This window comes from Micromonospora sp. WMMA1976, assembly GCF_027497335.1.
Lineage (GTDB): Bacteria > Actinomycetota > Actinomycetes > Mycobacteriales > Micromonosporaceae > Micromonospora > Micromonospora aurantiaca.
The window spans coordinates 1-56,233 of the sequence record NZ_CP114912.1; the positions used below are offsets into that span (position 1 = coordinate 1).

Genomic DNA, 56,233 nt, shown 5'->3' on the forward strand with positions numbered 1-56,233 from the left:
GCGGCGTCGGCCGGCGCTGCCGCGTCCGCGGTTGCGGCGGCCGGAGCGGGCACGCGTGCAGACCCGGAGACGCGGGGTGCCGGGATGGCGGCCGGAGCACTGCCGGGCGTACCCGGGGAGGCGTCGCCGTCGGCCTCCGCGGCGGCGGGCGTGGGCGCCGTGCCGGCGGCGGGCTGGGGTGTCGCCTGGCGTTCGCCCACGGCGAAGGCGGACCAACTGGACGGCGGCACGGTGGCGCCGGGCAGACGCCGGTCCAGCGGTGGTGGGGTCTCCGCCTGGGTGCCTGCCCGGTACGTCGTCGGGCCGGCCTGCGGAATCGGCTGCGCGTCACCGGCGGGCGGCGGTACGGCCGCGCCGGCGACGGACACCCGCGCCCGCGCGACGGCCACCGGTGGACCCGAACCGCTGTCGTCGTCGCCGGCCGGGTCGGCGGGGCCGGGCGTCGGTCCCGGGTGGACCTTCTCCGCCGGAACGTCCTGCTCGCCCATCTCGCCCCTCCGCACCCACGCTCGCCTCCGGCCGTGGCGCCGACCGGAAGTGCCTGGATCTCACCGTGCCACATTCCGGCCCGGGAGCACAGCCGGAGTGGCGGTTGGGTCAGTCGGCGCTGCTGCTGGGGCTGGCGGAGCCGCTGCCGGACGTGCTGCTCGACGGGGCGACGCTGCTTCTCGACGGGGCGACACTGCTGCTGCTCGGCGCGGCGCTGGTGGTGTCCGGCTCCGCGCTCTCGCTCTGGCTCGGCGTCGGGTCGGGCGAGTCGGTCGGGCTCGGCGGCGGCGTGGTCGGCGCCGGGCTGGACGTCGTCGGCTTCGGCGTCGGCGTGGTGGGCTTCGGCGTGGTCGGCGTCGGCTTGGGTGTGGTCGACGGCTTCGGGGTGGTGGGCGTCGGCTTGGGCGTGGTCGACGGCTTCGGCGTGGCCGGCACGGTGGGCGGCGGGACGGGCGTGGCCGGGGCGGGAACCGCTCCGATCACCCGGGTGGCGGCGTAGAGGCGGGACCAGCGGACCACCGAGATCTTGACGACGTCGCCGGTCCGCGGCGCCTCCACCATCTTGCCGTTGCCGATGTACATGGCGACGTGGTGGACGCTGGTCCAGCTGCTGCTGGAGGCGAAGAACAGCAGGTCACCGGGGAGCAGGGCGGTCGGCGAGACGGTGCGGGACCGGGTGGCGAAGTACTGGTCCTTGGCGACGCGGGGCAGGCCCCGGTAGCCGGCCGCCTGGTAGGAGGCGAGCATCAGGCCGGAACAGTCGAACCGGTCCGGGCCCTCCGCAGCCCACAGGTAGGGGTCGCCGAGCTGGGCGAGGGCGTAGCGCACGGCGGCGAGCGCCTTCGGGTCCGCCACCAGGCCGTCGATGCTCTGGTCGACCACGTACGAGGTGCCGAGCCGTTGCTCGGCGGCGTCCGCAAGGCGCTCGATCTCCAGCAGCTTGGCCGCGTTCTCCTTGCGCAACGCGACGAGCGCGGTCTCCTGCTTGCGCAGGTCGGTCTCGGCGCGGGTGAACTCGGCGGCCTTCTCGCCGGCCCGGCGCTGGGCCGACTCGTGTGCCTTTCGGGCGGCCTCCTCGGCGCTTGTGGCACGCAGGAGTTCGCCGGTCACCGACGTGGTGGCGCCCTCGGCCTTGTCGCCGCGGGTGATGCGCTGGAGGTTGGCGAAGTCGCGCAGGCTGGCGCCGAACTCGCCGGGCGGCAGCGCCGCGTCGGCCTTCACGGCGTCGGCGGCGGCGCTCTTGGCGTTGTCCTGGGCGCGGCGGAGCGCTTCCTGGGCCTCCTTGAGCCGGGTGGCGGACTGGGCCAGCTCGGTCTGCGCGGCGTCCCGCTCGGTCTTGATCCCGAGCAGCGCCTCGCCGAGCTGGGTCACCCGGGCGTCGAGCTGGTTGATCTGCGCGATCAGCGGGCCGTCGGCCGGGTTGGTGACGCCGGGCAGACCCGGGACGGTGCCGGGGAGGCCGGGAACGGTGCCCGGCACGCCGGGAACGGTGCCGGGTACGCCGCGGACGGTGCCGGACGCGCCGGGCAGCTGCAGCGGGCCGGTGACCTGGGGCCGGGAACCGGTGTCGGGCACGACGTCGGGCAGCGGGTCGGCCCAGGCGGGTGTGGCGAGCGCCGCGGCCGCGACCGCCCCCAGGAGGGCGGACCAGAGCGCCGGGCGCAGGATCGGTGAGATCACCGGCTGCCGTCCTCGTCGCCGTCGGGCCTTGGTGCTGTGAGCCATACCGCTCCCCGTCCGGTCTGGGGTCCGTCACGCGTGGTTGGGGCGTGTCGGGACAGGACGGCCCTGGTGTGTGTTCCGCCCCACCCTGTCTTACCTCACGGTTGCGACGATGTCGATGTGCGGAGCGTGACCACGGGTGAACCGGCACGCCCAGGTCGGCGGCCGGTCGGACCCGCGACGTACGCTCGATCGGGAACCCAGGTGGAAGGACGTGGCTTTCGGATGGACGCCGGACTCAAGCGCGAACTCGAGGCGAAGGTGTACGCGGGGGAGCGGCTGACCCGCGAGGACGGCATCGCCCTCTACGACAGCGACGACCTGACCTGGCTGGGCCGGCTGGCTCACCACAGGCGTACCGAGCTCAACGGCGACCGGGTGATGTTCAACGTCAACCGGCACCTGAACCTGACGAACGTCTGCTCCGCGTCGTGCGCGTACTGCTCGTTCCAGCGCAAGCCGGGCGAGAAGGACGCCTACACGATGCGCATCGACGAGGCGGTCCGCAAGGCCAAGGAGATGGAGGACGAGCAGCTCACCGAGCTGCACATCGTCAACGGCCTGCACCCGACGCTGCCCTGGCGCTACTACCCGAAGGTGCTGCGCGAGCTGAAGGCCGCGCTGCCGAAGGTCAACCTCAAGGCGTTCACCGCGACCGAGGTGCAGTGGTTCGAGAAGATCAGCGGGCTCACCGCCGACGCGATCCTCGACGAGCTGATGGACGCCGGCCTGGAGTCGCTCACCGGCGGTGGCGCGGAGATCTTCGACTGGGAGGTCCGGCAGCACATCGTCGACCACAACTGCCACTGGGAGGACTGGTCGCGCATCCACCGGCTGGCCCACTCGAAGGGCATGAAGACGCCGTCGACGATGCTCTACGGCCACATCGAGGAGCCCCGGCACCGGGTCGACCACGTGCTGCGGCTGCGTGAGCTGCAGGACGAGACCGGCGGTTTCCAGGTCTTCATCCCGCTGCGCTACCAGCACGACTTCGTCGACTCGGCGGACGGCAAGATCCGTAACCGGATCCAGGCCCGGACCACGATGGCCTCGCCGGCCGAGTCGCTCAAGACGTTCGCGGTCTCCCGGCTGCTGTTCGACAACGTGCCGCACGTGAAGTGCTTCTGGGTCATGCACGGGCTGTCTGTCGCGCAGCTCTCGCTGAACTTCGGCGTCGACGACCTGGACGGCTCGGTCGTGGAATACAAGATCACCCACGACGCCGACTCGTACGGCACGCCGAACACCATGCACCGCGACGACCTGCTGCACATGATCTGGGACGCGGGCTTCCGTCCCGTCGAGCGGAACACCCGCTACGAGATCGTCCGCGAGTACGACGGGCCGCCGTCGCTGGCGGAGCGCCGGTCCGAGCCGCAGCAGGTCTGGGCCTGACCTGGCGATGAGCGACGAGGAACAGCAGCGCGGCTTCCCCCGGCGCGACGCCGAGGGCCGCATCCTCACCCTCGGTGACCTGCTCGGGGTGAGCCTGGCCGGCCTGGTCATCGGGGTGCTGGCGCTGCTGGTCTTCGAGTGGGCGTTCGCCACAGTGGGCGACAGCGGCTTCGGGGGTACGAACGGCTGGCTCGCGGTGATCCTGCCGCTCTGGTTGTTCTGGGACGAGTTCCGGGCCTGGGAGTTCGGCGCCGCCCGGGTGGTGGCCGCGCTGGCCGGTCTCGGGCTCGGCATCGTCGCCGGTCTGCTGGCCGCGGGCCTGGCCTCCGGGCTGCCCGCGCTGTTCACCGGCGCGCTGGCCGCGGCGGTGTTCACCGTGGTCTACGCCGTCATCTGGTTTCATGGCGTGCACTGGCTGGCCCGGCGTACGGGCTGAGGCACGGAGAGAGTGGGAATGCGGGAATGAGCGCGGCGGTCAAGTACACGCTGGGCCGGGTCGGGCTGTTCGTCGCCGTGCTGGCAGCCCTCTGGTTCGTCGAGATGAACATGTTCCTGCGGCTGATGGTGGCGCTGATCTCCTCCGCCGCGCTGTCGTTCTTCCTGCTGCGCAACTGGCGGGACGAGATGGCCGGCGAGATGGCGGAGGCGTCGGAGCGGCGTCGCGCGGAGAAGGACCGGCTGCGCTCGGCGCTCGCCGGTGACGACGAGCCGGGCACCGCGCCGGCCACCGAGCCGGACGCCGAACGCCGCGACGGCTGAGCGGACGAACGAGGGGCCCGGCGCCGGACACGGCACCGGGCCCCTCGTCGTCATCGGCCGGCCGAACCGTTCACCGGCCGGCCGGGCGATTCACCAGTTGGTCGAGCCCGGGACGACCGGCCACGGCCGGTCGGCCGGCTTGATCAGGTACGCGATGCCGCCGGAGCCGGAGGCCACGGTGCCGTTGGCCCGGTAGCGCTTGGTGCGCAGCCAGATCTGCTCGAACTGCTCCCGCTTGTAGACGTTGCGGACCGCGTCGTTGGACGAGGACGCCGGGTCGTTGACGATCACGTCGCCGTCGGCGGTGAAGCCGACGATCACGAACAGGTGCCCGGAGGTGCCGTAGTTGGCCCCGTCCAGTTCGCTGGCGAGGAACGACTGCGAGGTGACCACCGGGATGCCCGCCTTGATGAACCGTTCCGCCTCGTCCAGCGAGTGCAGCCGGGTGACCCGCGCCTCCAGGCCGGGGAAGCTCGCCGCGTACGCGGTGTTGAACGGCCAGTTGCCGGCGCCCTCGTATTCGTAGTCGTAGGTCATCCGGGCGGCGTGGTCGACGGTCGGGTCGGGGTAGGAGGGGTCGACCCAGGAGGTGTCCTCGGCCGAGGGCTTGCGACCCCAGTACTCGACCACCATCTCCGTCGAGGTGGGTGAGCACCACGCCTCACCGCCGCCGTCGTACTCGGGGTACTCGCCGATGTGGATGTTCTGCGAGTAGCGCGGCACGGCCAGTTCGGTGCCCCAGGCGATACCGCCCCGGCTCGGCGTGACGGTGAACCGGTCCGGCACGTTCGACGCCATCGCGCCGAGCATCCGGACCTGCGGCGCGGCTGCCTGGCCGGGCGCGCGGTAGAGCGTCAGCCGCAACTGGTACGAGCGCAGCAGCACCCCGGCGTCGGCGTCGTCGACCGAGAACGTGTCGGTCCAGATGCTCGACCACGGGTCGCCCTGGCCGTCCAGCGTGGAGCGCTTGATGTCCTGGTCGCCGGAGGCCCAGCGGCCCATGACGTACCAGGGGGTCTGTGCCCCGGTGTTGTACGTGCCGTGCAGTTCGACCTGGATCCAGGTGCCGGCCGGGGTGGCGGCGTTCCACGACGCGACCATCTCGGTGGCGTCGAAGCCGATCCGCCGCTCCGGCGAGGTCCAGGTGGCGTACTCCCAGGTGCGTGTCGTGCCGGTGTGCTCGTCGGTGAACTCGGTGGTGCCCGCCGGGCGGTCGATGGTCAGCGCCGGGTGGCGCCCCGGTACGGCGCGGGTGCCCTGGTGGGTGCCGGTACGCCAGTCGGGGAAGCGGGAGAACTCCTGGAAGGTGATCTGTTCGTCGTGCGTGACGCCCGGTCGCGGCGCTTGTGCCTGGACCGGAGTGCTGGTGCCGAGGAGGGTGAGCGCGGTGAGGCCGGCGAGGGCGGCCGCGCGCATGGGTCGTCCGAACATGGCAGCTCCACAGGGAGACGGCATCGTTGCCGTTCACTGTCGCGCTTGGCGGGAAGTTTCGCCAGATGTTCAGGCATAGAAAATCATTGCCGAAGTGACGATCAGGTCGGGATGGCCGAAGGCAAAGACAGATATTGATATGACCATGTGTCTCCTGGTGGAGTGTGCGGACAACGGGATCTCCCGTACCCCCAGGAGGTTGTCCATGGCCTTCCGCGCCTCTCCGCTCCGCCGCCGGCTGGCGCTCGCCGCCGCCGTCGGCCTCACCATCGTCGCCGCGGCCGCAGCCCCCGCCGTCGCCCGACCCGCACCGGAAGGCTCCGGCGAGCCGACCACAGTCGCCTACCGGGTCCTCGGCCCGCGTACGGCGGCCGACCGCACCGCGGTCGCCTCCACCGGTGCCGCGATCGACTACTCCGAGCACGGCGTGCTGCACGTCACGGCGACCAAGGCCGAGGCCAACGCGATCACCCGGCTCGGATTCCGGCTCGAGAAGGACGCCGTGCCGGAGCACGACCACGCCGACGGGGGCATGACCGCCAACGCGTTCCCGCCCGCCGACTCGAACTACCACGACTACGCCGAGTTGACAGCGGTGGTGAACAAGGTGGTCGCCGACCACCCGACCATCGCCCGCAAGCTGAGCATCGGCACGTCGTACCAGGGCCGGGACCTGATGGCGGTGAAGATCTCCGACAACGTCGCCACCGACGAGGCCGAGCCGGAGATCCTGTTCAACGCCCAGCAGCACGCCCGGGAGCACCTGACCGTCGAGATGGCGATCTACCTGCTCAACCTCTTCACCGACAACTACGGCAGCGACTCCCGGATCACAAGCATCGTCAACTCCCGGGAGATCTGGATCGTCCCCACCGTCAACCCGGACGGCAGCGAGTACGACATCGCCACCGGCTCGTACCGCTCCTGGCGCAAGAACCGGCAGCCCAACAGCGGTTCCACAGCCATCGGCACCGACCTGAACCGCAACTGGGCCTACCAGTGGGGCTGCTGCGGCGGCTCGTCCGGCACCAAGTCGTCGGACACCTACCGGGGCCCGTCCGCCTTCTCCGCCCCGGAGACCGCGGCGCTGCGCAACTTCGTCAACAGCCGGGTCGTCGGCGGCGTGCAGCAGATCAAGGCGAACATCGACTTCCACACCTATTCGCAGCTGGTGCTCTGGCCGTACGGATACACGTACAACAACACCGCCACCGGGATGAACACCGACCAGTACAACACCTTCGCCACCATCGGACGGCAGATGGCGGCGACGAACAACTACACCCCGGAACAGTCGAGTGACCTCTACATCGCCGACGGCACCAGCATCGACTGGATGTGGGGCGCTCACAAGATCTGGGCGTACACCTTCGAGATGTACCCCGGCTCGGCCTCCGGCGGCGGCTTCTACCCGCCGGACGAGGTGATCCCGGCGCAGACCTCACGCAACCGGGAGGCCGTGCTGATCCTGTCCGAGTACGCCGACTGCCCGTACCGGGCGATCGGCAAGCAGAGCCAGTACTGCTGACCTCACCACCGGGCGGGAACCCCGGTTCCACCCCCGCCGGGGTTCCCGCCCACCCCGCCCGTCCGGACGATCTCCGCTGGTCGTGCGCTACCGTGGCACCGACCGTGCCACAGCGAAGCCGGTGCGAAACCGGCGCTGTCCCGCAACTGTGATGCCCCGTACGCGCGGCGCCGGCCTTCCGCCGGCGCCGACGGACGTGGGACGAGCCAGGTCGCCTGCGGCCCGGTCGCGACACGCGCTCTCGAGGAAGGGCGCCTCGCGGACGGGCCTTTCTTCCTGTCGGCGAAGCACCACACTCCTCGACCGACAGGAGGTTCCATGTCCAGACGTACCCCCCGGCTCTTCGCCACCGCGCTCGCGGCCGGCGTGCTGCTCCTCGGCGGCTGCGCCGAGAAGACCTCGACCGACACCCCCGCCGCCGGCGGCTCCGGCGGCGCGTTCCCGGCCACCGTCGGCAAGCTGACGCTGGAGAAGCGGCCCGAGAAGATCGTCTCGCTCTCGCCGACCTCCACCGAGATGCTCTTCGCCATCGGCGCCGGGAAGCAGGTCACCGCCGTCGACGACCAGTCGAACTACCCGGCCGAGGCGCCCCGCACCGACCTGTCCGGCTACCAGCCGAACGCCGAGGCGGTCGCCTCCCGCAACCCCGACCTCGTGGTGATCTCGGACAACCTCAACAAGATCGCCGACCAGCTCGTCGCTCTGAAGATCCCGGTCCTGCAGATCCCCGCCGCGGCCACGCTCGACGACACGTACCGGCAGCTCACCGACCTGGGCACGCTCACCGGCCACCGGGCCGAGGCGGACGCCGTGGTGCAGAAGATGAAGGACGACATCACCGCGCTGACCAAGGACCTGCCGAAGCGTACGGAGAAGCCGACCTACTTCCACGAGCTGGGCCCGGAGCTGTACAGCGCGACCAGCAAGACCTTCATCGGCACCATCTACGCGCTCGCCGGCCTGGAGAACATCGCCGACGCGTCCGACGCCGACGGGAAGAACGGCGGCTACCCGCAGCTCTCCCAGGAGGTCATCGTCAAGGCGAACCCCGACTTCGTCTTCCTCTCCGACACCAAGTGCTGCAAGCAGAACGCCGACACGGTGAAGGCGCGCAGCGGCTGGTCCGGCATCACCGCCGTGAAGAACAACCAGATCGTGGAGCTGGACGACGACATCGCCTCGCGCTGGGGCCCGCGCGTGGTCGACCTGCTCAGGGTGATCGTCGACGCCACCGCCAAGGTCCCGGCCTGACCGTGGCCCTTCGACAGGCGGACTCCGCCCCGAACCCGGCCGGGACGCCTCGGGCGCCCCGGCCGGGTGACCGGCTACCCCGGCCCCTGCGGCGCGGCGCGGCCGGCACCCCGATCCGCCCGGCCGGGCTGCGTAAGCGCTGGCTGTTCGCCGGAGTCGTGGCGGTGCTCGTCGCGCTGGTGGCGGGCGTCTCCCTCGGCCCGGTCAGCCTGCCGCCCGGCAGCGTCGCGGCCGAACTGCTCAACCTGCTGCCCGGCGTGCACCTGGACAGCGGGCTCACCGAGCGGGAAGTCGCGATCATCACCGAGCTGCGGCTGCCCCGGGTCGTGCTCGGCCTGCTCGTCGGCGCGCTCCTCGCCCTGGCCGGCGGCTGCTACCAGGGCGTCTTCCGTAACCCGCTGGCCGACCCGTACCTGCTCGGCGTGGCGGCCGGCGCCGGATTCGCGGTCACCGCGGCGATCGTGCTCGGCGCCGGTGCGGGCGGCGCGCTGACCGGGCTGCCGATCACCATTCCGCTCGCCGCGTTCGTCGGATCGCTCGGCGCGGTCGTGCTGACGTACCTCCTCGGCGCGGCCGGCGGCCGGGACCGGTCCCCGGCCACGCTGATCCTGGCCGGCGTGGCGGTGTCCGCGTTCTTCGCCGCCGGGCAGACGTACCTGCTGCAACAGCACTCCGACAACATCCAGCAGGTCTACTCCTGGCTGCTCGGGCGGCTCGCCACCGCCGGCTGGCACGACGTGTGGCTGGTCCTGCCGTACTTCGTGCTCACCTCCGTGGTGGTGCTGCTGCACCGGCGTGAGCTGGACGTGCTCTCCGTCGGCGACGACGAGGCCGCCGGTCTCGGCCTGCACCCGCAGCGCTCCCGCTACCTGCTGATCGCCGCCGCGTCGCTCGGCACCGCCGCCGCCGTCTCCGCGTCCGGGCTGATCGGCTTCGTCGGCATCATCGTGCCGCACACCATGCGGCTGCTCGCCGGTTCCAGCCACCGGGTGATCCTGCCGCTGTCGATGCTGTTCGGCGGCGCGTTCCTCGCGCTCACCGACGTGGTCGCCCGTACCGCCGCCGCACCCGCCGAGATCCCGATCGGCGTGGTCACCGCGCTGCTCGGCGGCCCGTTCTTCGTCCTCGTCCTGCGTACCGCCCGCCGGGTGGCGATGTGAACGCCCCCGCCGTGCGCGTCCACGACCTGCGGGTCGACCTCGGCGGCAACCCGATCCTGACCGGCGTCGACCTGACCGTCGCCGCGGGCGAGTGGGTCACCGTGATCGGCCCCAACGGCGCCGGCAAGTCGACCCTGTTGCGCGCCGTCGGCGGCCTGCTGACCGGCCCGGGCGAGGTCGCACTCTTCGGTACGCCGATCGGCGCGCTCCGGCGCCGCGAACGAGCCCGGGTGGTGGCCACCGTGGCCCAGTCCCCGGTGGTGCCGGCCGGCATGTCGGTCTTCGACTACGCGCTGCTCGGGCGCACCCCGTACATCCCGGCGCTGGGCCGCGAGTCGGCCGCCGACCTGGCCGCCGTGCACGAGGTGCTGGACCGGCTCGACCTGGGCCCGTTCGCCCACCGCGAGCTGGCCACGCTCTCCGGCGGCGAGCGGCAGCGCGTCTTCCTGGCCCGGGCGCTGGCCCAGGGCGCCACCCTGCTGCTGCTCGACGAGCCGACCAGCGCGCTGGACATCGGGCACCAGCAGGAGGTGCTGGAACTGGTCGACCAGCTCCGCCGCGAGCACGGCCTGACCGTGCTCGCCACCATGCACGACCTCTCCATCGCCGGCGAGTACGCCGACCGCCTGGTCCTGCTCGCCGACGGCCGGGTGGCAGCCGCCGGCCCGCCGGAGGAGGTGCTCACCGAGGACCTGTTGGCCCGCCACTACCGAGCCCACATTCGGGTGATCCCCGGCGACCACGGCCCCTTGGTGGTCCCCGTCCGCCCCACCTGACCCCCTGCTGCCCTTCCCACGCCGTTGATCTGTGAGTGGGGTTGTCAAGTGGTGCGGTGGTGGTTGGTGATGGTGCGGTAGATCTGTCGGGCGATGTAGCGCTTGAGGCAGCGGGTGATTTCTTTGGTGGTGCGGCCTTCGGTGCGGCGGCGGGTGATGTAGTCGCGGGTTTCGGGGTGGATGCGGCGGCGGGTGAGGGCGATGGTGTGTAGGGCGCTGTTGAGGGTTCTGTCGCCGCCGCGGTTGAGGCGGTGTCGGTTGGTGCGGCCGCTGGCCACGGGGATGGGGGCGGTGCCGGCGAGGGTGGCGTAGGCGGCTTCTGATCGGACGCGGCCGGGGTGGGACCAGGCGGTGAGGGCGATCGCGGCGGTGACGGGTCCGATGCCGGGTTGGTCGAGCAGGGGTGGGCACAGTTCGGTGACGAGGGTGCGTAGGCGTTGGTGGTTGTCGGCGAGGGTGGCGTCGAGGGTCTGGATGTGCCGGGCGAGGGTGGTCAGTTCGCGGCGGCGGGTGTGTTCCTCGCAGGGCAGGTCGGTGTGCTCGGGTAGGTCGAGGGCGGCCAGGCGGGCGATCTGGGTGGTGGTGGATAGTCCGCGTAGCGCCTCGCGCAGGGTGTCGTCGGCGGTCAGGATCAACGCTTTGACCAGGTTGACTGCTGCGGTGCGGGCATCGGTGTGGTGTCGGCGGCAGATCAGCAGCAGACGCAGTGCCTCGCGTGGTCCGTCGCTTCGGGGCACGGCGATGCGCTCAGCGGGCAGGGCAAGCACCGTATGGGCGGCGGCGACCGCATCCAGGTGGTCGGACTTGCCGCCCCGACGACGGGACGCGGCGGGGGGTTTGGGTGCCTCGCAGACCGCTTCACCGGCAGCGTCCAGCACCCGGCACAGCCCTTGCCCGTGCGATCGGGTGCCTTCCACCGCCCACAACCGGCGCCCCTGCGGTGGGGTGTGCGCGACGGCGAAGGTCAGCAACCGGGCCAACCCGTCCGGGTCGGTGGGCACGGTGACCTGCGCCAACACGGCGCCGAGACGGTCGACCACGGCGGCGGTGTGCGTGTCGGTGTGGGTGTCGACCCCTACCACCACGTCGTAGCGATCCGCGACTCGCTCTACGATCCTTGTCATCTCGGATTGTTGCTCCTTTGCCAGCGACGACCGGGACAGTCGGCGTCGGCTCGGGAAGCAGTCACCTCGGCGGCAGATCTGTGATGGGCCACGTGTGCTCGCACGGGCAGGCTTCTGATCAGGCCAGCAGGGTGGGCCGGGCCGGCGCCGACGATCACCCGGGGACAGGTCTTGCACAAGGCACACCCACACCACGGGCAGCCGGATCAACGGAGAGTCACCCGAGTGATCACCAACGCCGAACCCTAACGGCAACCAGCCGAACCGATCACCACACACATAGAAGCGTCTTGCACTTTCCGCCCCGGCGAAAGGTGCATATATCGCAAGGGGAGGGCCGCAACTGCAAGATCTGTGAAGGTTGCTGTCAAGTGGTGGCTTCGAGGGTGCGCCAGATTTGGCGGGCTATGTAGCGTTTGAGGCTGCGGGTGATCTCGGCTGGGGTGCGGCCTTCGGTGGTGCGGCGGTTGATGTAGTCCTTGGTGGGCTGGTGGCATCGTTGGCGGGTTTTGGCGATGGTGTGCAGGGCGGCGTTGAGGGTTGAGTTCCCCCCGCTTTGATGGAGCGGTGGTTACCTGCTGCCGGCTGGCGCAGGGGTGGCGATAGGTGGCTCGGCTGGTTGCGGCTGGCGGGTGTGCCAGGCGGTCTCGTACTCGTTCGGGCTGAGGTAGCCCAGTTCCTTCTGTATGCGGCGGGTGTTGTACCAGCCGTCGATGTAGGCGAAGATCGCGTTCTCGGCCTCGTCGCGGGTCCGCCAGGACGTGCGGTAGACGAGTTCGATCTTCAGCGTGGACCAGAAGTTCTCCATCAGGGCGTTGTCGTACGAGTCGCCGACGGAGCCCATCGACGGCAGGATCCCGTTGTCCTGCAAGCGTTCCGCGAAGCGGAACGACGTGTAGTTCGACCCGCGGTCGCTGTGGTGGATCAACTGGCCGTCGCGGACGTCGCGCGACCAGATGCCGTATTCGAGGGCGGCGAGGATCAGGTCGGTGTCGCAGCGGTCAGACGTCTTCCACCCGACGATCCGGCGGGAAAACGCGTCGCGGACCGCAGCCAACAGAACACACCCTCACCGCACGGGATGCGGGTGGCGTCGGCAACCCAGAGCCGGTTCGGCCCGTCGGCGGTGAACTGCCGATTGACCAGATCCGGCGCCGGCGTGTGCCGGGGATCCTGCTTCGTGGAGCCACCACGCCAGCCTCGACGCAGGAACGCCCCCTGCCAGCCCTGCTCGGCCATCAGCCGCTCGACGCGCTTGCGGCCCACGCGGATGCCGTCACGGCGCAGCTGCCGGTGGACCCGGTCAGCGCCGTAGGTGCGCCCGGAGGTCTCCCAGATCTCGTGGATGTTGGAGATCAGCCCCAGGTCGACGACGTCCCGGTCGCAGGGCTGCTCGGCCTGCTTGACCCACGCGTAGTAGGTTGAAGCGCCGATGTTGAGGACCCGTAGCAGGAGCGCGACCGCGAACTGGTCACGGTGTTCGTGAATGAACCTCATGACCGTCGCCGGGTCGGGTCGAGCTCCGCCGCGAAATACGCACTCGCGGCCTTCAGAATCTCGTTCGCCCGCCGCAACTCGGCAACTTCCTTGCGCAGCCGCCGGTTCTCGTCCGCCATCTCGCTGGTCGGCCGGTCGTGACGCTCACCCGTGTCGGCCTCGGCCTGGCGGATCCAGTTCCGCAACGCCTCGTGATGCACGCCGAGTTGCTCGGCCAGGCGCCGGATCACCGGCTTCGGGTCCGACTCGCGATACAGGCGCACGGCGCGCTGACGTAGCTCGTCGGGGTACTTCTTCGGTGCTGCCACGGACGACTTCCTCCCCACGGCCATAAGACCATGATCAAGAAGCTCCATGAAAGCGGGGGTGGCTCAGGTGCGGTCGCCGCCTCGGTTGAGGCGGTGGCGGGTGATGCGCCCTGAGCTGGCGGGGACGGGGCTGACGCCGGCGAGTGAGGCGAAGGCGGCTTCGTTGCGGAACCGGCCGGGGTGTGACCAGGCGGTCAGCGCGATCGCGGCGGTGACGGGGCCGATGCCGGGTTGGTCGAGCAGGGTGGGGCAGAGTTTGTCGACCAGGGTGCGGATTTCGGTGAGGTTGGCTTTCAGGAGCCGGTCGAGGGTCTGGATCTGCTCGGCGAGGGTTGCCAGGTGAGTGCGGCGCAGCCGGTCGAGACCGCTGCCGCTGGTGGTGGTGAGGGTGGTGGCGTGCTGGACCTGTCGCAGGGTGCTCAGTCCTCGCATCTGTGTGCGGAGGTCGTCGTCGGCGGTGAGGATCACCGATTTGAACAGGTTGATGGTGGCGGTGCGGGTGTCGCTGTAGTGGCGGCGGCAGACGTGCAGCAGGCGCAGGGCTTCCCGGTCGCCGTCGGTGCGGGGTGAGGCGACGTGGTCGGCGGCCAGGACGCCACGAGCGGCGTGCGCGGCGTCCAGCGCGTCGGACTTGCCGCCTCGACGGCAGCGCCCGGCAGCGGGTTTGGGTGCTTCCAGGACGTACTCACCCGCGGCGCGCAGGACGCGCAGCAGACCGACACCGTGACAACGAGCGCCGTCCAGGGCCCAGGCCCGCCGGCCCGTTCCCAGCACGGCCGTCTGCCGGCCGGCCCAGGCCAGCAGGACAGCGGCGCCGTCGTCGGTGGCCGGCACGGTGATCTCCGCCAGCACGGTGCCGACCGCGGTGAGCACCGCGGCGGTGTGCGTATCGGTATGGGTGTCCACACCGACGACCGCGTCGACACGCTCGGCCAGACGTTCTGCCAGGATGGGAAACACGGACGGTTCTCCCTTGCACGGGACGACGTTCGGACGGCGTCGGCCCGGGAGCGATCACCCAGCGGCACATCTGTGATGAGTCACGCGACACGGGCTGCACACCCCTTCGCGGACAGGCTTCTGATCAGGCCAACAAGGTGGGCCGGGCCGACGCCGGCAACCCACGAGGACAAGTCGACGCCACGGCACACCAACTGACAGCGGCCAGATCTTGCATGAGTCACCCATAGATCACCAACGTCGAACCCTACCGATACCAACCTCCCGGAACCGGCCCACCTATAGAAGCGTCGACGGAGGAACCGGGCGGGGCAGGGGCGGTGCGGGCGCGGAGGGGGTCAGCGGAGGGTGGAGATGGAGAAGAGGGCGCCGGCCGGGTCTCGTAGGGCGGCGCTGCGGCCGGCCGGGTTGTCGCGCGGCGGGACCAGGATCGTGCCGCCCAGCTCGGCGGCCCGGGCAGCGGTCGCGTCGGCGTCCTCCACCGCGAAGTACACCGCCCAGTACGCGGGCAGGTCCCCCGGCATCGGCTCGGCCCGCGGGAGCATGCCGGCGACGATCCGGGCGCCGCAGCGCCACCCGGTGTACGCGACCGGCCCGGCCGGGCGTTCCTCCGGATGCCAGCCGAAGACAAGCGCGTAGAACTCCTTCGCGCCCTCCGGGTCGGGGGTGACCAGCTCGTTCCAGCACATCGCGCCGGGCGCGTTGTACAGCTCGGCCCCGCGCATCGCCATCGGCTGCCACACGCTGAACACCGCGCCGGCCGGGTCGGCGAGGACCGCCATCCGGCCCTGCTGGGCGACGTCGAACGGGGAGACGACGACCTGCCCGCCGGCCGCCTCGGCCCTTGTGGCGACCAGGTCGGCGTCGTCGGTCGCCACGTACGTGGACCAGACCGGCACCTGGTCCGGCGTACCGGGTGGGCCGGCCCCGGCGACCGCCTTGCCGTCCCTGCGGAAGACGGTGTAGCCGCCGGCTTCCGGTTCGGGGGAGATCTCTCCGGTCCAGCCGAACAGCTCGGGGTAGAACCGTCGTGCGTCGTCCAGACCGGGCGTGGCCAGGTCGGTCCAGCAGGGCGTGCCGGGCTCGACGCCGTTCACGGTGACCCCTCTCGCCGGGGGCGGCTCCGCTCGCCCGCCCTGTCGGCATCGTGGCACCGCCGGGTCGGCCACCGGGCCGGAACCGGACAAAAGGTCAGCTGAAGCGGCGTCCCTCGTCCCGCCGGTACGCCCAGCCGGCGAGCGCGGCGAGCACCAGCACCCAGACCACGAGCATCACCAGCGCCCGGGTGTCCGGCCGGAAGTCGGTGACCGCCGCCCAGATCAGTTCCACGGCGCCCCGGGTCGGGAGGTAGGGCGCGATCGCCTTGATGAAGCCGGGCGCGTCGTCCGGCCCGGAGAGCAGGCCACCGCCGAACGCGAGCGGGAAGAAGATCACCTGCGCCACCACGATCGCGGCCTTGCTCGGCAGCGAGTAGCCGATCGCCAGGCCGAGCAGCGTGAACGGAACCGAGACCACGGCCACCGCGCCCAGGCCGAGCAGGAACTGCACCGCGCTGACCCGGGCGTCCGTGGCGACCGCCGCGATCACCACCACCGGAATCATCGAGACGTAGGTCAGGACCACCCCGGCCAGGATCCGCCCGGCCAGCCGCGGCGCCGGCCCGGTCGGCAGGGTCCGGGTGTACGGGTTCCAGGGCTGGTCGCGGTCCTCGGAGACGCCCACTCCGTACTGGAAGATGTTGGCGGTCATCACCGCGAAGGTCACCATGGCGGCGGTGGCGTAGGTGGCGCCGACCGGATCGTCGCCGGCGAACGGCACCACGAAGAAGAGCATCGAGGCGGCGGGGAAGAACGCGCTGCCCACCACCGCCACCGGCACCCGGACGATCTCCAACAGGTGGTAGCGGGCGTGGACCAGGGCGAGCGGCACGGCGGTCTCCTAGGCGGGGGTGGGCGCGGGCCGGTCGTCGGCCGTGATGGCGAGGAACGCCTCCTCCAGCGAGGTGGGCCGGACCTCCAGATCGTGGAACGGCACCCCGGAGGTGACCAGGTCGCGGACGAGCTGGTCGGCGTCGGTGGTGAGCAGGTGCACCCGCCCGTCGGCGCGTTCGGTGGTGACCACGCCCGGCAGCGCCGGCAGGTCGTCGGCGACCAGGCTGACCCGGCGTACGCCGACGATGCCGCGGATCGCGGCCACCGAGTCGTCGGCCAGCACCCGCCCGTGGCCGATCACCACCACCCGCTGCGCGAGCGCCTCCACCTCCTCCAGGTAGTGGCTGCTCAGCAGCACGGTGCCGCCGCCGGCGTGGAAGCCGCGGATCGCGTCCCAGAGCGCGTGCCGCGCCTCCACGTCGAGGCCGGTGGTCGGCTCGTCGAGCACCACCAGCCGGGGACGGCCGACGAACGCCAGAGCCACGGCGAGCCGGCGACGCTGGCCGCCGGAGAGGCCGCCGGTCTGCCGGCGTACCTGGTCGGCGAGGCCGAACCGGTCGAGCAGTTCGCCCCGCGGCACCGGGTCGGGGAAGTGCGCGGAGACGAAGTCGACCACCTCGCCGACCCGCAGCGTGCCGGGCAGGCCGGTCTCCTGCGGGGTGACACCGAGTTGCCGCCGGCTCGCCGGGTCGCGCGGGTCGCCGCCGCACAGCTCGACCCGGCCGGTGGTCGGGCGGCGCAGCCCGACCAGCAGGTTGATCAGCGTGCTCTTGCCGGCGCCGTTCGGGCCGAGCAGGCCGACCAGCTCCCCGGACCGGACGGTCAGGTCGACCCGGTCCAGCGCCAGCACGTCGCCGTAGCGGCGGCTGACCTGTTCGGCGCGGGCCAGGATCATCGGCGATCTCCTCGCAGGTAAGTGCTGTGCCTCCCCTGTCTACCGTGCGTGCGCCAGCCCCGCTGTCCCCTGACCGGGTGCTCACATCCCCTAGTCTGGTGGCGCCGTCGACGACGGTGGAAGTTCCGACCGGACACTGGGGAGGGTCCGTGACCAGTCCGAGCAGGAATCTCGACGTCCAGCCGGAGGCGCTGAGGGCGTTCGCCGCCGCCTCCCGGGACCGGGCCGGCCGGTTCCGCGAGCTGGAACGGGTGTTCCGCGACGGCCACGTGGCCCGGCACTCCTTCGGTGTGATGCCCGCGTCGTTCAGCCTCGCCGCCGCGTACGAGCAGCAGTTCGAGGCGTGCCTGCAGGGGCTGGCGGACGGTGCCGAGACCATGCTGACCGTCGCCACGGGGCTCGCCGAGACCGCCGCCGCCTACGACGACACGGACTCGGCGAACGACACGATGTTCACCGCCGGCGGCTGAGGGGGAACGGCATGAGCACCGAGGCGCTCCAGCGCAACAAGACCTACTTCGAGCAGATCGTGTCGGGCACGCCCGACCCGTTCAAGCCGCTGTCGAACGCGGTGCTGTGGCCGTTCGAGCAGCTCCTGGAACTGGTCGCCGGTGAGCCGGACGACCTGATGCGGGCGGCCCAGCTCGCGATGACCACCGGGGAGGCGGTCCGGCAGATCGCCGGTGACCAGATCGCCGACCGGGCGCGGCTGCGCGGCGCCTGGGACGGCGACGCGGCGGAGAAGTTCCACGCCTCGATGCAGTCCATCGAGGAGGCGATGGACGATCTGGCAAAGGGGCTGGACGGCACCAAGGAGGTGCTCGTCGACTCCGCGAACGCGTCGGTGGACGCGTTCAACCTGCTGGTCGAGCTGATCCTGGAGTTCCTGCTCTGGTTCCTGACCGAGATCATCATCGCCGCGGTGGCGGCGGCGCTGAGCGCCGGCGTGAGCCTGGCCGCCACTGTGGTGCGGGTGCTGGCCCGGCTCGCCACCACCGTCGGCCGTATGGTCAAGATCGTGGCGCGGTTCGCGGAGATCCTCACGAAGCTCGCCACCAAGCTCCAGAAGGTCGCCAACCTGCTCGACCACTACGCCAAGGTGGTGATGGAGCTGCGCCGGGCCAAGAAGGCGTACAGCGCGTTCAACAAGTCCGGCTACACGAAGGCGGCGCTCGCCTTCAAGGTCGAACGCGCCGCCGTGCTCTTCCCGGGCAAGTTCGCCATCAACCAGGCGTCCCCGGTGAACATCCCCGGCATCGGCGGCGCCCTGCTCGACACCGGGATGGGCCTGCACGACGTCTCCGACGGGCGCAAGGACCGCAACTACCTGGTGGACGGCACGTACCGCGACGACCTCGGCCCGTACACAAAGGGCGTGCAGAACGTGTTCGACTCGATCGTGAACTGAGAGGCAGCAATGACGTTCCCGGCCCTGGACCGGATCGAGGCGCTGGCCCGCAACCTGGACGGGTGGCAGCGCGAACTCGGCGCGCGGATGGCCGAGCTGGAGCAGAGCAGCGCCGAGGGGGTCAGCGACTCCGGTCTGGTCACCGTCGTGGCCGCCGCCGACGGCAAGATCCTCTCCACCGACATCAACGCGCGGGCCATGCGCTTCGACTCCTACACGCTCGCCGAGGAGATCACCTCGGCGGCGAACCGGGCGCAGGAGGCCGCCGCCGCCCGGGTACGCGAGATCGTCGGCGAGGTGATGGGCAACGCGCCGGGCGGGGAGCGCCCCGCCGACGACGGCTACGGCCACGGCCACGACCGATACTGATTCGATGGACGAGACCAGATACCGCGACCGGATCGGCCTGCTCGTCGAGCCGGGCGAGCGCGTCCTGGCCCACGCCAAGGCCGACGTCGGCCAGGGGCTCGCTCCGGCACCGCCGCCCGAGCCGGAGTCCACCGCCGAGCCGAGCCGGCGGACTGTCGGCTCGGTGCTGCTCAACATCCTGCTGCCCCTGGCCACCTGGGACCGCGGCGACCGCCTGGTCGACGCGATCGGTTGGGGGATCGCCGGACGCGGCGCCCCCGGTTCGGCCGCCTCCCGGCTGCACCGCGCGCTCCGCCCGCCCCGGCCCGACCTCCAGGTCCGGGAGACGCTGCTCGCAGTCACCGACCGGCGGCTGGTGGTCTGCCGTACCGGCGGGGTCAAGCTGCTGGCCGGGCGCGAGGCCGAGGAACGCGCGCTGGCCGAGACCGCCGTGGCCTGGTCGGCCGCGCGCGGCGAGGTCGCCTCCGCGCGGGTGGGCTGGCACCGGCTCAACCCGAAGCGGCTGCGGATCGACTTCACCGACGGCTCCTGGCTGTCGTTCACCGTGCCGATCGCCGAGTCCGGCCGCCCGCTGCGCGAGGTCGCCGCCGCACTGTCCGCCTGACCGGACCGCCCTGCCGGGCCCGCGACGGGCCGTCCGGGACCGCTGTCGGCCGGCCACGTCAGCGCGGCCGGGCCCCGCGTCAGGCGGTCAGCGGCCCGGGCAGCGGCTCGCGGTGCAGCACGGCCAGGCGGGAGACCGCCCGGGTCAGCACCACGTAGAGGCGGTGCAGCCCGCGCGGCTCGGCGGCCACGATCGCGGCCGGCTCGACGACCACCACGTGGTCGTACTCCAGGCCCTTGACCAGCGTCGCCGGGACCACCGTGACCCGCGTCGCGGCCTCGACGTCGTCGGCCGTAGCGGTCTCGACGCCCGCGTCGGCGAGCGCCGCGCGGAGCCGGTCCACCGCGTCGTCGGCGGCGATCACACCGACCGAGCCGTCGTGCGCGAGCGCCGCCCGCACCTCGGCCACCGTCGCGGCCGTCAGGTCCTCGGCGGTACGCACATCGAGCGCGCCGTCGTTGCGGAGCGACCGGGCCGGGGGTACGTCGACGGCGAGCGCCGGCAGCAGCCGGTTCGCGAACGCCACCACCGCGGCGGGCACCCGGAAGCCTACGCTCAGCGGCACCACAGCGGCGTCCGGCTTGCCCAGGTGGGCCAGGGACTCGCGCCAGTCGGTCGCCGCCCAGGGCGCGGTGCCCTGGGCCAGGTCGCCGAGCAGCGTGATCGAGCCGTGCTCGCTGCGCCGGGCGATGGCGCGGCACTGCATCGGGGAGAGGTCCTGCGCCTCGTCGACCACCACGTGCCCGAAGCCGGCGGGCCGTTCCAGCAGCCCGGCCACCTCGTCGATGAGTACCGCGTCGGCGGCGGTCCACCGGGTCGCCTTCGCGGTGCGTGCGACCTTGCCGGACCGGAACAGCTCCTGCTCCTCGGGCGTGAGCAGGCCGTCCGCGGCGGCGGCCAGCGCGTCCGCGTCGGTACGCAGCCGGTGCAGCAGTCCGTCCGGCGTGAGTGCCGGCCAGACCGTGTCGAGCAGGTCGGTGACCGGCTTGATCCGGCTCATCCGGCGTAGCCAGGCGTCGTTCGGTGACTCCGCCCGGCGCGCCTCGGCCTGGCGTTGCAGCAGCCCCACCACCCGGGCCCGGACCCGCTCCCGGCCGGTGGCGTAGGGCAGACCCTCCTGCCGCGTCTCGGTGACCAGCCGGTGCAGCGGGTCCAGCCCGATCCGCCACCGGTACGAGCCGTCCGACACCATGATCGGCTCGGTCGGCGTACCGATGTGGGCGTCGACGGCCCGGCGCAGCACCTCGGCCATCCGGACGTCGTGCTTGAGCGCGGCGGCGGCCGGGTCGTCGACCGCGCGGACCGGCACCCGCGCGACCAGGTCCTCCACTGTGGCCTGCTCGACCTCGACCTCACCGAGCGCCGGCAGCACCGCCGCGATGTACGACAGGAACGCCCGGTTCGGCCCGACGATCAGCACGCCCGAGCGGCGCAGCCGTTCCCGGTGCAGGTAGAGCAGGTACGCGGCGCGGTGCAGCCCGACCGCCGTCTTCCCGGTGCCGGGCGCGCCCTGGACGCAGATCGAGTCGGCCAGGTCGGCCCGGACCAGCTCGTCCTGCTCCGGCTGGATGGTGGCGACGATGTCGCGCATCGGGCCGACGCGGGGACGCTCGATCTCGGCGGTGAGGATGCGGCTGGCGGTGCCGAGTTCCTCGCCCCGGTCCAGGTGCTCGTCCTCGAAACTGGTCAGCGTCCCGGCGCTGAACCCGAACCGGCGGCGTACGGCGACACCCTGCGGGTCACGTGCGCTGGCCCGGTAGAACGACCGGGAGACCGGGGCACGCCAGTCCAGCACCAGCGGCTCGCCCAGCTCGTCGGTGACGTGCCGGCGCCCGACGTGGTACTCCCGTCCGGCGTGGTCCGGGTCGTCGCCGCCGAAGTCCAGGCGGCCGAAGAACAGCGGGGTGGTCGGGTCGTCGGCCAGTTCCTTGACCCGCCGGGCCATGTGCCGGCCGAGCTGCTCGGCGGTGTACGAGTCACCGGCCACCTTGTCACCGGTGGCGAAGAGCGCCTCGGCGCGTTCCCGCATCCGTTTAAGCGCGGCGCGGGAGGCGCCGAGGTGGGCACGTTCGGCGGTCAGTTCGGCGTCGAGACCGGGTGTGGCGTCAAGATCGGTTGCGGGCACTGTGAACTCCGATGGCTCAACTGAGGCTCGCTCGCGTGTCCGGGGCGGTTGGCCTGCTCCCGGCGCGGGGACGTCCGCTGCGGTGCATGCTCACCGCGGCCGTCGGGCGGCCATCGACTTTACGGGAGCACCGGCAGGTCGCGCCAACGATTTTCGGGTGTCGGCCGCGGGGTGTGTGTCGGCCGGTCCGGCCTGGCGGCAATCATTGAGGCATGACCGAGGCGCTTCCCGGCCGGAGCCGGGTGACGATCAGTGATCCGCAGGTGATGCGGGCGCTCGCTCACCCGGCCCGCATGGCGATCATGGAACATCTCGGCACGCTGGAGGGCGGTGCGACGGCCACCGAGTGCGCCGAGATCGCCGGCCTGTCGCCGAGCGCCACCAGCTACCACCTGCGCGAGCTGGCGAAGTTCGGGCTGGTCCGGCAGGCGCCGGGCCGGGGTGACGCCCGGGAGCGGGTCTGGCAGGCGGTGAATCCGTCGTTCCATGTCGAGGTGGGGCCGGACGCCGACCCGGAGGCGCGTGCCGCCGAGGCGGCCCTGGTCGAGGCGCACATGGTCCGTGACGCCCAGCGGGTCCGGGACTGGTTGCGCCGCGCGCCGGACGAGTCGCCGGAGTGGTACGCGGCCACCTGGTTCAGCGACAGCATGCTGCTCATGACCGCCGAGGAGCTGACCGAGCTGAACCAGGCGGTCCAGGCGCTGATGGAGCCGTACCGGCGGCGGACCCGGACCGATCCGCCGGCAGGCGCTCGGCCGGTGGCGACGCAGTACCGGGCGATGCCCGTCGACTGAGGGGTTGCGCGCGTCAGTTGTGAAGGATTACTTTCGAAGTATGTCCTTCACAACTGACGAGTCGCGCTGGCCGGACGTCTGGCTCGCGGCCACCGCGCGCGGCATCTCCAGTTGCGGGGACTTCCTCGCCGCCGCCACGCTCACGCTCGCCCTCCAGTCCGCCGGTGCCGGCGGACTCGCCGTCTCCGGGCTGCTGCTCGCCGCGACGCTGCCGCTCGTGGTGCTCGCGCCGCTGACCGGCCGGCTCGCCGACCGCGTGGACAGCCGGGTGCTGCTCGTCGCCGCCGGTCTCGCGCAGGCCGCGGTCTGCCTGGCCCTCGCGTACGCGCGGGATCCGGTGCTGGTGATCGCGCTGGTGGCGCTGCTGGCGACCGGGCTCGCGGTCACCCAGCCGGCGATCGCCGCGCTGGTTCCGGTGATGGTGCGGCCCGAGGACCTGCCCCGGGCGGGCGCGCTCAACCAGACCGCCGGGACGCTCGGCGCGCTCGCCGGTCCGGCGCTGGCCGGGCTGCTCGTCGGGCAGTTCGGCACCCGGGTGCCGCTGCTCGTCGACGCGTTCAGCTACCTCGCGCTGGTGGCGGCCGGGCTGCTCATCCGTACCCGCCGGGGAGGGCGCCGGACGCCGGCCGCAGTCGCCGCGGCGGTCGCGCCCGCCTGGCGGCTGCGCCGTGACCCGCTGCTGACGGTGATGGTCGGCAGCGTGGCCGCGGTGATCGGCGCGGTCGGCGCGGTGAACGTGATCGAGGTCTTCTTCATCCGGGAGACGCTCGGCAGCAGCACCACCGTGTACGGCCTGGTCACCGGCTCCTGGACGCTCGGCATCGTGCTCGGCGCGTGGCTGTTCGCCCGGGTCGCCCGCCGGCTCGCCGACGACGGCGCGCTGCTCGGCGCCGGGCTGGTGCTGCTCGGCGGCTGCTGCCTGGCGGTGCTCGTCTCGGCCGCGGTGCCCTCGGCCTGGCTGCTCGTGCCCATCTGGCTGGCCGGCGGCGTGGCAAACGGCGGCAACAACGTCTTCGACCAGTTGCTGCTGGCCCGGCGGGTGCCCGAGGCCTCCCGGGGCCGGGCGTTCGCCGTCTTCGGAGCGGCCGCGCAGGGCGCGGCGATGGGCGGCTACCTGGTCGGCGGCCTGCTGCTGGAGGTGGCCGGCCCGCGCGTCCTGATCGCCGGCTGCGGCGCGGCCGGCCTGCTGGTCGTGGTGGCGCTGCTCGGGCCGGTCCGACGCGCGGCACGCGCCGAGCGAGCCGGCGTCGCCCGCGCGGCCACGCCTGCCGCCGCCGTGGCAGGCGGTTAGGCGCGGAGGTGCGGAGTTCACCACTCGATCGGATCCCCCGGCGGCGAGGTCGGAGCCACGGCGATACGGTCGGGTCATGGCCGACCGCATCGCCCGCCCCCGCGTGGGGCACATCCAGTTCCTCAACTGCCTGCCGATCTACTGGGGGCTGATGCGGTCCGGCGCGCTGATCGACGTCGACCTGCACAAGGACTCGCCGGATCGGTTGAGCGCCGACCTGGTCGCCGGTGACCTGGACATCGGCCCGATCACGCTGGTTGAGTTCCTCAAGCACGCCGACGACCTGCTGCTCCTGCCGGACCTGGCGGTCGGCAGCGACGGGCCGGTGCTCTCGGTGAACGTGGTGTCCACCCGCCCGCTGGGCGAGCTGGACGGCGCCCGGGTGGCGCTCGGCTCCACGTCGCGTACCGGGGTGCTGCTGGCCCAGCTGCTGCTCGCCGAGCGGCACGGGGTGCGCCCGGAGTACTTCCGCTGCCCGCCGGACCTGACCCAGATGCTGCTGGAGGCCGACGCCGGGGTGCTGATCGGTGACGTGGCGCTGCGCGCCCTCTACGAGGCGCCGGCCAAGGGCCTCGAGGTGACCGACCTGGGACAGGCGTGGCACGACTGGACCGGCCTGCCGATGGTGTTCGCCGTCTGGGCGGTACGCCGCGAGTTCGCCGCAGCCCACCCGGGCCTGGTCAAGGAGGTGCACGAGGCGTTCCTGCGCTCGCGTGACCTGTGCCTGGCCGAGCTGGACCAGGTAGCGGAGGCGGCGGCCCGCTGGGAGACGTTCGACGCGGCGACGCTCGCCACGTACTTCCGGGCGCTCGACTTCTCGCTCGGTGAGCGGCAGGTGGCCGGGCTGCGTGAGTTCGCCCGCCGGGCGGCCGCGTACGGGGAGGTGCCGGCGCTGCCGGCCGGCGGCCCGGAGTTCTTTCAGGGCTGACCGCGCCGCCGCCCGGGGCTCAGGTCGCGGGGCGCAGCAGCGCCTTGGTGATCCGTTCGCAGGCGTCCATGCCGTACTCCCAGCCGCCCTCGACGCCGAACGGGGTGCGCAGCATCACGCCCATCGTCCAGGTGTCGCCGATGGCCAGGCAGTTGACGTGGTACTCCTCTTCCTTGTCCCGGTCGATCCACCCGTTCTTGATGGCGATCTTCTTCTGCTGGGCCGCCGGGAACGCCTTGCGGATGCCGAAGTCGCCGGGAGCGCGGACCTGGCGCATCTCGTTGAGCAGCCACTTGGTCCACTTCGGCCCGGCCGCGCGGCCGTCGTCGATGCAGAGACCGAGCCGGGCGGTGTCCCGAGGGGACAGTTCGGTGCGGCTCCAGCCGCCGTCGGAGGCGACCTCGCTGTCGGTCAGCTTGCAGATCGAGATCAGCCGCTCGATCGAGTCCGAGCCGCCGACGTTCTCGTAGAACTCCTGGGCGCGGGTGTTGTCGCTGTCCCGGATGATCTTCGTGGCATCGGCGAGCTTTGCATCGCTCGGCGTCTTGCCGTCCTCGGCGCTCAGGCGCAGGTAGTCGGCCACCACCCAGGACTTGATCAGCGACGCGGTCGTGCTGGTCTCGCCCATGTTCGCCGAGCCGATGATCTTCCCGGTGCGCTTGTCCAGCACGGACCAGGCGTACCAGCCCTTGATCTTGAGGCTGTCCAGGTTCTTCGCCTGGAACGGCAGCGGGGCGATCGACGGTGAGGGGGCGACGCGTGGCGCGTTGCGGTCGACGGACTGCTGAGTGGACCGCTCGTTCGTCGGTTCGGGACGTGAGTTCGCGGTCGCCTCCAGCGGCGAGCCGGGGATCACGCGCAGGGAGAGGCCGAGCAGGCCGACGAGGACCGCAGCCAGGGCGCTGAAGGCGAGTGGACGCCGATAGCTGCCGGGCCGACGCCGGGCACCGGCCATCAGAGCTTCCCGACCGGCTGCTGCGGCACCTTGAGTGCGGCGCCGGGCTGCGGCGTCACGAGCTGGGTGGCGACGGCGGCGCACATCTTCGCACCGTACGGCAGGCCGGCGCGGCCCGGGTACCGCATCATCACGGAGAGACTCCACTTGTCGGTGAACGCCAGGCAGCTGACGTGCCAGTTGCCGTCGTAGGCGAGCTGGGTCCAGCCGTTCTTCATGTGCACCGGGCCCTGCGCCTTGATCGTCGCGGGCAGGCCGTCGATGATGCCCCACCGGCCGCCGCCGGAGCGTTCCCCCTGCTTGTTGACGCTGCCGGCCACCTTGGTCATCTCGGTGAGCAGCCACTTGGTCCACTTGGGCCCGGCGGCGCGGCCGTCGGCGATGCAGTCGCCGAGGCGGACCGCGTCACGCGGGGACATCTCGGTGAAGCTCCACCAGCCCTTGTACTGGGGTACGTCGCCGGGCTTGGTGTCGGTCAGACCGCAGATCCGGATCGCGCGCGCGATGACCGGGTCCGGTTTGCCGCCCGGCTGGGGCTTGTAGGAGCCGCCGGCCGCCCGGTAGACCCGGTTGGCGCCGTCGTCGTCGCTGTTCCGGATCGCCAGGATCGCCGCCTTCTCGAGGTCGGCGGCCGGCTTCTTGTCGCCGAGCTGACGAAGGTAGTCCGCGACGATCCAGGCCTTGAGCATCGACTCGGTGGAGCTGGTCTGGTTCATGTTCTTCGCGCCGGTGACGGTGCCGGTCTCGCGGTCCATCAGGGCCCAGGAGAAGAACTCGCCCTTGAAGTTCACCGACACCGGGGCGTCGGCGAGCGTCGGGGGCGCGGGCGCGGTCGGCGTCGGCGCCGGGACCTGCGCACCGCCGCCGAGGCCGCCCGCGTCGTCGCCGCCGGCGAGCTTCGCGTACGCGGCCGGCACCAGCATGACGCCACCGATGATGATCGCCACGATGGCGACCGCCATGGTCACGCGAGGTCGCATGAGTGGTGAGCTCCAGATGTCTGGCCGGGGGGACCGGCACTTCCGCATGGGTCCGGCCCGGTCGCCGGCAGGCCGGGGGACGATGGCCTGAACGGTGACGATCATGAAGCCGAACGGTTTGCCGGGGGGAAGTCTACTTCCGGACAGCCCTGATGCCAGGTCTCGACACCCGTGACTTTGCCGGGTGGGCGGGATATTGAGGCACTTTGCCGTCCTTGGGGGATTTCTTCCATTCAGAGTGATCGACATCACAGCTACCAGCGCCGATGGCGGCGCGCGCACGGCCGGTGACGCCAGGTGGTCCGGAAACCTGTTACACCCTCTGGTGTCATTCGTGCCGAGCTGTAACACTGGCTGCATGTATGGCAATGACTTCGCCCCGCCGGAGGACGCTCCGGGCGGCGGCCTGCTCGGCGAGGTGGAGGCGGCGGAGGCGGCGCTGCGCGAGGCGGCGGCACGCGCCCGGCGCGGTGGCGCGGCCCCGGACGAGGACGTCGAGGCGTACTTCGCCGACGTCATCGGCGCCGACCAGAAGATCGAGCCCCGCGACTGGATGCCCGAGGCGTACCGCCGGACGCTGATCCGGCAGATCGCCCAGCACGCGCACTCCGAGATCATCGGCATGCAGCCGGAGGGCAACTGGATCAGCCGGGCGCCGTCGCTCAAGCGCAAGGCGATCCTGCTCGCGAAGGTGCAGGACGAGGCCGGTCACGGCCTCTACCTCTACGCGGCCGCCGAGACGCTCGGCATCAGCCGCGACGAGCTGGTGGAGCTGCTGCTCGAGGGGCGGCAGAAGTACAGCTCGATCTTCAACTACCCGACGCTGACCTGGGCCGACGTGGGCGCGATCGGCTGGCTCGTGGACGGCGCGGCGATCGTCAACCAGGTGCCCCTGTGCCGCTGCTCCTACGGCCCGTACGCCCGGGCGATGATCCGGGTCTGCAAGGAGGAGTCGTTCCACCAGCGGCAGGGCTACGAGATCCTGCACACGCTGGCGCACGGCACCCCGGCGCAGAAGGCGATGGCGCAGGACGCGGTGGACCGCTGGTGGTACCCGTCACTTGCCATGTTCGGCCCGCCGGACGGCGACTCGACGCACAGCGCCCAGTCCATGGCCTGGAAGATCAAGCGCTTCTCCAACGACGAGCTGCGCCAGCGCTTCGTCGACATGTGCGTCGGCCAGGCCGAGGTGCTCGGCCTCACCCTCCCCGACCCGGACCTGCGCTGGAACGACGAGCGGCAGGCGTACGACTACACCCAGCCCGACTACGACGAGCTGATGCGGGTGATCAAGGGCGACGGCCCGTGCAACAGGGAGCGCATGGCGCACCGGCGCAAGGCGCACGCCGACGGCGCGTGGGTACGGGAGGCCGCCGCGGCGTACGCCGCGAAGCGGGCGGAGCGAAAGGCAGTAGCGGCATGAGCGGCCCATCCTCTCCCCTATGGGAGGTCTTCGTGCGGGCCCGTCGTGGCCTGTCGCACACCCACGTCGGCAGCCTGCACGCGCCCGACGCCGAGATGGCCCTGCGCAACGCCCGGGACCTCTACACCCGCCGCCAGGAGGGCGTCTCCATCTGGGTGGTGCCGGCGAGCGCGATCACCGCGTCCAGCCCGGACGAGAAGGACGCGTTCTTCGACCCGGCCGCCGACAAGGTCTACCGGCACCCCACCTTCTACGAGGTCCCCGAAGGGGCTGCGCACCTATGAGCGCGAGGAGTGAGCCGATTTTGCGAGCCCCGCAGTCGCGAACGGAAGGTGGCTCTGTGCCGTTGTTCGACTTCACGCTCGCCGTCGGCGACGACGCGCTGATCGCCGCGCAGCGCCTCGGTGAGTGGACCTCCCGCGCGCCCGAGATGGAGGAGGACATCGCGCTCGCCAACATCGCCCTGGACCAGCTCGGCGCGGCGCGGCTGCTGCTCACGTACGCGGGCGAGCTGGAGGGCGCGGGCCGCGACGAGGACGACCTGGCCTACCTGCGCGACGACCGCGAGTTCCGCAACTGCCTGCTGGTCGAGCTGCCCAACGGCGACTTCGGCGTGACCATGACGAAGCTGTTCTTCCTGGCCGCGTACCAGTCGCCGCTCTACACGGCGCTGGCCGGCTGTGCCGACGAACGGCTCGCGGCGGTCGGGGCGAAGGCGCGCAAGGAGTCGGCGTACCACCTGGACCACGCCGCGCTGTGGGTGAAGCGGCTCGGCGACGGCACCGAGGAGTCGCACCGGCGGATGCAGGACGCGGTCGACCAGGTGTGGCCGTACGTCCACGAGCTGTTCGCCCCGGACCCGGCGGCGCCGGTCGACCCGTCCACCCTTCGGGCCGACTTCGACGCCACCGTGTCCGCGGTGCTGGACGAGGCCACGCTGACCCGGCCGGAGACCGGCTGGGCACCCGGTGGCGGTCGGGACGGCCTGCACACCGAGCACCTGTCCTACCTGCTCGCCGAGATGCAGGTGCTGCACCGCGCCCACCCCGGAGCCCGCTGGTGAGCAGCGCGAGGGCGGCCGCGGCGGCGGTGGTGGACCCGGAGATCCGGGTCATCACCATCGACGAGCTGGGCATCCTGCGCGCTGTCGACGAGGAGCCCGGCACCGGCCGGGTCGTCGTCACCATCACCCCCACCTACACCGGCTGCCCCGCGATGGACGTGATCCGGGAGGACATCCGCCGGGCGCTGGCCGCCGCCGGGCATCCGGACGCCGAGGTCCGCACCGTCTACCACCCGGCGTGGAGCACCGACTGGATCTCCGACACCGGCCGGGCCAAGCTCGCCGCCGCCGGCATCGCCCCGCCCGCGCCGCGCGGCGACGACACGGTGGTGCCGCTGACCCTCGCCGTACGCTGTCCGCGCTGCGGGTCGCCGGAGACCACCCAGATCAGCCGCTTCGGCTCCACCGCGTGCAAGGCGCTGTGGCGCTGCCGGTCCTGTTCCGAACCCTTCGACCACCTGAAGGCGCTGTGACTGTCACCATCACCCGGCCGGTGCGCCGCCGGCCGGTCTTCCACCCGCTGCCCGTCGCCGCCGTGGACCGGCTCACCGACGACTCGGTGTCGATCACGTTCGCGGTGCCGGAGGAGCTGCGCGAGACGTTCGCGTTCTCCGCCGGGCAGCACCTCACCGTCCGCCGTCCGGCAGGCTCCGACGGCGAGGAGGTGCGGCGGTCGTACTCGATCTGCTCCACCCCCGACGAGCTGGCCCGGCACGGCCGGTTGCGGGTCGGGGTGCGTGAGGTCCCGGGTGGGGCGTTCTCCGCGTACGCCTGCGGCGCGCTGCGCGGCGGCGACACCGTCGAGGTGCTGCCGCCGCTGGGCCACTTCACCTCCGCGTTCACCCCGGACCGGGCCCGCCGGTACGGCGCGGTGGTCGCCGGTTCCGGCATCACCCCGGTCCTCGGGCTGGCCGCGACCGCGCTGGCCACCGAGCCGCGCAGCACGTTCACGCTCGTGTACGGCAACCGCACGGCGAACTCGGTGATGTTCGCCGAGGAGCTGGCCGACCTGAAGGACCGCTATCCGACCCGGCTGCACCTGGTGCACGTGCTGTCCCGCGAGATGGGCGAGTCGGCGCTGCTGTCCGGGCGGATCGACGCCGACCGGCTGACCCGGCTGCTCGACACCGTCGTACCCGGTGACGAGATCGAGGAGTGGTTCCTCTGCGGCCCGTACGGCATGGTGGTGGACGCCAAGGCGGTGCTGGCGGGTCGCGGCGTGCCGGACGCGGCGGTGCACACCGAGCTGTTCCACGTCGACGCCCCGCCGGAGCCGGTGCGGCGGGAGACCGACCGGCCCGGGACCGGCACCGAGGTGACGATCCTGCTGGACGGGCGCTCGTCCAGTTTCACGATGGGCCGGGACGAGCGGGTGCTCGACGCGGCGCTGCGGGTGCGTGGCGAGTTGCCGTACGCCTGCAAGGGCGGGGTGTGCTCGACCTGCCGGGCCAAGGTGACGTCCGGTGAGGTGACGATGGCGCGCAACTACGCGCTGGAGCCTGACGAGGTCGCCGCCGGTTACGTGCTGACCTGCCAGTCCAGCCCGGTCACCGACGAGCTCACAGTCGACTACGACGCGTAGGGGCGTCGCCGGGTCAGAGCATCACGGGCGGTGCCGTGGCGGCGCGGCCACGGGCCCGGCTGACATGGCCGCGCCATCCGCCGACCAGCGCGAACAGGGTCCATCCCGCCGCGCCGAGCACGAGCATGCCCCGCTTCCCGTCCGGGTCCACGTCCCGCGCGTCGGCCAGTTCCACCTCGCCCAGCGGGTCGACGAGCACCGTCAGCCGCTGGCCGACCCGGTAGCCGGGGGAGCTGCCCCGGTAGACCAGCGGCTCGTCGAGCCGGCCGGAGTCGCCCTGGAGGACGAACTCGTGCCGCTTGCCGACGGTCTCCACGTCGGTGATGGTCACCTGCTGGGCGACGCCGCGTTCCCGAAGGACCGACTCCGGCGCGAGCTGCACGGTGCCCACCAGCACGAACAGGGCCGGCAGCACCGACAGGAGGGTCAGCCACCAGCCCCGGTGCAGCAGGCGCAGGCCGACCGCGAAGGCGAGGCAGCCGACCAGGCCGACGGAGATCGGCACCGCGATCGGCAGTCCCACGGTGAGGTGGCCGACCACCGCGCTGACCGCGATCACGGCGAGGCCGAAGCCGACGAGCACGGCGGTCATGGTGAGGGACCAGAGGGCGGAGCGGGCGCCGGCCACGTGTACGGGGGTGGGCGGGGGCGATACGACTGACACGCCAGGAGCGTAGGCGGGCGGCGCCAGCGCTCCGCTTCCCGCAGTGGCGTTTCGGGTCGACCGCCATCCGTGACGCGTAGAACGTTACGTCCTACACTTGCCTCATGGAGCAGATCGCCGTCCGGGAGTTGAATCAGCACACCAGCCGGGTGCTGGCGCGGGTGCGCGCCGGTGAGACGGTCGAGGTGACCGATCGGGGTGAGCCGATCGCCCGCCTCGTGCCGGTGCTGGCCGGTGACGCGCTTCTCGGCCGGTTGGTGGCCGAGGGCCGGGCCATGGCCCCGACCACGACCGGCCCGGTCCCGATGCCGCCGGTGCTCGGGGATCCCGCGGTGGACGCGGCGGCCGCGCTGGTCGAGGCGCGCGACGAGGAGCGCTGGTGATCTACCTCGACTCGGCGGCGGTCATCAAGATGCTGCGGCGGGAGGCGGAGACGGCGGATCTGCTCGGCTGGCTGAACGAGCGCGCCGGCACCGCCTTGGTGTCGTCAGCCCTCGTCGAGGTGGAGGTGCCACGGGCGTTGCGTCGAGCCGCTCCACAGGCGCTGGTGGGTGTCCCCTCGCTGCTGGGACGTCTCTACCGGGTCGAGATCGATGCCACGGTCCGGGCGACGGCGGGCGCGTATCCGGAGCCGATGCTGCGCAGCCTGGACGCCGTTCACCTCGCCACCGCCGAGATCCTGGCCCGGCAGGCGGCGGCCGAGTTCGTCGCATTCGTCACGTACGACAAGCGGCTGCTGGAGGCGGCCAAGGCGATCGGGCTGCCAGTGGCCAGTCCGGGCATGCCTTGACCGGGTGGGTCTCTCGTCACCGGGTGAGGAGTGGCGTTTCCCGCCGTCGGGCCCGCGACGTACGCTCGGGGATGTGACGGCGAACCGGGAGATCGACGACATCCTGCAACGCGGCGCGGACGGCGGGCGGATCACGCCCGAGGAGGCGCTGCTGCTCTACACCGACGCGCCCTTCCACGCGCTGGGCGAGGCGGCCGACGCGGTACGGCGACGCCGCTACCCGGACAACATCGTCACGTACCTCATCGACCGCAACATCAACTACACGAACGTCTGCGTGACGGCGTGCAAGTTCTGCGCGTTCTACCGGGCCCCCAAGCACAAGGAGGGCTGGACCCACCCGACCGAGGAGATCCTGCGCCGTTGCGGCGAGGCGGTCGAGCTGGGTGCCACCCAGGTCATGCTCCAGGGCGGGCACCACCCGGACTACGGCGTCGAGTACTACGAGGAGCTGTTCTCCTCGGTCAAGAAGGCGTACCCGCAGCTCGCCATCCACTCGATCGGCCCGAGCGAGATCCTGCACATGGCGAAGGTCTCCGGCGTGAGCCTGGACGAGGCCATCGCCCGGATCAAGGCCGCCGGCCTGGACTCGATCGCCGGCGCCGGCGCCGAGATGCTGCCGGACCGGCCGCGTAAGGCGATCGCGCCGCTGAAGGAGTCCGGCGCGCGCTGGCTGGAGGTCATGGAGCTGGCGCACCGGCAGGGCCTGGAGTCGACGGCCACCATGATGATGGGCACCGGCGAGACCAACGCCGAGCGCATCGAGCACCTGCGGATGATTCGCGACGTGCAGGACCGCACCGGCGGTTTCCGGGCCTTCATCCCGTGGACGTACCAGCCGGAGAACAACCACCTGAAGGGCCGCACCCAGGCGACCACGCTGGAATACCTGCGCCTGGTCGCGGTGGCCCGCCTGTTCTTCGAGACGGTCCCGCACCTGCAGGCGTCCTGGCTGACCACCGGCAAGGACGTCGGGCAGCTCGCGTTGCACATGGGCGTGGACGACCTCGGCTCGATCATGCTGGAGGAGAACGTCATCTCCTCGGCCGGTGCCCGGCACCGGTCGAACCTGCACGAGCTGATCGGCATGATCCGGTCGGCCGACCGGATCCCGGCCCAGCGGGACACGCTCTACAACCGGCTCGCGGTGCACCACACGCCCGCGGACGACCCGAGCGACGACCGCGTCGTCTCGCACTTCTCGTCGATCGCCCTGCCGGGCGGCGGCGCCGGGAGGTCGCTGCCGCTGGTCGAGGTCAACTGACCCGGTTCCGCCGTTCGGCCGGTCGGCCTCCGTCGTGCGGCCGGAGCTCCGCCCGTTTCCGGTGAAGCTTCGGCCAGGGGTCTTCACCTGCGTGATCACCGACGGCTAGCCTGCCCGCGCGACACCACCGATCCGGGCCGCGAGCAGGCAGGTAACAGGTCGGCGGCGACCCGGTCGAGCACGGCCCGGTGAGCCGACGACGCCATTACGCTTGCGGCGTCCGTCGGACCGTCGTCCTCCATCGGCCCATGAGGGCCGTTCACATAACGCACCGCGGCAGGGGCGGGATGGGTCATCCATCCCGCCCCTGCCGTCTGCCGGGATCGATGGAATTCCCACCGCAGGACGGTGGTGTGACGATGCGTCGCTCCGGTACCGTCCGTTCGTTCGGCACGTGATCACGAGTCCCTACCCCCGGGGGAACAATGACCTTCCGCTACCGGTCCACGCTGGCCCGCGCCGGCGTCGTGGCCCTGCTCTCCACCGCCGGTCTCGGCGCCGCCGCCGGCCCGGCACAGGCTGCCGGCAAGGCCGACCTCCAGCTCATCCCGCTCAGCTACCAGCTCGCCAAGGGCGTCACCGAGGCGAAGGCCAAGCCGTTCAAGTTCCAGGTGAACAACACCCTGGGAACCGTCGACGCGAAGGACGTCCGGGTCACCGTCGAGACGAAGGGCCTCAAGACCGCCAAGGTCGGCGTGCTGGTCCCGGCCGGCTGCGACATCCGTGGCACCACCTTCTCCTGCCTGCTCGGCGACCTGCCCGCCGGCACCACTGAGGACTTCGGCCTCCCGCTGTTCTCCACCGGCGGCAAGGGCGCGGCCGGCACGCTCACGGTCTCGATCAGCGCGGCGAACGGCACCGGCGTGCTCGACTCGGTCGACCACGACATCACCGTCACCGACCCCGGCTACGACCTCACGACCTGGGTCCAGGACGTGTACGCCGGCGTGGCCGTCGACGGCGACGACGCCGACGAGGCGGGCCTGCGCCCGGTCCGGCCGGGCGAGACCGCGCCGCTGGACTGGGCCGTGTTCAACGACGGCAGCGAGCGCGCCACCGGCATCAAGTACGGCATCGCGCTGCCGGCCGGTGTCACCTTCGCGAAGCTGCCCGACGGCTGCGTCGAGCAGAACCTGGGCGGCTTCGCCAACGCGTACTGCGAGGACCTGGGCGCGGTGCTCAAGCCCGGCCAGTACTACACCGCCGACGTCCGGGTGACTGTCGGCGCGGACGTGACCGAGAAGCTGCTCCGCCCGGGCTTCGTCTGGGCCGCCGGGCTGGACTCGGCCGCCGGCACGCCGGAGGAGAAGCCGAAGGTCGCCACATCGGCGCAGCGCCGCGCGTTCTCCGAGGCCGACGACGGTGACAACACCGCCCAGTTCGACGTCTTCGTCGACCAGAGCCCGCAGTCGACCCCGAGTCCGACGCCGACCGCCGGCCCGACCTCGTCGCCGACCGCCCAGCCGACGCCGACCGGTGGCGCTACGGCGGTGCCGACCCCGACCGCCGGTGGTGGCACGGGTGGCGGCACCGGCGACGGTGGCCTGCCGGTGACCGGCATGCAGGTCGGCCTGATCGGCGGCATCGGCGCGGCGGTGCTCGCCGCCGGCGCGGTGCTGATGATGCTGTCCCGCCGCCGCAAGGTGGTCCTCGTCGCTCCGGGCGAGGAGCGCACCGGCGACTGACCGGGGACCGATACGCGACCAGGGCGGGGTGGGTGACCATCCCGCCCTGTCGCGTACCCGGGGGGAGCCGGGGGCGGCGCGGCTGGCAGAGTGGAGGGGTGAGCCGTACCCCGCAGGGCCAGCGCGCCAGCCTGGACAAGCAGCCGCACGAGGTCGCCGCGATGTTCGACGGTGTCGCGGCCCGCTACGACCTGACGAACACCGTCCTGTCGTTCGGGCAGGACCGGTCGTGGCGGCGGGCCACCCGGGCGGCGCTCGGGTTGCGGCCGGGCGAGCGGGTGCTGGACGTGGGCGCCGGCACCGGTGTGTCGACCGAGGAACTGGCCCACTCCGGGGCGTACGCGGTCGGCGCGGACCTGTCGCTGGGCATGCTGTACGCGGGCAAGCGCACCCGACCGGCCGTTCCGCTGCTGGCCGGGGACGCGCTGCGGTTGCCGTTCGCCGACGCCAGCTTCGACGCGGTGACCATCTCCTTCGCGCTGCGCAACGTCAACGACACCGACGCGGCGCTGACCGAACTGGCCCGGGTGACCCGGCCGGGCGGGCGGCTGGTGGTGTGCGAGTTCAGCACTCCGGTGAACCCGGCGTTCCGCACTGTCTACCTGTCGTACCTGATGCGGTCGTTGCCGGCGGTGGCCCGCGCGGTGTCGAGCAATCCGGACGCCTACGTCTACCTGGCGGAGTCGATCCGGGCCTGGCCGGACCAGGCGGCGCTGGCCGCGCGGATCGGCGCGGCCGGCTGGGGCCGGGTGGCGTGGCGCAACCTGACCGGCGGCGTCGTGGCGCTGCACCGGGCCGTCCGAAACTGACCGTCCGACCAGCTGACGCTGGTCATTTCGTGAATATCCGGTTTTGGTCTACTTTGTTCCGTAGGCTCGCCCCCATGACGGGACCAGACCAGGCCGCCACCGACGACGACGCCGCCGAGCTGATCGCGCAGCTCCGCGAGCTGGCCGGCGCGGATCCCGCCGATGTCCGGCAGGTCGTCGCCGAGGTGCTGGCCGCGCTGGACCGGGCCGCCGGTGGGGCGTTGCGCGACCATCTGCCCGAGGCGATCCGCCTCGACGCCGGGCTCGGACCGGCCGCGCAGGCGCGCCCCTGACCGGTCTCGACGCTCTTACCGGCGCGTTTCCGCGAAGTTAGGCCCCCCTCAGCGCGTACTGGTGTAACGCCGGTCATAGACTCCAACCGGATCGGCTTGTGAAGCATTTCACGAGCATGCGGGAGGAGGCGCGGATGACCGCGGTGGAGAACGACGCCGACGTCATCGTCGTGGGCGCCGGTCCCGGAGGATCGGCCACGGCGTACCACCTGGCGCGGCACGGCGTACGCGTGCTGCTGCTGGAGAAGACGGAGTTTCCCCGGGAGAAGGTCTGCGGCGACGGGCTCACGCCCCGCGCCGTGCGGCAGCTGATCCGGATGGGCGTGGACACCTCGCCCGAGGCGGGCTGGCTGCACAACAAGGGCCTCCGGGTGATCGGCGGCGGCATACGCCTGGAACTGGACTGGCCCGACCTGGCCAGCTTCCCCAACTACGGCCTGGTGCGCACCCGGCTCGACTTCGACGACCTGCTCGCCCAGCGTGCGGTCGCCGCCGGGGCGAAGCTGCAGACCAGCGTCAACGTCCTCGGGCCGGTGCTCGGCGCAGACGACCGGGTGATCGGCGTGCAGGCCGAGGTCGGCCCGGACAAGGAACCCGCCACGTTCCACGCGCCGCTCGTGGTCGCCGCCGACGGCGTCTCCGGCCGCTTCCCGCTCGCCCTCGGGCTCGCCAAGCGGGAGGACCGCCCGATCGGCGTGGCCGTCCGCCGCTACTACCGCTCGCCCGCGAAGCACGACGACGACTACCTGGAGTCCTGGCTGGAACTGCGGGCCAAGGGCAGCGACGCGCTGCTGCCCGGCTACGGCTGGATCTTCGGCCTCGGCGACGGCCGGGTGAACGTCGGCCTGGGCGTGCTGAACTCCTCCTCGGCGTTCGGCAAGACGAACTACCGCAAGCTGCTCACCGACTGGCTCGCGAACACCCCCGAGGACTGGGGGATGACCGACGAGTCCAACGCGGAGGGTCCGATCCTCGGCGCCGCGCTGCCGATGGGCTTCAACCGCGTCCCGCACTACACCCGCGGCGTGCTGCTCGTCGGTGACTCCGGCGGCATGGTCAACCCGTTCAACGGCGAGGGCATCGCGTACGCGATGGAGTCGGGCGAGATGGCCGCAGAGGTCGTCGTGCAGGCGCTGGCCCGCCCGGCCGGCGCGGAGCGGGAGCGGGCGCTGATGGCGTACCCGCAGGAGCTGAAGGCCCGCTTCGGCGGCTACTACCGGCTCGGCGGCGTCTTCGTGAAGCTCATCGGCCGCCCCGAGATCATGCGGATGGCGACCAAGCACGGCATGCCGCACCCGATGCTCATGCGCTTCGTGCTCAAGCTGCTGGCCAACCTGACCGACCCGCGCGGCGGGGACGCGATGGACCGGGTCATCAACGCGATGACGAAGGTGGCTCCGGCCGTGTAGAAGACGACCGGCCCGGGGCGGAACGCCCACGGGCCGGACAGAGATCGACCCCGCCGACCGAGGTCGTGAGGGACGTGAATAGTGTGATTTTGGCCAACCACCGAGGTCAGGGAAGGACGAGCAGGGGACAACGATGACGCTCTCTCCTTACGCACCCATCATCGGGCTGTTCGCCCTCGCTGCGGCGTTCGCGCTGTTCTCCGTGGCCGCTGCCCGACTCGCCGGCCCGCGGCGTCTGAACAAGGCCAAGCTCGAGGCGTACGAGTGTGGCATCGAGCCGAGCCCGCAGCCGGTCGGCGGCGGCCGGTTCCCGATCAAGTTCTACCTGACGGCGATGCTCTTCATCGTCTTCGACATCGAGATCATCTTCCTCTACCCCTGGGCGGTCTCCTTCGACGCCCTGCCGATCTTCGGCTTCGTGGAGATGGTCCTGTTCATCGTCGCGGTCTTCGTCGCGTACGCCTATGTGTGGCGTCGCGGCGGCCTGGACTGGGACTGAGGAGGTAGCAGATGGGCATCGAGGAGAAGCTCCCCTCCGGCGTCCTGCTCACCAGCGTCGAGAAGCTGGTCAACTGGACGCGGAAGACCTCGGTCTGGGGCGCCACGTTCGGTCTGGCCTGCTGCGCCATCGAGATGATGGCGGCGGGCGGCCCGCACTACGACATGGGCCGCTGGGGCATGGAGGTCTTCCGCGCCTCGCCCCGCCAGGCGGACCTGATGATCGTGGCCGGCCGGGTGAGCCAGAAGATGGCACCGGTCCTGCGCCAGATCTACGACCAGATGGCCGAGCCCCGCTGGGTCATCTCGATGGGCGTCTGCGCCAGCAGCGGTGGCATGTTCAACAACTACGCCATCGTGCAGGGCGTCGACCACGTCGTCCCGGTCGACATGTACCTCCCCGGCTGCCCGCCCCGGCCGGAGATGCTCATCGACGCGGTGCTCAAGCTGCGCGAGAAGATCATGCACGAGCCGCTGGGCCCGAACGGCCGCAAGATGCTGGAGGCCCGCCAGGCGCGCGGCGACGTGCCGGTGGTGCCGTACGGCTCGATGCCCTCGTCGTACCGCAGCGACAAGGCTCGCCGTGCCGAGTGGACGAAGGCGGTCCGCGAGGGGCGTGAGGAGCAGCTGCGGATCGAGAACTGGATGAAGGCGCAGAACCACCTTCAGGCGTCGCATAGGGGCCCGAAATGAGTGACGACAAGAACAACGACGGCGGGGTGCCGGTACCCACCACCCCGGTCGGTGCCAGCTCCACCGCCCCGGCGGAGTACCCGCCGGCCAGCCCGGCCGGCCGGGGCATGTTCGGCAATCAGGGCACCGGTGACGTCTCCGGTTACGGCGGCCTGGTCCGCCCGCGTAAGCCCATCGAGGAGGCGGCCCGGCCGTACGGGAGCTACTTCGACGAGGTGCGGGACGCGCTGGAGGAGGCGTATCCGGACTTCGGCGACGCGATCGAGAAGGTCGTGGTCGACCGAGGCGAGCTGACCCTGCACGTCCGCCCGGAGCGGATCGCCGAGGTCTGCCAGGTGATGCGCGACGACCTCGCGCTGCGCTTCGAGCTGCTCTCGTCGGTGTCCGGTGTGGACTACCTGGGCGCGCAGGAGCGCCGCCTGCACGTGGTCTACCAGCTGACCTCGATGACCTACCGCCGCAGCGTCCGGCTGGAGGTGGCGGTCTCCGTCGAGGAGCCGCACGTCCCGAGCGTCACCGCCGTCTACCCGACCGCCGACTGGCAGGAGCGGGAGACGTACGACATGTTCGGCGTCGTCTTCGACGGCCACCCCGCCCTGACCCGGATCCTCATGCCGGACGACTGGGAGGGGCACCCGCAGCGCAAGGACTACCCGCTGGGCGGCGTCCCCGTCGAGTACAAGGGTGCGGAGATCCCGCCGCCGGACCGTAGGAGGTCGTACCAATGACCACGTCGAACTACGCGACCGAGCGCGAGACGACCGAGGGCAAGGTCTTCACCGTCACCGGCGGGGACTGGGACGAGGTCGTCTCCGGCACGGACCCGATCAACGACGAGCGGATCGTCGTCAACATGGGTCCGCAGCACCCGTCCACCCACGGCGTGCTCCGGCTGGTCCTGGAGCTGGAGGGCGAGACGGTCCGCGAGGCCCGCTCGGTCATCGGCTACCTGCACACCGGCATCGAGAAGAACCTGGAGTACCGCAACTGGGTCCAGGGTTCGACGTTCGTGACCCGGATGGACTACCTCTCGCCGCTGTTCAACGAGACGGCGTACGCGCTCGCGGTGGAGAAGCTGCTCGGCATCACCGACGACATCACCGAGCGGGCCACCACCATCCGCGTGCTGATGATGGAGCTCAACCGCGTCTCGTCGCACCTGGTCTGGCTGGCGACCACCGCCATGGAGCTGGGCGCGATCAACATGATGCTGTACGGCTTCCGCGAGCGGGAGTACGTCCTCGACATCTTCGAGACCATCACCGGCCTGCGGATGAACCACGCGTACGTGCGGCCGGGCGGTGTGGCGCAGGACGTGCCGGACGACGCGATCCGCAAGATCCGCGACTTCCTCCAGCTCATGCCGAAGCGGCTCAAGGAGTACGAGAACCTGCTCTCCGGCCAGCCGATCTGGCTGGAGCGTACGCAACACGTCGCGGTGCTCGACGTGACCGCCTGCATGGCGCTCGGCGTCACCGGCCCGGTGCTGCGGTCCGCGGGTCTCGCCTGGGACCTGCGCAAGACGATGCCGTACTGCGGGTACGAGACGTACGAGTTCGACGTGCCGACGCACACCGACGGTGACGTGTGGGGCCGCTACCTGGTGCGGGTGGCGGAGATCCGCGAGTCGCTGAAGCTGATCGAGCAGGCACTGGACCGCCTGAAGCCCGGCCCGGTGATGGTGTCCGACAAGAAGATCGCCTGGCCGGCGCAGCTGGCCATCGGCGTGGACGGCATGGGCAACTCGCTGGAGCACGTCGCCAAGATCATGGGTCAGTCGATGGAGTCGCTGATCCACCACTTCAAGCTCGTCACCGAGGGCTTCCGGGTTCCGCCGGGCCAGGTGTACGTCGGCATCGAGTCGCCCCGCGGCGAGCTGGGCGTGCACGCGGTGTCCGACGGCGGCACCCGGCCCTACCGGGTGCACTACCGGGAGCCGAGCTTCGTCAACCTCCAGGCCCTGCCGGCGATGGCCGAGGGCGGCCTGATCGCCGACGTGATCGCCGGCGGCGCCTCGCTGGACCCCGTGATGGGTGGTTGTGACCGATGAGCTTTACCGAAACGACTCGCGCCCGGGCCCGGGAGATCATCGCCCGGTACCCGGCGGACCGGTCCCGCTCGGCGCTGCTGCCGCTGCTGCACCTGGTCCAGTCCGAGGAGGGCTACGTCTCCCCGGCCGGTGTCGAGTTCTGCGCCGAGGTGCTCGGGCTCAACAAGGCCCAGGTCGGCGCCGTCGCCACCTTCTACACCATGTACAAGCGCAAGCCCACCGGTGACTACTTGGTCAGCGTCTGCACAAACACCATGTGCGACGTGCTCGGCGGGCAGAAGGTCTACGACACCCTGGCCGAGCACCTCGGCGTCGGGCACGAGGAGACCACCGCCGACGGGAAGATCACTCTGGAGCACGCCGAGTGCCTGGCGGCGTGCGACTACGGCCCGGTGATGACAGTCAACTACGACTTCTTCGACAACGTGGAGCCGCAGGGCGCGGTCGACGTGGTCGAGGAGCTGCGCGCCGGTGGCCGGCCGATGCCGACCCGTGGGGCGCGGCTGTGCACGCTCAAGGAGATGGCGGTCCAGCTCGCCGGTTTCGCCGACGAGCGCGACGGCGCGGTGGCCGACGGCGGGCCGGGCGAGCCGAGCCTGCGCGGTCTGCGCCTGGCCGAGCAGCACGGCGTCTCGGTACCGGGCTTCGACCCGAAGACCCCGATCCGCAGCAAGGCCGAGGCCGACCGGGCCGCCGCCGAGGCGAAGGCGAAGGCCGAGGCCGCCAAGCCGGCCCCCGCGCCCGAGCCGGCCGAGCCGAAGACGGCCTCCGGCAGCACCGCGCCGGACGTGAAGGCACCGGACGCCAAGTCGCCGCAGGTGCGTACCGCCGAGACCCGGCAGCCGGACGCGAGCACTCCGGTGCCGGACGCCCCCGGCACCAAGGTCCCGGTGGACGGACCGGCACCGGCGCCGCGCGACGCGCGGGCGGCGGAGGCGGCCGGCGTGGCGGCGAACCCGCCGGCCGGTGACGGCAAGCCCGCCGGCGACGCGGCCGGCGCGCAGGAGCGCAACCTCAAGGAAGCGGAGTCCGGTACGGGCGCGGACGGCGCCGACCCGGCGGACGCGAACGGATCGGGGGTCCGCAAGTGACCACTCCTCGGCCGGAGACGCTGGCCAAGCTCACGCCGGTGCTCACCAAGCGCTGGCTCTCGCCGGACGCGTGGCGGCTCGGCACCTACGAGAAGCTGGACGGCTACGCCGCCCTGCGCAAGGCGCTCAAGGCGCACCCGGACGACCTGATCCAGCTGGTCAAGGACTCCGGACTGCGCGGCCGGGGCGGCGCGGGCTTCCCGACCGGTCTCAAGTGGGGGTTCATCCCGCAGGGCGACGGCAAGCCGCACTACCTGGTGGTGAACGCCGACGAGGGCGAGCCGGGCACCTGCAAGGACCTGCCGCTGATGACCCACGACCCGCACTCGCTGGTCGAGGGCGTCATCATCGCCTCGTACGCGATCCGGGCCAACCGGGCGTACATCTACATCCGCGGTGAGGCGGTGCACGCCGCCCGGCGGCTGCGCAGCGCCGTCGACGAGGCGTACGCCAAGGGTTACCTCGGCCGCAACATCCTCGGGTCGGGCTTCGACCTGGACCTGGTGGTGCACTCCGGCGCCGGTGCGTACATCTGCGGTGAGGAGACCGCGCTGCTGGACTCGCTGGAGGGCTTCCGCGGCCAGCCCCGGCTGCGCCCGCCGTTCCCGGCGACCCACGGCCTGTACGCCAGCCCGACCGTCGTCAACAACGTCGGCACCATCGCCAGCGTGCCGTACATCGTGCTCGGTGGCGCGGACTGGTGGAAGACGATGGGCACGGAGAAGTCGTCCGGCCCGATGATCTACTCGCTGTCCGGCCGGATCGCCGAACCGGGCCAGTACGAGTGCTCGATGGGGATCACGCTGCGCGAGCTGATCGAGCTGGCCGGCGGCATGAAGCCCGGGCACAACCTGAAGTTCTGGACCCCGGGTGGCTCGTCGACGCCGCTGCTGACCGCCGAGCACCTGGACGTGCCGCTGGACTTCGAGGGGGTGGCGGGGGCCGGCTCGATCCTGGGCACCACCGCCACGCAGATCTTCTCCGACCAGGACTGCCCGGTGTACGCGACCTACCGGTGGCTGGAGTTCTACCACCACGAGTCGTGCGGCAAGTGCACCCCCTGCCGGGAGGGCAACTACTGGATGGTCCGGGTCTACCGGCGCATCCTGTCCGGCCAGGGCACCCACGAGGACCTGGACACCCTGCTCGACACCTGTGACAACATCCTCGGCCGTTCGTTCTGCGGTCTGGGTGACGGCGCGACCAGCTCGGTGACCTCGTCGCTGAAGTACTTCAAGCAGGACTACCTCGACTACATCGAGGGACGTACCGCTCCGAAGCTGTCGGAGAAGACCCTGGTAGGGGCGCACTGATGACCGACGTAGCCAAGCAGACCGAGACCGTCACGCTGACCATCGACGGCGTCGAGGTCACCGCGCCCAAGGGCGCGCTGCTGATCCGCGTCGCCGAGCAGCTCGGCACCGAGATCCCGCGCTTCTGCGACCACCCGCTGCTGGCCCCGGCCGGTGCCTGCCGGCAGTGCCTGGTGGAGGTGGAGGGCCAGCGCAAGCCGGTCGCCTCCTGCACACAGACCGTCGCCGACGGCATGGTGGTGCGGACGCAGCTCACCTCCCCGGTCGCCAAGAAGGCCCAGGAGGGGGTGATGGAGCTGCTGCTCCTCAACCACCCGCTGGACTGCCCGATGTGCGACAAGGGCGGCGAGTGCCCGCTGCAGAACCAGGCGATGTCCACCGGCCGGACGGACTCGCGGTTCCACGAGCACAAGCGGGAGTACCCGAAGCCGCTGCCGATCAGCACCCAGGTGCTGCTCGACCGTGAGCGCTGCGTGCTCTGCCAGCGGTGCACCCGGTTCTCCGAGGAGATCGCCGGGGACAAGTTCATCGACCTGATGGGACGCTCCTCGCACGAGGAGATCAACATCTACCGGGACGACGCGTACGGCGAGGAGGGCGACGAGGGGGACGTCCCGTTCAACTCGTACTTCTCCGGCAACACCGTGCAGATCTGCCCGGTGGGCGCGCTGACCGGAACCCAGTACCGGTTCCGGGCCCGCCCGTTCGACCTGGTCTCCACGCCCAGCGTCTGCGAGCACTGCTCGGCCGGCTGCGCCCAGCGCACCGACTGGCGGCGCGGCAAGGTACTGCGCCGGCTGGCCGGCGACGACCCGGCGGTGAACGAGGAGTGGAACTGCGACAAGGGCCGCTGGGGCTTCCAGTACACCCGCGCGTTCGACCGGATCAGCACCCCGATGGTGCGCGACGAGAAGACCGGTGAGCTGCGCGAGGCGTCCTGGAGCGAGGCGCTCACCCGGGCCGCCGAGGGGCTGCGCGCGGCCCGCGACGGCGCGACCGGCACGGCGGTGCTGACCGGCGGCCGGCTGACAGTCGAGGACGCCTACGCGTACGCGAAGTTCGCCCGCATCGCGCTGCACACGAACGACATCGACTTCCGGGCCCGCCCGGTCTCCCGCGAGGAGGCCGACTTCCTGGCCAGCAGCGTCGCCGGGGTCACCGACGTGACCTACACGGACGTGGAGAACGCGCCCGCCGTGGTGCTCGTCGGCCTGGAGCCGGAGGAGGAGTGCCCGATCCTCTTCCTGCGGCTGCGTAAGGCGTACCTGAAGAAGAAGCTCACTGTGTACGCGCTCGCGCCGTTCGCCACGCGCGGCCTGGAGAAGCTCGGGGCCAAGCTGGCTCGGGTGGTGCCCGGCGAGGAGGCCGGCGTGCTGGCCGAGCACGCCACGGTGGCCGAGGCGCTGGGTCAGCCCGGCGCGATCCTGATCGTCGGCGAGCGCCTGGCCGAGGTGCCGGGCGGCCTGTCGGCGGCGGCGGACGTCGCCCGGCGTACCGGTGCCCGGCTGGTCTGGGTGCCGCGGCGCGCGGGTGACCGCGGCGCTGTCGACGCGGGCTGCCTGCCCAACCTGCTCCCCGGCGGCCGGGTCGTCACCGAGCCGGCCGCGCGCGCGGAGCTCGGCGAGGCGTGGGACATCCCGGCCGGGGTGATCCCCAGCCAGGCCGGCCGCGACACCGACGGCATCCTCACCGCCGCGGCGAACGGCCAGATCGGCGCCCTGGTGGTGGCCGGCGTCGACCCGGCCGACCTGGCCGACCCGCGCCTGGCCGAGTCCGCACTGGACGCGGTGCCGTTCCTGGTCAGCCTGGAACTGCGGATGAGCGCGGTGTCCCGCCGCGCCGACGTGGTCCTGCCGGTCGCGCCGGTGGTCGAGAAGGCCGGCAGCTTCCTGGACTGGGAGGGCCGGCTGCGCACGTTCGAGAAGGTGCTGGACACCGGCGCGATGACCGACGCCCGCATCCTCGACGCGCTCGCCGCGCAGCTCGACGTGCGGCTGGGCACGGGTGACGTGCCGAGCATCCGGCGCGAGCTGGGCGCGCTGCCGCGCACCCGGGTCGAGCGTCCGTCGGCGCCCTCGGTCGAGCCGGCCGCCGTTCGGCAGCCCGGACCGGGCGAGGCGGTGCTCGCCACCTGGCACCAGCTGATCGACCTGGGCAGCCTCACCGACGGCGACGAGCACCTCGCCGGCACCGCCCGCCCGCCGGTGGTCCGGCTCGGCAAGGGCACCGCCGAGGCGCTGGGTGTCGCCGACGGTGACCCGGTCACGGTGGGCACCGACCGCGGCGCGATCACGCTGCCGGCGGCGATCACCGAGATGCCCGACGGCGTCGTCTGGCTGCCGACCAACTCACCCGGCTCCACCGTGCGGCGCGGCCTCGGCGCGACGTCCGGCGACGTGGTGAGCGTCTCCGCAGTCGGGAACGAAAGGTGGGTGCAGTGAACCCCGTCATCCTCGCGGCGCAGGACCCGACGCTTGCCGACTTCGGCAAGGACCCGTGGTGGCTGGTCCTCGGCAAGATCCTGTTCGCGTTCGTCGTCGCCGTGGCGGCCACGCTGCTCGGCGTCTGGTTCGAGCGCCGGGTCGTCGGCCGCATGGCGGTGCGGCCCGGCCCCAACCAGGCCGGCCCGTTCGGTCTGCTCCAGACGCTCGCCGACGGCGTGAAGCTGGCCTTCAAGGAGGACATCCTCCCGCGCAAGGCCGACAAGGTCGTCTACTTCTTCGCCCCGGTGATCTCCGTGGTCTGCGCGGTCACCGCGCTGTCGGTGATCCCGTTCGGGCCGATGGTGAGCATCTTCGGGCACCGGACGCCGCTGCAGGTCACCGACGTGTCGGTGGCGGTGCTGGTGGTGCTGGCCTTCTCCTCGCTCGCCGTGTACGGCATCGTGCTCGGCGGCTGGGCCAGCGGCTCCACCTACCCGCTGCTCGGCGGTCTGCGCTCGGCGGCCCAGCTGGTCTCGTACGAGGTCACCATGGGCCTGAGCGTGGTCGCGGTGTTCATGACCGCGGGCACCATGTCGACGAGCGGGATCGTCGCCGCGCAGGGCGACGGCACCCGGCTGAGCATCGGCGGCTTCGACCTCGCCGCGCCCGGCTGGTACGCGATCCTGCTGCTGCCCAGCTTCATCATGTTCTTCATCGCCATCGTCGGTGAGACGAACCGGGCACCGTTCGACCTGCCCGAGGCGGAGTCGGAGCTGGTGGCCGGCTTCCAGACCGAGTACAGCTCGCTGAAGTTCGCGCTGTTCATGCTCAGCGAGTACGTCGCGATGGTGACCATGTCGGCGTTCACCGTGACGCTGTTCCTCGGCGGCTGGCACGCCCCGTGGCCGATCACCATCTGGTCGGGCGCCAACGACGGCTGGTGGCCGATGCTGTGGTTCTTCGGCAAGGTCATCCTGCTGGTGTTCGTCTTCGTCTGGCTCCGCGGCACGCTGCCCCGGCTCCGGTACGACCAGTTCATGCGGTTCGGCTGGAAGGTGCTGCTGCCGCTGAACCTGGTCTGGATCATGGTGCTCGCCGGGCTGCGCTCGATCGAGGACTGGCAGACCCGGGACCGGCTGCTCGTCACCGCCGTCGGCGCGGGCGTGCTGCTGCTGGCCACGCTCTTCTGGCCGTCGCGGAAGAAGGAGCCGAAGCCGTCGCTGCAGGAGCAGGCGGACACCCGGCCGTACGGCAGCTTCCCGCTGCCGCCGATGGATCTTCAGGTTCCGCCGAGCCCGCGTACCAAGCGCGTGCTCGCCGAGCGGGAGCCGGCCAACGTGGTCGCCGGCCCGGACTCCAGGGAGGTGTGACGTGGGCGCGATCACCGGAACGTTCAAGGGCTTCGGTGTCACCTTCTCGCACATGTTCAAGAAGGTCGTCACCACCGACTACCCGTTCAAGCCGCCGGTCTCGGCGCCGCGCTACCACGGGCGGCACATCCTCAACCGGCACCCGGACGGGCTGGAGAAGTGCATCGGCTGCGAGCTGTGCGCCTGGGCCTGCCCGGCCGACGCGATCTACGTGGAGGGCGGCGACAACACCGAGGAGCAGCGCTTCTCCCCGGGTGAGCGGTACGCCAGCACCTACCAGATCAACTACGCCCGGTGCATCTTCTGCGGGCTCTGCATCGAGGCCTGCCCGACCCGTTCGCTCACCATGAGCAACGAGTACGAGCTGGCCCGGGACAACCGGCAGGACCTGATCTTCACCAAGGAGCAGCTGCTCGCGCCGCTGCTCGAAGGCATGGAGCAGCCGCCGCACCCGATGCGGCTGGGCGACAGCGAGAAGGACTACTACGTCGGCGCGCTCACCAACCCGGGCACCTCGGCCGGCGCCGAGCGCTCGCCGATGGGCCCCGGCCGGTACCAGGTGGAGGAGCACCCGGGCGTGACCTTCCCCGGCGCCGAGCAGGCGGAGCAGCGGTCCGCCGCCGCGGCGGGCAAGGGAGGCAAGGCATGACCTCGGCAACGGTGCTCGCCGCAGCCGGCCAGGTGTCCGGGGGTGAGGAGGTCACCTTCTGGATCCTCGCCCCGCTGGCCCTGCTCGGCGCGGTCGGCATGGTGTGGGCCCGCAACGCGGTCCACTCCGCGCTCTGGCTGGTGCTGACCATGCTCTGCCTGGGCGTGTTCTACGTGCTCCAGGCCGGGCCGTTCATCGGCATGGTGCAGATCATCGTCTACACCGGCGCGATCATGATGCTGTTCCTGTTCGTGCTGATGCTCGTCGGCCGGGACGCGTCCGACTCGCTCATCGAGACGCTGCGCGGCCAGCGGGTCGCCGCCGTGGTCCTCGGGCTCGGCTTCGCCGGTCTGGTGGGCACCGGCCTCTACCGGGCGCTCGACGGAGTCCAGGCGGTCGGGCTCGACGAGGCCAACGGTGAGGGCAACGTGCAGGGCATCGCCCGGCTGCTGTTCACCAAGTACGTCTTCGCCTTCGAGCTGACCTCGGCGCTGCTGATCACCGCCGCCGTCGGCGCGATGGTGCTGGCACACGTGGAGCGGCGCAAGGCGGACCGGATGGACCAGATCGCCACCATGAAGGCGCGGTTCCGCCCCGGCAACTACCCCGGACCGAAGCCCGGCCCGGGTGTCTACGCCACGTCCTCCTCGGTGGCCACCCCGGCCCGTCTGCCCGACGGCCGGCTGACCGACCGCAGCATCCCGGAGATCATGCCGGTGCGTGAGCTGACGGCCGAGGAGACCGCACCGAAGGGGACTGATCGGTGAGCGCGAGGAGTGCAGCGAAGCGGAGCCCCGCAGTCGCGAACGAAAGGCTGGCACGGTGACCCCGGACTACTACCTCATCCTCGCGGCGGTGCTGTTCACCATCGGCGCCGTGGGCGTGCTGGTCCGGCGCAACGCGATCGTGCTGTTCATGTGCATCGAGCTGATGCTCAACGCGGCCAACCTGACCCTGGTCACGTTCAGCCGGATCAACGGCGACCTGAACGGCCAGATCATGGCGTTCTTCGTGATGGTGGTCGCGGCGGCCGAGGTCGTGGTCGGGCTCGCGATCATCATGGCGATCTTCCGGACCCGGCGCTCGGCCAGCGTCGACGACGCCAACCTGCTGAAGTACTGAGGGGCTCGTGGTGGAACAGATTCTGACGATCGCCCAGTCTGAGCCAGCCGAAGCCGTCACCTTCGCCACGGCGGACGGGATGCTGGGCAGTGTCTGGCTGCTGGTGGCGATCCCGCTGGTCAGCGCGGCGATCCTGCTGCTGCTCGGCAAGCGGGCCGACCGCTGGGGCCACTGGCTGGGCGTGGGCGCCATCGGCGCCGCGTTCGTGCTCGGGCTCACCTACTTCCTCCAGCTTCGCGGTCTGGAGAACAAGCAGGTCGAGCTGAGCCTCTGGGACTTCATGGCGGTCGGCAACCTGAAGGTGGACTTCGGTCTGCTCTTCGACCCGCTGGCCGCGGTCTTCGTCCTGCTGATCACCGGGGTGGGCTTCCTGATCCACCTCTACGCCGTGGAGTACATGGCGCACGACGCGGGCCGGCGGCTGTTCTTCGCGTACTTCAACCTGTTCGTCGCCGCCATGCTCCTGCTGGTGCTCGGCAACAACTACGTGATGCTCTACTTCGGCTGGGAGGGCGTCGGTCTGGCGTCGTACCTGCTGATCTCCTTCTGGTACGGCCGGCCCAGCGCGGCCACCGCCGGCAAGAAGGCGTTCCTGATGAACCGGGTCGGCGACGCCGGACTGGCCATCGGCATCTTCATCATGTTCGCCGTGCTCGGCACCACCCAGTACGACGAGGTGTTCAACGGGGTCGGCTCGATGACCTCGACCACCGTGCTGGTGCTCGGCCTGCTGCTCCTGCTCGGCGCGGCCGGCAAGTCCGGTCAGTTCCCGCTCCAGGCGTGGTTGCCGGACGCGATGGAGGGCCCGACCCCGGTGTCCGCGCTCATCCACGCGGCCACCATGGTCACCGCAGGCGTCTACCTGATCGCCCGCTCCAACGCGATCTTCTCGGCCAACGAGACGCTCCAGCTCGTGGTGGTCAGCGTCGGCGCGCTCACACTGCTGATGGGCTGCATCATCGGCGCGGCCAAGGACGACATCAAGCGCGTGCTGGCCTGGTCGACGGTGAGCCAGATCGGCTACATGTTCCTCGGCGTCGGTCTCGGCGGCGGCGCGTACGCGCTGGCCATCGTGCACCTGCTGGCACACGGCTTCTTCAAGGCCAACATGTTCCTCGGCGCCGGCTCGGTCATGCACGGCATGAACGACCAGGTGGACATCCGCCGCTTCGGCGGGCTGTCCAAGTACATGAAGGTCACCTGGCTGACGTTCATGATGGGCTGGCTCGCCATCATCGGCATGTTCCCGTTCTCCGGCTACTTCTCCAAGGAGCCGATCATCGTGGCCGCGTTCGAGCGGGAGGGCTGGACGGCCTGGCTGTTCGGCATGGCCGCGCTGCTCGGCGCCGGGCTCACCGCGTTCTACATGACGCGGCTGTTCGTGCTGACGTTCCACGGCCCGAAGCGCTGGACCGAGGACATCGAGCACCCGCACGAGTCGCCGAAGCTGATGACCATCCCGCTGATCCTGCTGGCGGTCGGCTCGGTCGGCGCGGGCTTCCTGCTCGCCACCTCCGTGCCGGACTGGCTCACCGCCACAAACGGGCTCGCCGCCGAGAGCGGGGAGCACGCGCCGGTGCTGGCGCACTGGCTGCTCACCGCGCTGTCGCTGCTGCTCACCGTGCTGGGCGCCGGGCTGGCCTGGTTCCTGTTCCGCTCCGGTACGGCCACCGAGCCGCAGCCGGCCGGCGTGGTGGTCACCGCCGCCCGCCGGAACCTCTACACGGACGCCTTCAACGAGGCGGTCTTCGAGAAGCCGGGCATCTTCCTCACCCGGGCGCTGGTGTTCCTCGACAACCGGGGCGTGGACGGGCTGGTCAACGGCCTGGCCGCCGCCGTGGGCGGGGGCTCGGGCCGGCTCCGGCGGCTCCAGACCGGCTTCGTGCGGTCGTACGCGACCTCGATCCTGACCGGCGCGCTGCTCGTGGTCGCGGCGTTCCTGGCGGTGCAGGCGGGGTGGCTGGCGTGATCGACCTCAACGCGGCCGCCCCCGCCGGCGGGCCACGCAGTCACGACGGAGGTAAGGCCGAATAATGTCCAACTTCCCGTTCCTCTCGGTGCTGACCGTGGCGCCGCTGGTCGGCGCCCTGGTGGTGGCACTGCTGCCCCGCAGCCGCCCGGACCTGGCCAAGCTGGTCGCGTTCGGCTGGTCGCTGCTGGTGCTGGTGCTGTCGGTGGTGATGTGGTTCGCCTTCTCCGCCGGTGGTGACCGGTTCCAGTTCCGCGAGTCGTACCCGTGGATCCCGAACTGGGGCGTGAACTTCACCTTCGAGGTGGACGGCATCGCGCTGGTCATGCTGATGCTGATCGCGATCCTGGTGCCGCTGGTGATCCTGGCGTCCTGGCACGACGCCGAGGCGTCCAAGCGCTCGGTGCCCGCGTACTTCGCGCTGCTCCTCGTCCTCGAGTGCACGATGATCGGCGTCTTCGCCGCCGCCGACGTCTTCCTGTTCTACGTGTTCTTCGAGGTCATGCTGGTGCCGATGTACTTCCTGATCGGCAGCTACGGCGGCCACCAGCGGCAGTACGCGGCGGTGAAGTTCTTCCTCTACTCGCTGGTCGGCGGTCTGTTCATGCTGGCCGCGGTGATCGGCCTCTGGGTGGTCGGCGGGAAGACCTTCGACTGGCAGGCGCTGAGCCAGGCCGAGTTCGCCACCGACACGGCCCGCTGGCTGTTCCTCGGCTTCTTCGTGGCCTTCGCGATCAAGGCGCCGTTCTTCCCGTTCCACACCTGGCTGCCGGACGCCGGTGGCGCGGCCCCGGCCGGCGCCGCCGCGCTGCTCGTCGGCGTGCTGGACAAGGTCGGCACGTTCGGCATCCTCCGCTACTGCCTTCCGCTGTTCCCGGAGGCGTCGCGCTGGTTCGCGCCGTGGGCGCTGGCGCTCGGCGTCATCGGCATCATCTACGCCGCGCTGCTGGCGGTCGGCCAGAACGACCTGAAGCGGCTGGTGTCGTACACCTCGATCGCGCACTTCGGGTTCATCGGCGTCGGCATCTTCGCGTTCACCACCCAGGCCGGCACCGGTGCGGTGCTCTACATGCTCAACCACGGCCTGGCCACCGGCCTGCTGTTCCTCGTGGTCGGCATGCTGATCGCCCGGCGCGGCTCGGCGCTGATCAGCGACTTCGGCGGCGCGGGCAAGCTGGTGCCGGTACTCGCCGGTGTGCTCTTCTTCGCCGGTCTGGCCTCGCTGGCGCTACCCGGTACCGCGCCGTTCGTCTCCGAGTTCCTGGTGCTGATCGGCACGTTCACCGTCAACAAGCCGGTCGCGGTGATCGCCACGCTCGGCATCATCCTGGCGGCGGCGTACGTGCTGTGGATGGTGCAGCGCACCACGCAGGGCACGCTGAACCCGGCGCTGACCGAGGTCGAGGGCATGCGCCGTGACCTCACCCTGCGCGAGAAGGTGGTCGTCGCGCCGCTGATCGCGCTGATCGTGCTGCTCGGCTTCTATCCGAAGCCGGTCACCGACGTCATCAACCCCGCCGTCCAGGCGACCATGCAGGACGTCGGCAAGTCCGACCCCGCCCCTGAGGTCGGCAGCGTCCAGGAGGCCGCAAAATGACCGAGCTCAAGCTGCCGTCGATCGACTACGCGGCGCTCGCTCCGATCCTGATCATGCTGGGCGCGGCGCTGCTCGGGGTCCTGGTCGAGGCGTTCGTGCCGCGCCGCCTGCGTAACGCGGTGCAACTCGGGCTCGCCCTGGTGGCGATGCTCGCCGCGATCGTCATGGTGATCCTGAACGCCGACGACCGGCTGATCACCATCGGCGGCGCCATCGCGATCGACGGCCCGACGCTGTTCCTGCAGGGCGCCATCCTGGTGCTCGCGGTGATGGCGCTGCTGCTCGTCGGCGAGCGCACGGTGGAGCGGGGCGGCGCGTTCGTGGCGCACGCCGCAGTCACCGCCGAGTCGGCCGAGGACCGGCGACAGGCCGAGGGCGTCGGCGGTGCCACCGAGGTCTACCCGCTGATGTCGTTCGCGATCGGCGGCATGCTGATCTTCGTGGCGGCGAACGACCTGCTGACCATGTTCGTCGCGCTGGAGGTCTTCTCGCTGCCGCTCTACCTGCTCTGCGCGCTGGCCCGCCGCCGGCGTCTGCTGAGCCAGGAGGCGGCGCTGAAGTACTTCATGCTCGGCGCGTACGCCTCGGCGTTCTTCCTGTTCGGTGTCGCCCTGATCTACGGCTTCACCTCCGGGATCCCGGGCCGCGCGGCCGGCGTCGACTTCGCCACCGTGCACGCCGCGGTCACCGACTCCCCGTCCAGCCCGGTGCTGTTGTTCGCCGGCATGGCGCTGCTCGCCATCGGCCTGCTGTTCAAGGCCGCCGCCGCGCCGTTCCACGTCTGGACGCCGGATGTCTACCAGGGCGCGCCGACCCCGATCACCGGCTTCATGGCGGCCTGCACCAAGGTCGCCGCGTTCGGTGCGCTGCTGCGCGTCTTCCACGTGGCGTTCGCCGGGGCCTCCTGGGACTTCACCCCGGTGCTCGGCGCGATCGCGGTGCTGACCATGCTGGTCGGCGCGGTACTGGCGGTCACCCAGACCGACATCAAGCGCCTGCTGGCGTACTCGTCGATCGCGAACGCCGGTTACCTGCTCGTCGGTGTGCTGGCACCGAGCCGTGAAGGGCTCTCCGGCACCATGTTCTACCTGGCCGCGTACGGCTTCTCGGTGCTCGCCGCGTTCGCCGTGGTGACGCTGGTGCGCGACGCCGACGGGGAGGCCACCCACCTGTCCCGCTGGGCCGGGCTGGGCCGCCGCTCGCCGTTCTTCGCGGCGATCTTCACGTTCATCCTGCTGGCCTTCGCCGGTATCCCGCTGACCAGCGGCTTCACCAGCAAGTTCGCGGTCTTCGGCCCGGCCCTGGAGGCGAACCAGGCGTGGCTGGTGATCGCGGGCGTGCTGACCAGCATGGTGCTGGCCTTCCCGTACCTGCGGGTCGTGGTGATGATGTGGCTCTCCGAGCCGGGCGAGTCCACCCCGACGGTGACCGTGCCGGGGGCGCTCACCTCGGCCGCGCTGGTCATCGGCGTGCTCGCCACGCTGGTCCTCGGCGTGGTGCCCGGTCCGCTGCTCGACCTGACCACCGGCGCCGCCGAATTCGTCAGATGACAGAGGTGTTCCCACCGGGGGCCGGTACGCCGTGGCGTACCGGCCCCCGGCCCGTATCCCCGTCGACGAGCAGGTCGAACGGGTGTGGCATGGTTGAGGACGTGGCGAACCCGGCTGGCGAGCGTTCAGGTCAGTTCGGCGCGCTCGGCCTGCACCTCGCCGACCCGCGCGTCGAAGCCTCCGTGCTGGGTGTGCTCGACCGGGTCGAGACGAGCCTGCGGGCGAGCGTGGCGAGCGCCGATCCGCTGGTGACCGAGGCGTCCCGGCACCTGGTCGAGGCCGGCGGCAAGCGGTTCCGTCCGCTGCTGGTGGCGCTTGGTGCGCAGTTCGGCGCCCCGGAGGCCGACCAGGTCGTCCCCGCCGCCGTGGTGATGGAGCTCACCCACCTGGCGACGCTCTACCACGACGACGTGATGGACGAGGCCGCCGTTCGGCGTGGCGCCCCGAGCGCCAACTCCCGCTGGACCAACTCGGTCGCCATCCTGGTCGGCGACTACCTCTTCGCCCGGGCCGCGGACATCGCCGCCGACCTGGGCCCCGAGGCGGTACGCCTGCAGGCGCGCACGTTCGCCCGGCTGGTGCACGGCCAGATCGCCGAGACGGTCGGCCCGCGCGACACCGACCCGGTCGCGCACTACCTGCACGTGATCGCCGAGAAGACCGGCTCGCTGATCGCCACCTCGGCGCGCTTCGGCGGCATGTTCGGCGGCGCGGCGCCCGCGCACGTCGAGGCCCTGGCCGCGTACGGCGAGATCATCGGCGTCGCGTTCCAGCTCTCCGACGACCTGCTGGACATCGCCAGCGAGTCGGTCCAGTCCGGCAAGACGCCCGGCACCGACCTGCGCGAGGGCGTACCCACCCTGCCGGTGCTCTACGCGATGGCCTCCGACGACGCGGACGCGGCGAGCGTACGGCTGCGCGAGATCCTGGCCACCGGCCCGCTGGTGGACGACGCACTGCACGCCGAGGCGCTGGGCCTGCTGCGGGAGTCGCCGGCGCTCAAGCGTGCCCGGGAGACGGTGCGCAGCTACGCCGAGGACGCACGCGCCCGGCTGGCTCCGCTGCCCGAGGGTCCGGCGCGTCGCGCGCTGGAGTCCCTCTGCGACTACATCGCCGACCGCACCAGCTGACCGATCCACCCCTCCCCGCACCCGCCCACCGCCCCGTCGCGCCCCGTGCGCTCCGTCGCGCCCCGTGCGCTCCGTCGCGCCCCGTGCGCTCCGTCGCGCTCCGTGCGCTCCGTGGATCATGAAGTTGACGGGCTCGGGGACGCGGCGTGTCGCGCCGCCAACTTCATGATCGACGCGACTGGGCCGGGCCGGGCCGGGCGGGGTGGGGGTCAGGCGGGAGTGGGGGTGGGGCGCAGGAGGCGGGCGCCGAGCAGCATCAGGACGGCGGCCAGGAGCATCGCCGTGGCGGCAGTCAGCCACATCGCCGGGTAGCCCGCCGCTCCGGCGAGCGCGCCCAGGCCGAGCGGACCGAGGCAGCCGCCCGCGTACACCCCGGTCTGGGTGATCGAGGTGGCGGCGGCCGGGGCCTGCGGGTGGAGCCGGACCACGGCGAAGTTCATCAGCCCCGGCCAGGCCCAGCCGAGACCGAAGCCGAGCACCACGCCCGCTACCAGCGGCGCCGAGCCGGCCACCGCGAGCAGGATCAGGCCGACCGAGCCGGTCAGCAGCATCCCGGCGATCAGCCCGACGTGCCCGCTGGTTCGCCGGTCGGCCAGCCAGCCGACGCCGACCCGGGCGAGCACGCACACCACGCTGCCCAGCGTCAGTGTCAGGCCGGCCAGGCCGGGGGAGAGGCCCCGCGCCGCCGCCGAGTCGACCAGGAACGTGCCGAGGGCGTTCGCCGCGGCGGCCGCCAGCGTCGCGGCCAGCCCGATCACCACGAGCGGGCCGGTGCCGCCCGGACGGCGACCGGAGGCGGTGCGGGCCCGCCGATCCCCTCCGGCGCGGGGTACGGCCGGCAGCACGGCGAGCGCGGCCACCGCGGCGGCCACGAAGGCCCAGCGCCAGCCGGCGGTGAGCGCGACAGTGGGCACCGCCAGACCGGCCAGCAGCGTGGCGGCCGGTACGGCGGCCTGCTTCACGCCGAACGACAGGCCCTGCCGGTGGGCGGGTACGTGCTCGGCCAGCGCGGCGTTGCTGGCGAGCTGCCCGAGGGCGTTTGCGGCGGCGCTGAGGGCCAGCAGGGCCACCAGGACCGGGTACGACCGGGCCAGCCCCGCCACCGCCAGCAGTGAG

55 protein-coding genes, 2 pseudogenes and 1 riboswitch (1 of these 58 cut by a window edge) are annotated in these 56,233 nt (G+C 71.6%); of the genes and pseudogenes, 41 read left to right on the forward strand and 16 right to left on the reverse strand.

The window, feature by feature from the left end; genetic code table 11:
* A pseudogene (locus O7546_RS00005) lies at positions 1-488 on the reverse strand (hypothetical protein); the annotation flags it as partial.
* A 109-nt stretch (positions 489-597) separates the two neighbouring features.
* A complete protein-coding gene (locus tag O7546_RS00010) occupies positions 598-2,214 on the reverse strand; it encodes a C40 family peptidase (RefSeq protein ID WP_281600329.1) in 1,617 nt (538 codons plus the stop codon).
* Between the two features lie 222 nt (positions 2,215-2,436).
* On the opposite strand from O7546_RS00010, the gene mqnE reads away from it, so the two are divergent.
* From mqnE to O7546_RS00025, 3 genes are read left to right on the forward strand one after another with little or no spacing between them, the layout of a single operon-like run.
* Complete coding sequence (mqnE, locus tag O7546_RS00015; protein WP_194802065.1) at positions 2,437-3,606, forward strand: aminofutalosine synthase MqnE; 1,170 nt, start codon at positions 2,437-2,439, stop codon at positions 3,604-3,606.
* 7 nt (positions 3,607-3,613) lie between these two features.
* Positions 3,614-4,042, forward strand: a complete 429-nt coding sequence (locus tag O7546_RS00020) for a hypothetical protein (protein ID WP_194802064.1) — start codon at positions 3,614-3,616, stop codon at positions 4,040-4,042.
* Between the two features lie 26 nt (positions 4,043-4,068).
* The gene (locus tag O7546_RS00025) at positions 4,069-4,365 is read left to right on the forward strand and encodes a DUF4229 domain-containing protein (RefSeq protein ID WP_194802063.1); all 297 of its coding nucleotides are present in this window, start codon (positions 4,069-4,071) and stop codon (positions 4,363-4,365) included.
* Between the two features lie 90 nt (positions 4,366-4,455).
* On the opposite strand, the gene O7546_RS00030 is transcribed toward O7546_RS00025, so the two are convergent.
* Positions 4,456-5,796, reverse strand: coding sequence for a C39 family peptidase (locus O7546_RS00030; RefSeq protein ID WP_194802062.1), 1,341 nt, complete (start codon positions 5,794-5,796; stop codon positions 4,456-4,458).
* A gap of 205 nt (positions 5,797-6,001) precedes the next feature.
* Between O7546_RS00030 and O7546_RS00035 the strand changes: the two are divergent.
* The 4 genes and pseudogenes from O7546_RS00035 to O7546_RS00050 all read left to right on the forward strand — a co-directional run.
* A pseudogene (locus tag O7546_RS00035) lies at positions 6,002-7,321 on the forward strand (M14 family metallopeptidase); the annotation flags it as partial.
* A gap of 120 nt (positions 7,322-7,441) precedes the next feature.
* Positions 7,442-7,535: riboswitch (cobalamin riboswitch) on the forward strand.
* A gap of 107 nt (positions 7,536-7,642) precedes the next feature.
* Positions 7,643-8,575 (forward strand): ABC transporter substrate-binding protein, encoded by a 933-nt coding sequence (locus tag O7546_RS00040; RefSeq protein WP_194802060.1) that lies wholly within the window; start codon positions 7,643-7,645, stop codon positions 8,573-8,575.
* A gap of 86 nt (positions 8,576-8,661) precedes the next feature.
* Positions 8,662-9,735 carry an iron ABC transporter permease gene (locus O7546_RS00045; RefSeq protein ID WP_281601129.1) on the forward strand — a complete coding sequence of 358 codons (1,074 nt, stop codon included), beginning with the start codon at positions 8,662-8,664 and terminating at the stop codon, positions 9,733-9,735.
* Positions 9,732-10,511 carry an ABC transporter ATP-binding protein gene (locus O7546_RS00050; RefSeq protein ID WP_269698014.1) on the forward strand — a complete coding sequence of 260 codons (780 nt, stop codon included), beginning with the start codon at positions 9,732-9,734 and terminating at the stop codon, positions 10,509-10,511. The genes O7546_RS00045 and O7546_RS00050 overlap by 4 nt, the downstream gene beginning before the upstream one ends.
* 44 nt (positions 10,512-10,555) lie before the next feature.
* On the opposite strand, the gene O7546_RS00055 is transcribed toward O7546_RS00050, so the two are convergent.
* The 8 genes from O7546_RS00055 to O7546_RS00090 all read right to left on the reverse strand — a co-directional run bounded on the left by O7546_RS00055 (position 10,556) and on the right by O7546_RS00090 (position 17,226).
* A complete protein-coding gene (locus tag O7546_RS00055) occupies positions 10,556-11,635 on the reverse strand; it encodes an IS110 family transposase (protein ID WP_194802082.1) in 1,080 nt (359 codons plus the stop codon).
* A 571-nt stretch (positions 11,636-12,206) separates the two neighbouring features.
* Positions 12,207-12,692, reverse strand: a complete 486-nt coding sequence (locus O7546_RS00060) for an IS3 family transposase (protein WP_281599703.1) — start codon at positions 12,690-12,692, stop codon at positions 12,207-12,209.
* Entirely contained in the window at positions 12,617-13,132 is a 516-nt protein-coding gene (locus O7546_RS00065) for an IS3 family transposase (protein WP_281599701.1), read from the reverse strand. The genes O7546_RS00060 and O7546_RS00065 overlap by 76 nt, the downstream gene beginning before the upstream one ends.
* Positions 13,129-13,440, reverse strand: a complete 312-nt coding sequence (locus tag O7546_RS00070; protein ID WP_194803493.1) for a transposase — start codon at positions 13,438-13,440, stop codon at positions 13,129-13,131. The genes O7546_RS00065 and O7546_RS00070 overlap by 4 nt, the downstream gene beginning before the upstream one ends.
* 63 nt (positions 13,441-13,503) lie before the next feature.
* Positions 13,504-14,400: a transposase gene (locus O7546_RS00075; RefSeq protein ID WP_281600330.1), complete on the reverse strand. Its 897-nt coding sequence runs from the start codon at positions 14,398-14,400 to the stop codon at positions 13,504-13,506.
* Positions 14,401-14,738: 338 nt separating this feature from the next.
* The gene (locus tag O7546_RS00080; RefSeq protein WP_281600331.1) at positions 14,739-15,497 is read right to left on the reverse strand and encodes a VOC family protein; all 759 of its coding nucleotides are present in this window, start codon (positions 15,495-15,497) and stop codon (positions 14,739-14,741) included.
* Between the two features lie 94 nt (positions 15,498-15,591).
* Positions 15,592-16,329 (reverse strand): ABC transporter permease, encoded by a 738-nt coding sequence (locus O7546_RS00085; RefSeq protein WP_281600332.1) that lies wholly within the window; start codon positions 16,327-16,329, stop codon positions 15,592-15,594.
* Between the two features lie 9 nt (positions 16,330-16,338).
* Positions 16,339-17,226, reverse strand: a complete 888-nt coding sequence (locus O7546_RS00090; RefSeq protein ID WP_194802056.1) for an ABC transporter ATP-binding protein — start codon at positions 17,224-17,226, stop codon at positions 16,339-16,341.
* 149 nt (positions 17,227-17,375) lie between these two features.
* Here O7546_RS00090 and O7546_RS00095 point away from each other — a divergent pair, with 149 nt between their 5' ends.
* From O7546_RS00095 to O7546_RS00110, 4 genes are read left to right on the forward strand one after another with little or no spacing between them, the layout of a single operon-like run.
* Complete coding sequence (locus O7546_RS00095) at positions 17,376-17,696, forward strand: type VII secretion target (protein ID WP_194802055.1); 321 nt, start codon at positions 17,376-17,378, stop codon at positions 17,694-17,696.
* 11 nt (positions 17,697-17,707) lie between these two features.
* Entirely contained in the window at positions 17,708-18,634 is a 927-nt protein-coding gene (locus tag O7546_RS00100) for a WXG100 family type VII secretion target (RefSeq protein WP_194802054.1), read from the forward strand.
* A 9-nt stretch (positions 18,635-18,643) separates the two neighbouring features.
* Positions 18,644-19,003: a YbaB/EbfC family nucleoid-associated protein gene (locus O7546_RS00105; protein ID WP_269698016.1), complete on the forward strand. Its 360-nt coding sequence runs from the start codon at positions 18,644-18,646 to the stop codon at positions 19,001-19,003.
* 4 nt (positions 19,004-19,007) lie between these two features.
* Positions 19,008-19,607 carry a hypothetical protein gene (locus O7546_RS00110; RefSeq protein WP_194802053.1) on the forward strand — a complete coding sequence of 200 codons (600 nt, stop codon included), beginning with the start codon at positions 19,008-19,010 and terminating at the stop codon, positions 19,605-19,607.
* A gap of 79 nt (positions 19,608-19,686) precedes the next feature.
* On the opposite strand, the gene O7546_RS00115 is transcribed toward O7546_RS00110, so the two are convergent.
* Complete coding sequence (locus tag O7546_RS00115) at positions 19,687-21,732, reverse strand: AAA family ATPase (protein WP_269698017.1); 2,046 nt, start codon at positions 21,730-21,732, stop codon at positions 19,687-19,689.
* 212 nt (positions 21,733-21,944) lie between these two features.
* Between O7546_RS00115 and O7546_RS00120 the strand changes: the two genes are divergently transcribed.
* From O7546_RS00120 to O7546_RS00130, 3 genes are all read left to right on the forward strand, one after another.
* On the forward strand, positions 21,945-22,526 hold the full coding sequence (locus tag O7546_RS00120; protein WP_194802051.1) for a winged helix-turn-helix domain-containing protein: 582 nt from the start codon (positions 21,945-21,947) through the stop codon (positions 22,524-22,526).
* Positions 22,527-22,566: 40 nt separating this feature from the next.
* Positions 22,567-23,817 carry an MFS transporter gene (locus tag O7546_RS00125; RefSeq protein WP_281600333.1) on the forward strand — a complete coding sequence of 417 codons (1,251 nt, stop codon included), beginning with the start codon at positions 22,567-22,569 and terminating at the stop codon, positions 23,815-23,817.
* 76 nt (positions 23,818-23,893) lie between these two features.
* On the forward strand, positions 23,894-24,745 hold the full coding sequence (locus tag O7546_RS00130) for a menaquinone biosynthesis protein (RefSeq protein WP_194802049.1): 852 nt from the start codon (positions 23,894-23,896) through the stop codon (positions 24,743-24,745).
* Between the two features lie 19 nt (positions 24,746-24,764).
* Here the strand turns inward: O7546_RS00130 and O7546_RS00135 are convergent, their stop codons facing one another.
* Together O7546_RS00135 and O7546_RS00140 are read right to left on the reverse strand one after the other, a co-directional pair.
* Positions 24,765-25,700 carry a hypothetical protein gene (locus O7546_RS00135; protein ID WP_194802048.1) on the reverse strand — a complete coding sequence of 312 codons (936 nt, stop codon included), beginning with the start codon at positions 25,698-25,700 and terminating at the stop codon, positions 24,765-24,767.
* Complete coding sequence (locus tag O7546_RS00140) at positions 25,700-26,680, reverse strand: hypothetical protein (RefSeq protein ID WP_269698018.1); 981 nt, start codon at positions 26,678-26,680, stop codon at positions 25,700-25,702. Before O7546_RS00140 ends, O7546_RS00135 begins: the two co-directional genes overlap by 1 nt.
* 358 nt (positions 26,681-27,038) lie before the next feature.
* On the opposite strand from O7546_RS00140, the gene paaA reads away from it, so the two are divergent.
* The 5 genes from paaA to paaE are packed head-to-tail and all read left to right on the forward strand — an operon-like array spanning position 27,039 to position 30,748.
* The gene (paaA, locus tag O7546_RS00145; protein ID WP_194802046.1) at positions 27,039-28,103 is read left to right on the forward strand and encodes a 1,2-phenylacetyl-CoA epoxidase subunit PaaA; all 1,065 of its coding nucleotides are present in this window, start codon (positions 27,039-27,041) and stop codon (positions 28,101-28,103) included.
* Positions 28,100-28,387 (forward strand): 1,2-phenylacetyl-CoA epoxidase subunit PaaB, encoded by a 288-nt coding sequence (gene paaB, locus O7546_RS00150; RefSeq protein WP_135244135.1) that lies wholly within the window; start codon positions 28,100-28,102, stop codon positions 28,385-28,387. The genes paaA and paaB overlap by 4 nt, the downstream gene beginning before the upstream one ends.
* 56 nt (positions 28,388-28,443) lie before the next feature.
* Positions 28,444-29,166: a 1,2-phenylacetyl-CoA epoxidase subunit PaaC gene (gene paaC / locus O7546_RS00155; RefSeq protein ID WP_194802045.1), complete on the forward strand. Its 723-nt coding sequence runs from the start codon at positions 28,444-28,446 to the stop codon at positions 29,164-29,166.
* Positions 29,163-29,639, forward strand: coding sequence for a 1,2-phenylacetyl-CoA epoxidase subunit PaaD (gene paaD / locus O7546_RS00160; protein ID WP_194802044.1), 477 nt, complete (start codon positions 29,163-29,165; stop codon positions 29,637-29,639). The genes paaC and paaD overlap by 4 nt, the downstream gene beginning before the upstream one ends.
* Complete coding sequence (gene paaE, locus O7546_RS00165) at positions 29,636-30,748, forward strand: 1,2-phenylacetyl-CoA epoxidase subunit PaaE (RefSeq protein ID WP_281600334.1); 1,113 nt, start codon at positions 29,636-29,638, stop codon at positions 30,746-30,748. The genes paaD and paaE overlap by 4 nt, the downstream gene beginning before the upstream one ends.
* A 13-nt stretch (positions 30,749-30,761) precedes the next feature.
* Here paaE and O7546_RS00170 read toward each other — a convergent pair whose 3' ends face one another.
* Positions 30,762-31,412, reverse strand: a complete 651-nt coding sequence (locus tag O7546_RS00170; RefSeq protein WP_281600335.1) for a hypothetical protein — start codon at positions 31,410-31,412, stop codon at positions 30,762-30,764.
* Positions 31,413-31,516: 104 nt separating this feature from the next.
* Between O7546_RS00170 and O7546_RS00175 the strand changes: the two genes are divergently transcribed.
* From O7546_RS00175 to O7546_RS00280, 22 genes are all read left to right on the forward strand, one after another.
* Positions 31,517-31,795, forward strand: a complete 279-nt coding sequence (locus O7546_RS00175) for a type II toxin-antitoxin system prevent-host-death family antitoxin (RefSeq protein WP_145755709.1) — start codon at positions 31,517-31,519, stop codon at positions 31,793-31,795.
* Positions 31,792-32,202 (forward strand): type II toxin-antitoxin system VapC family toxin, encoded by a 411-nt coding sequence (locus O7546_RS00180; RefSeq protein WP_194802042.1) that lies wholly within the window; start codon positions 31,792-31,794, stop codon positions 32,200-32,202. The genes O7546_RS00175 and O7546_RS00180 overlap by 4 nt, the downstream gene beginning before the upstream one ends.
* 73 nt (positions 32,203-32,275) lie before the next feature.
* Complete coding sequence (mqnC, locus tag O7546_RS00185) at positions 32,276-33,466, forward strand: cyclic dehypoxanthinyl futalosine synthase (protein WP_194802041.1); 1,191 nt, start codon at positions 32,276-32,278, stop codon at positions 33,464-33,466.
* A gap of 425 nt (positions 33,467-33,891) precedes the next feature.
* Entirely contained in the window at positions 33,892-35,151 is a 1,260-nt protein-coding gene (locus tag O7546_RS00190) for a cell wall anchor protein (RefSeq protein ID WP_194802040.1), read from the forward strand.
* Positions 35,152-35,312: 161 nt separating this feature from the next.
* A complete protein-coding gene (locus tag O7546_RS00195) occupies positions 35,313-35,960 on the forward strand; it encodes a demethylmenaquinone methyltransferase (protein WP_281601130.1) in 648 nt (215 codons plus the stop codon).
* A gap of 74 nt (positions 35,961-36,034) precedes the next feature.
* Complete coding sequence (locus O7546_RS00200; protein ID WP_030273586.1) at positions 36,035-36,253, forward strand: hypothetical protein; 219 nt, start codon at positions 36,035-36,037, stop codon at positions 36,251-36,253.
* Positions 36,254-36,387: 134 nt separating this feature from the next.
* Positions 36,388-37,662, forward strand: a complete 1,275-nt coding sequence (locus O7546_RS00205) for a geranylgeranyl reductase family protein (protein ID WP_030273587.1) — start codon at positions 36,388-36,390, stop codon at positions 37,660-37,662.
* A gap of 133 nt (positions 37,663-37,795) precedes the next feature.
* Positions 37,796-38,161, forward strand: coding sequence for an NADH-quinone oxidoreductase subunit A (locus tag O7546_RS00210; RefSeq protein ID WP_013283601.1), 366 nt, complete (start codon positions 37,796-37,798; stop codon positions 38,159-38,161).
* A gap of 11 nt (positions 38,162-38,172) precedes the next feature.
* On the forward strand, positions 38,173-38,853 hold the full coding sequence (locus O7546_RS00215) for an NADH-quinone oxidoreductase subunit B (protein ID WP_013283602.1): 681 nt from the start codon (positions 38,173-38,175) through the stop codon (positions 38,851-38,853).
* Positions 38,850-39,581 (forward strand): NADH-quinone oxidoreductase subunit C, encoded by a 732-nt coding sequence (locus O7546_RS00220; RefSeq protein WP_194802038.1) that lies wholly within the window; start codon positions 38,850-38,852, stop codon positions 39,579-39,581. The genes O7546_RS00215 and O7546_RS00220 overlap by 4 nt, the downstream gene beginning before the upstream one ends.
* Positions 39,578-40,903, forward strand: coding sequence for an NADH-quinone oxidoreductase subunit D (locus tag O7546_RS00225; RefSeq protein WP_013283604.1), 1,326 nt, complete (start codon positions 39,578-39,580; stop codon positions 40,901-40,903). The genes O7546_RS00220 and O7546_RS00225 overlap by 4 nt, the downstream gene beginning before the upstream one ends.
* A complete protein-coding gene (gene nuoE, locus O7546_RS00230; protein ID WP_194802037.1) occupies positions 40,900-41,994 on the forward strand; it encodes an NADH-quinone oxidoreductase subunit NuoE in 1,095 nt (364 codons plus the stop codon). The genes O7546_RS00225 and nuoE overlap by 4 nt, the downstream gene beginning before the upstream one ends.
* Positions 41,991-43,307, forward strand: coding sequence for an NADH-quinone oxidoreductase subunit NuoF (gene nuoF, locus O7546_RS00235; RefSeq protein ID WP_281600336.1), 1,317 nt, complete (start codon positions 41,991-41,993; stop codon positions 43,305-43,307). The genes nuoE and nuoF overlap by 4 nt, the downstream gene beginning before the upstream one ends.
* The gene (locus O7546_RS00240; protein ID WP_013283607.1) at positions 43,307-45,748 is read left to right on the forward strand and encodes an NADH-quinone oxidoreductase subunit G; all 2,442 of its coding nucleotides are present in this window, start codon (positions 43,307-43,309) and stop codon (positions 45,746-45,748) included. Before nuoF ends, O7546_RS00240 begins: the two co-directional genes overlap by 1 nt.
* On the forward strand, positions 45,745-47,100 hold the full coding sequence (gene nuoH, locus O7546_RS00245; protein WP_194802034.1) for an NADH-quinone oxidoreductase subunit NuoH: 1,356 nt from the start codon (positions 45,745-45,747) through the stop codon (positions 47,098-47,100). The genes O7546_RS00240 and nuoH overlap by 4 nt, the downstream gene beginning before the upstream one ends.
* 1 nt (position 47,101) lies before the next feature.
* The gene (nuoI, locus tag O7546_RS00250) at positions 47,102-47,749 is read left to right on the forward strand and encodes an NADH-quinone oxidoreductase subunit NuoI (protein ID WP_013283609.1); all 648 of its coding nucleotides are present in this window, start codon (positions 47,102-47,104) and stop codon (positions 47,747-47,749) included.
* Positions 47,746-48,516: an NADH-quinone oxidoreductase subunit J gene (locus O7546_RS00255; RefSeq protein ID WP_194802033.1), complete on the forward strand. Its 771-nt coding sequence runs from the start codon at positions 47,746-47,748 to the stop codon at positions 48,514-48,516. Before nuoI ends, O7546_RS00255 begins: the two co-directional genes overlap by 4 nt.
* A gap of 55 nt (positions 48,517-48,571) precedes the next feature.
* Positions 48,572-48,871, forward strand: a complete 300-nt coding sequence (gene nuoK, locus O7546_RS00260; protein WP_013283611.1) for an NADH-quinone oxidoreductase subunit NuoK — start codon at positions 48,572-48,574, stop codon at positions 48,869-48,871.
* 79 nt (positions 48,872-48,950) lie between these two features.
* Positions 48,951-50,840 (forward strand): NADH-quinone oxidoreductase subunit L, encoded by a 1,890-nt coding sequence (nuoL, locus tag O7546_RS00265; RefSeq protein ID WP_269698189.1) that lies wholly within the window; start codon positions 48,951-48,953, stop codon positions 50,838-50,840.
* A gap of 64 nt (positions 50,841-50,904) precedes the next feature.
* Positions 50,905-52,437, forward strand: coding sequence for an NADH-quinone oxidoreductase subunit M (locus O7546_RS00270; protein ID WP_013473559.1), 1,533 nt, complete (start codon positions 50,905-50,907; stop codon positions 52,435-52,437).
* Positions 52,434-53,987, forward strand: a complete 1,554-nt coding sequence (nuoN, locus tag O7546_RS00275) for an NADH-quinone oxidoreductase subunit NuoN (RefSeq protein ID WP_281600337.1) — start codon at positions 52,434-52,436, stop codon at positions 53,985-53,987. Before O7546_RS00270 ends, nuoN begins: the two co-directional genes overlap by 4 nt.
* Before the next feature lie 89 nt (positions 53,988-54,076).
* On the forward strand, positions 54,077-55,117 hold the full coding sequence (locus O7546_RS00280; RefSeq protein WP_194802030.1) for a polyprenyl synthetase family protein: 1,041 nt from the start codon (positions 54,077-54,079) through the stop codon (positions 55,115-55,117).
* 209 nt (positions 55,118-55,326) lie between these two features.
* Here the strand turns inward: O7546_RS00280 and O7546_RS00285 are convergent, their stop codons facing one another.
* A protein-coding gene (locus O7546_RS00285; protein WP_194802029.1) for an MFS transporter crosses the window boundary here: on the reverse strand, positions 55,327-56,233 show its 3' portion. 284 nt of this gene lie beyond the right edge of the window; 907 of the gene's 1,191 nt are visible here — the last part of the coding sequence; its start codon lies beyond the right edge, outside the window; its stop codon occupies positions 55,327-55,329.

Excerpts from the sequence above, each read along its gene's own strand:
- nuoN (WP_281600337.1), top strand. The coding sequence starts at position 52,434 with ATGACCGAGCTCAAGCTGCCGTCGATCGACTACGCGGCGCTCGCTCCG.
- O7546_RS00065 (WP_281599701.1), bottom strand. The coding sequence starts at position 13,132 with ATGAGGTTCATTCACGAACACCGTGACCAGTTCGCGGTCGCGCTCCTG.
- O7546_RS00210 (WP_013283601.1), top strand. The coding sequence starts at position 37,796 with ATGACGCTCTCTCCTTACGCACCCATCATCGGGCTGTTCGCCCTCGCT.
- mqnE (WP_194802065.1), top strand. The coding sequence starts at position 2,437 with ATGGACGCCGGACTCAAGCGCGAACTCGAGGCGAAGGTGTACGCGGGG.
- O7546_RS00110 (WP_194802053.1), top strand. The coding sequence starts at position 19,008 with ATGGACGAGACCAGATACCGCGACCGGATCGGCCTGCTCGTCGAGCCG.
- nuoL (WP_269698189.1), top strand. The coding sequence starts at position 48,951 with ATGCTGGGCAGTGTCTGGCTGCTGGTGGCGATCCCGCTGGTCAGCGCG.
- O7546_RS00240 (WP_013283607.1), top strand. The coding sequence starts at position 43,307 with ATGACCGACGTAGCCAAGCAGACCGAGACCGTCACGCTGACCATCGAC.
- O7546_RS00105 (WP_269698016.1), top strand. The coding sequence starts at position 18,644 with ATGACGTTCCCGGCCCTGGACCGGATCGAGGCGCTGGCCCGCAACCTG.
- O7546_RS00140 (WP_269698018.1), bottom strand. The coding sequence starts at position 26,680 with ATGCGACCTCGCGTGACCATGGCGGTCGCCATCGTGGCGATCATCATC.
- O7546_RS00195 (WP_281601130.1), top strand. The coding sequence starts at position 35,313 with ATGTTCGACGGTGTCGCGGCCCGCTACGACCTGACGAACACCGTCCTG.
- O7546_RS00100 (WP_194802054.1), top strand. The coding sequence starts at position 17,708 with ATGAGCACCGAGGCGCTCCAGCGCAACAAGACCTACTTCGAGCAGATC.
- O7546_RS00025 (WP_194802063.1), top strand. The coding sequence starts at position 4,069 with ATGAGCGCGGCGGTCAAGTACACGCTGGGCCGGGTCGGGCTGTTCGTC.
- paaA (WP_194802046.1), top strand. The coding sequence starts at position 27,039 with ATGTATGGCAATGACTTCGCCCCGCCGGAGGACGCTCCGGGCGGCGGC.
- O7546_RS00090 (WP_194802056.1), bottom strand. The coding sequence starts at position 17,226 with ATGATCCTGGCCCGCGCCGAACAGGTCAGCCGCCGCTACGGCGACGTG.
- O7546_RS00255 (WP_194802033.1), top strand. The coding sequence starts at position 47,746 with ATGACCTCGGCAACGGTGCTCGCCGCAGCCGGCCAGGTGTCCGGGGGT.
- O7546_RS00135 (WP_194802048.1), bottom strand. The coding sequence starts at position 25,700 with ATGGCCGGTGCCCGGCGTCGGCCCGGCAGCTATCGGCGTCCACTCGCC.
- O7546_RS00280 (WP_194802030.1), top strand. The coding sequence starts at position 54,077 with ATGGTTGAGGACGTGGCGAACCCGGCTGGCGAGCGTTCAGGTCAGTTC.
- O7546_RS00030 (WP_194802062.1), bottom strand. The coding sequence starts at position 5,796 with ATGTTCGGACGACCCATGCGCGCGGCCGCCCTCGCCGGCCTCACCGCG.
- O7546_RS00125 (WP_281600333.1), top strand. The coding sequence starts at position 22,567 with ATGTCCTTCACAACTGACGAGTCGCGCTGGCCGGACGTCTGGCTCGCG.
- O7546_RS00225 (WP_013283604.1), top strand. The coding sequence starts at position 39,578 with ATGACCACGTCGAACTACGCGACCGAGCGCGAGACGACCGAGGGCAAG.
- paaB (WP_135244135.1), top strand. The coding sequence starts at position 28,100 with ATGAGCGGCCCATCCTCTCCCCTATGGGAGGTCTTCGTGCGGGCCCGT.
- O7546_RS00010 (WP_281600329.1), bottom strand. The coding sequence starts at position 2,214 with ATGGCTCACAGCACCAAGGCCCGACGGCGACGAGGACGGCAGCCGGTG.
- O7546_RS00190 (WP_194802040.1), top strand. The coding sequence starts at position 33,892 with ATGACCTTCCGCTACCGGTCCACGCTGGCCCGCGCCGGCGTCGTGGCC.
- O7546_RS00020 (WP_194802064.1), top strand. The coding sequence starts at position 3,614 with ATGAGCGACGAGGAACAGCAGCGCGGCTTCCCCCGGCGCGACGCCGAG.
- O7546_RS00215 (WP_013283602.1), top strand. The coding sequence starts at position 38,173 with ATGGGCATCGAGGAGAAGCTCCCCTCCGGCGTCCTGCTCACCAGCGTC.
- O7546_RS00175 (WP_145755709.1), top strand. The coding sequence starts at position 31,517 with ATGGAGCAGATCGCCGTCCGGGAGTTGAATCAGCACACCAGCCGGGTG.
- O7546_RS00120 (WP_194802051.1), top strand. The coding sequence starts at position 21,945 with ATGACCGAGGCGCTTCCCGGCCGGAGCCGGGTGACGATCAGTGATCCG.
- O7546_RS00130 (WP_194802049.1), top strand. The coding sequence starts at position 23,894 with ATGGCCGACCGCATCGCCCGCCCCCGCGTGGGGCACATCCAGTTCCTC.
- O7546_RS00220 (WP_194802038.1), top strand. The coding sequence starts at position 38,850 with ATGAGTGACGACAAGAACAACGACGGCGGGGTGCCGGTACCCACCACC.
- O7546_RS00270 (WP_013473559.1), top strand. The coding sequence starts at position 50,905 with ATGTCCAACTTCCCGTTCCTCTCGGTGCTGACCGTGGCGCCGCTGGTC.
- O7546_RS00055 (WP_194802082.1), bottom strand. The coding sequence starts at position 11,635 with ATGACAAGGATCGTAGAGCGAGTCGCGGATCGCTACGACGTGGTGGTA.
- nuoE (WP_194802037.1), top strand. The coding sequence starts at position 40,900 with ATGAGCTTTACCGAAACGACTCGCGCCCGGGCCCGGGAGATCATCGCC.
- O7546_RS00040 (WP_194802060.1), top strand. The coding sequence starts at position 7,643 with ATGTCCAGACGTACCCCCCGGCTCTTCGCCACCGCGCTCGCGGCCGGC.
- O7546_RS00200 (WP_030273586.1), top strand. The coding sequence starts at position 36,035 with ATGACGGGACCAGACCAGGCCGCCACCGACGACGACGCCGCCGAGCTG.
- O7546_RS00205 (WP_030273587.1), top strand. The coding sequence starts at position 36,388 with ATGACCGCGGTGGAGAACGACGCCGACGTCATCGTCGTGGGCGCCGGT.